The sequence below is a fragment of the Pantoea sp. V106_11 genome (genome assembly GCF_029967885.1).
GTDB classification, from domain to species: Bacteria; Pseudomonadota; Gammaproteobacteria; order Enterobacterales; family Enterobacteriaceae; genus Pantoea; species Pantoea ananatis.
Genome location: NZ_JASCAK010000034.1, coordinates 1 through 57,671 on the forward strand (window position 1 = coordinate 1; position 57,671 = coordinate 57,671).

Genomic DNA, 57,671 nt, shown 5'->3' on the forward strand with positions numbered 1-57,671 from the left:
TAATGACGATATTTATTCGCAAATAGCTTCAGAACCTGAATCTATACAGCGTATTTACGACATCGCAAATCAGTTTGAACCGTAAGCCGTCATCAGTTGCGTCCTCAGCCGGGAAACCCTGGAAAAAGGACGATAATGCGGACATCTCAATATAGCCAGAGGCGGACATCTGAATTTAGCTGCTACAATAAAAGTACGCATAATGCTATTTATGTTAAATAATACATCCCGCCACTTACCCGGTTACGCACCGGCACCTCACCTGCGTCCCCTCTGGACCTGAAGCCCGTTAAGCACCGGGCGCGCTACGTGAAAACTGGCGCACAGAACCCCTGCGGGTTATACAGAATTCACGTAGCGTTGCCTGTCAGTATCTGACCACTGCCCACTTTCAGCTGCACGGCAGCGTCATCACACTCCGTTGTTTACGTGTCATGCGCTTTAGTCGTTCAGGCTGCTCTCGCGCGTACTCATCAGCAAGCAATCGTAAGAACGGGATGAGAATAATCATACGCAAGCAAACAGCAACTGTGACTTTCCCCCAAAAACAATGCAGTGCTTAATCAGAGATCATCGACTTTCTAGAGACTTTGGATAAATTCAGCCGGAGTCATGTCATTTAATGATGAATGCGTTCTCTCATGATTGTATTCTCTGCGCCAGTTGTCGAGTTTCTCCTGCGCATGTTCCATTGACAGTAACCAGTAAATGTTCAGACACTCATCCCGCAGACTGCCGTTAAATGATTCAATAAAAGGATTATCTATCGGTTTTCCTGGGCGCGAGAAGTCCATGGTCACTCCGTGTTCATACGCCCATTTATCCAGACTTTTTGAGATAAACTCGCTGCCGTTATCTGTGGCAGGCGCTTACCCAGCACCCGCAACCCTTCATTACAGCGACCGCATCCTCACCTTTCAGTGACTTTCCAGCATGGATCACCAGTCACTCCTAAATAAAATTATCGACTACAGTCAGCGCCCGGAAACGCTGTCCGTTAAACAGATTGTCCGACACGAAACTCCTACTCCAGCAATGATCAATATGGGTCAGAACCTGACGTTGCTGGCGATGTACTGCACTGACATACATGCGGGGGCGTTTTCAGCGCAAACGCAATCTGTTCTTCGGTTTAGCGGGTTTTTTCATAGCAATGTGTCCCTCTTTGACATGGAAGAAAGACCGGAAACTTCAGTTTAGTCTGGCACTGTTTTCAGGACGTAAGGTCAGAATGAGCAACCTTTGTAGTCGCGAACGATGAAAGCCATTTATTAAAAATGCAATTTTAAACTGATTACTAAATAAGTCATGATTAATCGAGACTCATAACAAGTACGGCCGAACTTTTAAAAGGACCAGTTTTCAATTCACCAAACTGCGATTTAACAAGCTCAAAGCGTAAAGATGCAAAGCCAATTCCACTATTTAAATGTGTTCTGGCGCTATCACCAGGCTTCAAAAGAGAACCATTATAGTATGTCTCAATCCCGATATTTTCATTGGAAGTCTTAATTGCCGAGGGAGAAAAAGATGAGTTATCAGCCGAAAGCCAAATTTTAATTGGTGTTGTTAAAGGGTTTTTGCATCTATATTGGACTGAAATACTTTTAAAAATTTTACTAGTAGCGCCGTTGGAAGATAAAAAAAGTTTACTAACTTGCCCGAAATCTACATTGATATCTCTACCACCATTAATTTTGCAAGATCCAGAAGTATATATAACACTGTTGCTTGGATAAAAATCAACTCCACCAATAAGACCCGTTCCAGCATAACCCAAAAATTGATATTCAATCCGTGCAATACTGCCTTTAGGTATAAACACATGACCAGGATCTTCTCCCATTGTAAAGTAAAACTTAACATGAACTATCTTTGTATCTGTTTGACCCGGTTTAAAAGTTATTATTCTTTTATTTTTTATAGTGGTTGGATAATCTACACCGTCAATTATGATACCTGTTTGAAATTCAGAAGGAAGGCCAGTCAACACATCTTTGAGTTCCAAATAGTCATCATAATCATAAATCAGAGTCCGCTTACATTTCAGTGTCAAATCCATAAAAATTTGTTTATTATCCGAAGTAATTGCTCTTGGTAAGTTAAGAGAAACTATTTTGTTCCATTGGTTGCTGATGCTGCTACCGTCGGGGAAAAAGCACAGAATAGCCATGGCATTTTTCGATAAGAAAATGAAGAAAAACAGAAAATAGCGAGGTAGAGAAAAAATATTTAGAAGCAAAATATTCACCATGGAAGCTAAATTTATAAGATTAGAATAAAGAACTGTCGTCAAAGTTATTTGTCAATGATCTCTACAACTCTACAAATTTCTTTTTCACAATTAAATACAATTTTTGGTTGACCACCATAGTCATTGATGTAGCTTAATACTGGTTGATCCCCAAGAACGCCAGCGCTAATCTTGAGGTCTACCGTTTCACGGGGGGGGATCATCGTAGGATAAAAACTATTAATGGTTTTTCCATTAATCGATGAAGCAGCAGCACTCAAAGTAACATAAAAAGGCGTTGGATTGCGAAATTGATAACCACTTTTTATCTTCCTCAATACCACCTCCTCTTTGAGTATGTTGGTTAGCTTCTCTGATTTAGCTATCAACTCAGCAGGGCGATAAAACAACTTAATACGAGTTTGGAGGGCAATCTGTAATGAATTGATTTTATCGCTTTTGGGAGGGATTTCTCTCAAGTTAAAATAGTACAAACTTTCTTTATCTTTTGGATTTTCATTTATGTCAGAAGTGGTTTGAAGTGCAATTTGAGAACTTTCGCCGGGCTCTAAGCGCTGCAGAGGGGGGAGGACAAGAATCGGATTGTTGATTTTTTTTCCTTTTTCATCTTCAATCCAACCTTGCGCCAAAAAAGGCAGATCTTTATTTTCATTAGTAATGGTTAAACTCATTGATTTACTATTTCCATCAAAAATTATACGTGTTCTGTCTAAAGCTATTGCAGCGAACGCATTACATTCAAAAAAAGTAATGACCAATAAGGTTAAAAAAATTAATGAGTTTTTTTTAGTGAAAATAACTAATTTCATATAATTACCCTCCGGAAAACTAAGTTAATAAATTTAAAAATAATTATCACATATTAGGAATGTTATCATGAGTAATAAGATTTACTTGAATGCTTTTATGAATTTTGAAAAAATATAAAATCATATAAAAAGCACCAGTCAATTTAATTATTCATATAACCTATAACTATGATGATTTTCCATAAATTGAGTTTAATTTCAAATTTATTTTAATTAATTTTTATCCAGCTTTTATTTTTAGTGATTCAAACATGACTTCCTTGTCCGGTTTTAGCATTTAGCTAAGACGAAGATACCGGTTCGGATCCAATTTGAGCAAAAGCAACGACAATTGCTTCAAGTTAATAATGATGCCATTTTACCATAATTAAGTTTTAGTAGGATTAAAAGAAAGGCAAAAAAATAAAACTAGATGACTAGAGTTGTTGAAAGTCAGCGCATTGAAGTATCTAATTAAAGGAGGTTACACGTTTTATATAACCCAACCAAAAGCGAGGCTTTTATATGAAATTTAAATTAACTATTTTACCTATTGCGTTGTATATGATTACGAATGCAGCACATGCGGCAGACCAAGGTCAAGGTAAAGTAACTTTCACAGGCACTATCATAGACGCTCCGTGTTCTATTGCTCCAGAAAGCGCTGACCAAACGGTTTCCCTAGGGCAAATAGCCAATAAATCTCTTTTGAATGGTGGAAAATCCAAACCAACATATTTTGCTATTAAGCTTGAAAACTGCGATGTATCATCGTTGACTAATAAAACGGTAACAGCTACGTTTACCGGTCAGAAGTCAACAGCAAACCCTAATAATCTAGCATTAACTGGCAGCGCTTCGGGAGCATCTATTGTTTTGAGTACGGAAGGTGGTCAGGACATAAAGCTTGGGCAACCAACACCAGGATTAATGTTGCAAAATAGTAATGCTACGATGAATTTTGCTGCTTATTTAGTTGGCGATCCAGCATCAAAGGATGGAACATCAACAATTGTTCCTGGTGAATTTAGTTCTGTTGCCAATTTTACTCTTTCATATCAATAATCGCCAAAGCATCCAATTTTTACGATTACTTACATGAGTAAGTGATCTGAAACAACAGTGACACTTCCGGCACCGGTTGTGTCCTTTCGGGTTATATCCATATTTGACAAATTTTAAATAATGATAATCAAATAGACATTAAAATAATAATTTTTTAAATAATAAAAGCAAAATTAAATACACCTGCGATAAAAATAGCTAGGTGGGATATTCAGTATCAACCTGTGAGGAATGTTCGCTTTAGAAGAATAATCGAGTATCGAATTTACAATTCAGGATGTTATCTAACAGGTTTTTAGTATGAAGTTAACAAGTAGAATAAATTGTTACCCAACCTACCATAAAAAATTTAATAAATTACTTTTAACCTTTTTTTTATTGCCGAAATTTGTTATGGCGATTGAGTTTAATGCTGATGTTTTAGATGTAAATGATAGAAAAAATGTTGATTTGAGTAGGTTTTCGCGTTCGGGATATATTATGCCAGGGACTTATAAAATGAGTCTTAACCTTAATGGTAAAAAAAAATCACCTGAGCAAGATGTTATATTTTACAGTTCAAATGATAATCCTCAAGAAAGTCATGCTTGTATTACTCGAGGGATGCTTAAAATTTTAGGGCTAAAAAAGAATATAATAAAAAAAACAGATTTCAGTAAAGGATACCGTTGTCTCAATATTAAATCTATTAAAGGAATGAGTGCACATGGAGATTTATCAAATTTTGAACTATATATTGTTATTCCGCAAGCTTACCTAGAATATAGTTCTGAAGGCTGGGATCCGCCATCAGTTTGGGATGACGGAGTCTCTGGAATAATGATGGATTACAATATCAACACAAATGTTGACAACCCTGTTAATGAAAATACTTCACGTTCATTATCTGGATATGGTACAAATGGATTAAATTTAGGATCTTGGCGTATAAGAACTGAATGGCAGGGTAACTATTATGATAGTTCAAAATACAGATCTTCTGAATTTAGCTGGAATAGATTCTATGCTTTTCGGCCAATACCTAATTTAGGTGCTAAAGTTGTTTTGGGTGAAAGCTATCTTGCTTCAGCCATATTTGATACTTTTAACTTTCTAGGGATTAGCATATCTTCTGATGAAAAAATGCTGCCACCAAACCTTAGAGGATATGCTCCTCGTATAACTGGTATTGCAAAGACGAATGCAAAAATAACTGTAAGCCAGCTAGGTCGTATAATATATCAAGACACTGTGCCCGCTGGACCATTTAGTATTCAAAATTTAGATTCATCAACAACTGGTACTTTGGACGTAAAAGTTGAAGAGCAGGATGGTTCAGTTCATACCTTTCAAGTTAACAGTTCGAATGTACCGTACCTTACACGCCCAGGCCAGATACGTTACAAACTTGCTTTAGGTAAGGCAGCCAACTACAGGCGTGAAATGAAAGGTCCGGATTTTTTTTCCGGTGAGTTCTCTTGGGGATTGAATAATAACTGGTCTTTATACGGCGGTTCCCTGGCTGCTAAACAAGATTATAGTTCGATAGCACTTGGTATAGGTCGTGATTTACAACTCTTGGGAGCCTTGTCTTTCGATATGACTCAATCGTATGCTGTATTACCGTCAGAAGGTATTTTAAAAGGTAAATCTTTTCGTTTAAATTATTCAAAACGTTTTGAGGACTATAATAGTCAAATAACTTTTGCCGGTTATCGCTTTGCACAACAAAATTTTATGAGTATGTCTCAATATTTAGATGCTCGATTCAATGGTTTAAATATCAGTAATAAAAAAGAGTTATATAACGTATCATTAAGCCGATACTTTCAAAGTGGTGGGTTATCATCTTTTATAAACTATAGCCATCAAACTTTTTGGAATTCACCTCCAAGAGACAACTACAACGTTTCGATTTCAAAGTATTTTGATTTTTTTGGATTAAAAAATCTAAGCTTTAATATTTCAGGTTTTCGAACAAAAACTTCTGGGCGTCGTGATGATGGGATTTTATTAAGCGTTAGCATTCCATGGAAATACAACACAACTTTTAGCTACGATAACTCATTAGATAGACAAGGAATCAGCAATTCTATTGGCTACTCAAAAAAAATAGACAATATTAATAGCTATAGTGTCAAAGTAGGTAGTAATTCTTATAACAATTTTAATGGAAATGCATTTTATACTCATGAAGGCAGTGAGGGCCTGCTTAATGCAAATGCTAGTTATCAACAGGGTGAATATAGTTCGGTTGGTATGAGTATACAAGGTGGAGTTACAGCAACAATAAAAGGTGCAGCACTACATCGAGTAAATAATCTTGGTGGGACTCGAATTATGGTTGACACTGATGGTGTCAGCGGGCTGCATGTAAGCGGCTACGGTAACCCTACAATAACTAATTTTTTCGGTAAAGCTGTTGTGGCTGATGTAGACAGTTATTATCGTAATAGAGTGAGCATAGATATAAATGAATTGCCTGATAACATTAATGTTACTAAATCAATTGTAGAAGACACCCTTACGGAAGGAGCAATAGGTTATAGAAAGTTTGGTATTATAGCTGGTGAGAAAGCCATGGTTAAAATTAGATTAAGATCTGGCACTTTCCCTCCATTTGGAGCAGTTGTAATTAATAATTCTGGGCAAAATACTGGTATCATAAGTGATAATGGTTATGCATGGCTAACCGGCATCAGGCCGGGCTTAACGATGGAAGTTAAGTGGAATGGTCAAAAGCAATGTCTACTCAATTTACCGGACCCTCTCCCAAAGTTAAATAAACCTATTAACCTTGAATGTTTTTCATTTGATTAAAAGAACCCCACACTTTTTTCAGCAAAATCATTACCACATTAAGATTTGATAAATGACTGATCCCTGAAACAAAAGTAGTACTAAATAATTTCATCCCGTTGCCATTAAGTGATCTTGACTTGCCTTTATTTTGACTTTTATAAGTAAGGGTTTTTACGTATTTACTACTTAAGATTTGTTAGTAAGTTCAAATTGTTTTTATTTCAATATTTTAACTCGCACTAATGAAGATTGAAAATTTTTATTCAGTAACTGTAAGCACACCTGTTTTAGTTCTACGCACTTTTTGAGACTTCCGGGTTTTCTGCCATCAGCGGGAATTCTTCCGGCGTCAGGTTGTTCAGGGATTCATGAGGGCGCTCGCTGTTATATTCCATCAGCCAGCGCTCTGTGATTTCACGCGCTTCATTCAGGGTTCTGAACATATAAAAATCCAGTATTTCTTTCCGGTACGTCCGGTTGAACTGTTCAATAAAGCATTCTGCGTCGGCTTACCCGGCATGATGATTTCCAGCATTACACCATGTTCTTCGGCACATTGTGCCAGCGTCAGCGATACCAGCTCGGGCCCATCATACCGGATAACCACGATTTGCCACTATCCTGTCCGGCACTCTCACGACCCGCTGCGCCGGGATATTCAGGTCAATTTCTGTAGCCAGCGCTTCACGGTTAAAATCATCCACCGCATTGAAGGTCCGCAAGCGTCTGCCACACACCAGCGCATCATGCATAAAATCGATGGGCCCGCTCTGGTTAATTGCTTCCGGCGTCGCCAGTGGAGCCGGATTTCGCACCGGCAGACGCTGCTTTCCCTTACGGTGAAAATTCAGTTTAAGCAGGCAGTAAATCCGGTGAATGCTGTTATGGTTCCACCTGTTGTCCTGACGTCGCAGCATCTGGAACAACTTCTTAAAGCCGTATCGCGGATAGCGCTCCGCCAGTTCAGTCATCGCCAGGATCACCGGCTCATCTCTACGGGTATCGGGCTGGTAATAATAGACTTTCCTGCTCATCGATAATGTCCTGCTTCGCTGCAGATATCTTTGACGGTACATCCGGCTTGAACTGACTACTGAACGGTGATGATCTGGTGCTCGATAAATCGGGCTTTATGCATGGCGATCTCCTCAGGGACATAATCAGTATGTCGGAAGATCTCTAAAAGTTAATGGTTCGTCTAAGCGGGATACTTACAAATATTCCAGCCTGTCTGATTGGGACTGAAGCGTCCACAGGGCATTTTACTGCCAGCGTTAGTTTCAGAAACTGGACCACAAAAATAGGTTCTCAGTCTTCAGTATGTGAAACCCTTTGTCTGCGAGCAAAAGAAAGACGGTAATGATGAACAGGCCATCGCAGTGGTTCTGATGCAACCGACAATGCAGATCGTGCCGCCAAAAGCCAAGAACAGCAGGATATTAAGGCTTTACACCGGACAAAGCAGCGTATTGTTAATCACTGACTGCGAAAGTCTGTCAAATAAGAGGGCTGTTACTTGACCAAGGGACTCCCATTGGCAGTATTGTCTTCTGAGCTCGCCAGACTATTCCTCTTATCCTTGAAGATGCAGAAACTGGTCTACGTTACCGTATTTGGAGAATAATTGCCGATCATCGGCATTAATCTCTGAATAATCTGACGATTGAAGAGTACCTCTGATGTCTTAAAACACGAAACTCTCAAAAAATGCGTCTAACTAAAACAGGTGTACTTTTACATGGTTGAGCAACTAAATCGAGCATTCTACTTAGAATTCAATAAATAATCGGTGACATTAAATAGATATTGTAAGTTTTCATTCTTTTTTTATTCCTTTTTTTTATTTTTTTCTTTAAGAAAAGTTTAACTATCACTGCGCTAGATCAAAAACCAAATGCACTTTCTTTATCTTTTATCAAAGAAAGGGTGGTATTCTTCATTTTTAAACGTTTTATTTTTAATAATTATTGAATCGAGGCTTGTATGTGGAGGTTTTTTTCTATCATTATCTTAATAAGATATACAAAATGTAGTTATATAAAATATAAATTACATTTTTTTAAATTGATTTTTTATTTTTAGTTAATACTATGTATTCATAAGATTGGTAAAACCTAATGGATTTTGAACCTAGCCTTGTTTATGATGATTAAATCTAAAAACAAGCAAAATTAGTAAGGTTGAGAAAATGAAAAGAATATTTACTATCGATAATAGTGTCATATTCATTGTTAGTGAAAAAAAATTGATTAGATTAAACGACGATTGTACGGCTAAACTGAGAACTCCAGCTGCACTCTGCTTGACTGCACTTTTGGAAAATCAAGGATCTTTAGTAACCCATAAAAACCTTTTTTATTTAGGATGGGAATGTTTTGGAATGTCAGCTTCACTGAATGTTTTGCACAACACTATTTTCTATCTAAGAAAACATTTATCTAAAATGGGGTTCAAAAGCAATATAATTCAAACTATACCTCGAAGAGGGTTCGTAATATCAAATAACATAGAGGTAAAAAAAGAACTTCCAGGTAAGCTAGCAGAAAATGAATTTATTTTAAATGAAAGAAAGGATGAGCCGGATATTGGTGATGATTTATCGGTTTCATCCAAAATTTTACAATCATCTAAATCAAGGGATCAATTAAACTTTACCTCGCTAACTTATATCCCCGGCGTCGATGATGATAATTACAATGACGCAAATGACAAACTAAATTTCCTTGAGTTGGAAAATTCAATTTTAAAAAAATTACTTTCTGAGGTCATTGTAAATAATGAAGAATTAAAAAATGCTCTTATGAAAAAGTAATCTCAGTTAATTGGTGAAAGTTTTTTTAACCTGAAAACCTTCAATGTAAGTGCTTTTTTTTGGATATAAATTTAAAATAGAAAATTGCCTTTAAGTTCCGCATAAAAACTTATCACTGATTAAATTTAAGTCATTAAGATAAACTGATTGCTTGAAGGGCTCCTTGTGAGATGCTAAAACCTAGTTTTTAATAATAATCCAGCCCAATACAACTGTTCATTAGGCTTATAGTTAGTAAAACCAGTACCCCAGTATTTTCCATGTATGATAAGGCGTTATACATAGGAATTAATACCATTTTATTGGATTAAAAAATCTTACATTTTCTTATGGCTTTATTATGTTTATAAGAGTTTTTTGCGTTTTAAAAAATTTTATGAAGTACTCTCTCATAAAAACTTATAAGAAACTCATGTTCTCAAGCTTTTAATCAGTGGTGCTATAATCGATGATATTTCTTAAGCAACAAATTTATCAACTAAAAGTGTATACCGCTACAGTGAAAAAATCGTTAACAAATATGGATTTTGTGATTTATGTTTCTATTCAAGTGAAATTATTTCAATAAAAAACCTTGCCTAGAAATTATGATTATTTTTTTAATAGATTATGGATCATAATTCAAATTCAATTTACGGATGCTGCTATGAAATATTTAGTAAGAAATAAATTAGCTTTTTATAGTATAATATACAAACTTGAGTGCGCTGCCGAACTTTTTTTGTTGGCGACTAGTGATTGGGGGATTAAAAATAAGGAAAAACACATTATCCCTGTAAAAAAACTTCCAAAATTGAATTTTGATTCATTAAAGATGGATATAATTTATTTACCTGAGAAGTTATCTTGCAGTATTTTAGACTTACTCATCACTTATGCTAAAGCTGAGGTAGCAATGGAGAAGGTTTGGGATGAGGATGACCCTTTTAATCCAGAGTTTTATTTTACTTTAAGGCATCTTACCTCAAGCGTGATTGGATTAAAATGCTTAATCGTTTCCAAGAAAATAAAAAAAAACTATGGGATAGTTATTAGATCCAGTAGTTTTGTAAATCAATCTACTTTTTCATTTTTATGGGAAATACGCCGCCACCGCAGATCTGAATATCTGAAGTTCATAAGGTAAGTATTGAATTATTTTCTATAGGGATTAATTAACCTGGCTTTACAGATTTTAAATAATTCTTTTTACGTTGGTAGCTACTTATGTTAAGCGCTGCACTTCTTGCCAAATTTATAATACTACCATATTAATAATTTGGGATTTGAGAATGGGTATTCTTTGAACCCCATCTTCAGTCTCTTTGTTAATCCTCTCCCTGCTCATCTTGCTAACTTCATATAATAGACCTTATATGAAGTTAGGATCCTGCAGCGGATCCCTGTATCATGGGATCCGGTATGAAGATCAACCGCGCATGAAATCTTCAGGCCTGTGTGAACAAATTAACAGGCATCGCTACGTAAATTCTGCAGGGTTTCTCCCCTGCTTCCCTGACAGAATTTACGTAGCGCTGTCTCCTGAAAGGATAAAAATGGACGATTTCAGACCACATTTACCCGTATCTGATGCTCAGCTGCCCGGCCAAGCTGACGTGGTGGCGCAGCTCCGGGCGTTTGTTCAGGACCGAGAGGCCTTTTCTGACAATACGTGGCGGCAGCTGCTCAGCGTGATGCGGATCTGCGCCGGCTGGGCGAAGGAGTACGGCCGCACCTTTCTGCCCATGAAACCCGAATGCCTGCGTGATTATCTTATGTGGCTGCAGGCAAACGGACGGGCATCTTCGACTATAGGTACACACCTCGCTCTTATCAGCATGTTACACCGTAACGCAGGGCTGACTCCTCCCCATGCTTCACCCTTAGTTTTTCGGGCAATGAAGAAAATTAGCCGGACTGCTGTGGTTAGTGGCGAGCGCACAGGCCAGGCAATACCCTTTCGTCTGACCGATCTTCTCACGCTTGATGCCAGATGGTCGGGGTCAGATTCTCTGCAGCATCGGCGCGACCTGGCATTTTTACACGTGGGCTATTCCACACTGCTTCGGGTGAGCGAACTGGGACGTCTCCGCGTACGTGATGTTTCACATGCTTCAGACGGAAGGATTGTGCTCGATGTCGGCTGGACGAAAACCATTGTGATGACCGGGGGGCTTATCAAAGGACTGGGCGCACTTTCAACGCAACGCCTGAGAGAATGGCTGAACGCGTCGGGCCTGATTAACGAGCCTGATGCCTTTATATTCTCACCCGTTCACCGTACCAATCGAGCGAAAATCAGTACCGACAGGCCGCTTTCAACCCGTGCAATGGAAGATATTTTTGCCCGAGCCTGGCACGAGGCGGGTCCCGCTGCGGATGTTAAACCCAATAAAAACCGGTACCGGGGATGGTCGGGGCACAGTACCCGGGTAGGGGCTGCTATCGATATGGCCACAAAAAAATACAGTACTGCACAGATTATGCAGGAAGGTACCTGGAAAAAGGCCGAGACAGTGATGCGCTATATCCGTCATGTGGATGCCCATGCAGGAGCGATGATCGATCTCATGGAAGATCACTCTCAAGCTCCTTTTTAACCTGCTGACCAGAGTCTCGCGGTGACCGGTCACGTACTCAGCCAGTTTGTATAACGTATTGCTCATACCGACTTGTGTTACTGCCAGCATCCTGAAAGCACAGGAAAAAGGAGGCGGGCTTAACGCGTTTATAAGCTCCTGTAAACGCTCATCCCCTTCTGGATTGTCCGCGAAGACAGTATGTCAAAGAACTGCTGGAAAGTGCTCTCAACCAAATACAGGTGCTGAGGCTCATCTTCATTATCATCCGCAATCGAATAATCATGCTTGACATCTTCCAGATGTAGACTGAATCGCCACGGGTTTAACAGACATCTGAGAGTCATTTAAGATGACTTAAAGAGAGGTGTACATGAGCGGTAAGCGTTATCCCGAAGAGTTTAAAACTGAAGCAGTCAAACAGGTTGTTGATCGTGGTTATTCTGTTTCCAGCGTTGCAACACGTCTTGATATCACCACCCACAGCCTTTACGCCTGGATAAAAAAGTACGGTCCTGATTCTTCCATTCATAAAGAACAGTCAGATGCTCAGGCCGGGATCCGCCGTCTCCAGAAAGAGCTGAAGCGGGTTACCGACGAACGGGACATATTAAAAAAAGCCGCTGTAGATTCAATCTGTCAACGCAACACCCCTTTCAATTATCTCTTTCGGTGTTATGAACTTCAGTGTCTTTCTCGGTCTGTTGTTTAGCTGAGCTGCAACCTGATCCAGCTCATGTTGAGTATATTGGGCAAGGCATGTCTTTTTGGGAAGGTACTGTCGAATTAGCCCATTAGTGTTCTCGTTTGTTCCCCGCTGCCAGGGACTCTGAGGATCGCAGAAGTAAACTTTAACTCCGGTTCTGCCAGTAAATTCCAGATGCCTGGCCAGCTCCATTCCTCTGTCCCATGTCAGTGATTGCCGGAGTTCAGACGGCAAGCTCAGAAATTTTTCGGTAAGAGCCTGATTCACTGAGAAAAAATCTTTGCCCCTGAGTCTAAGGATGATCGTATAACGTGATTTTCGGTCTACAAGTGTGGCTATATGCGAGTTTTTTGTGCCTGATACTAAATCGCCTTCCCAGTGCCCCAGAGTGCGTCTGTTATCGATATGTCGGGAGCGTTCGTGAATTGGTGTTCCGTTCACTATGTTAATCGTACCTATTTCACCTTTGCGGGTATGGCGTCTGCCATGGCGAAGGCTATGCGACCGGCGCAGATGCTGTACATTCAGGTGGTGTAGCGCTTCGCGGCTACGAAAATAGAGCGTTTTATAAATTGTATCAGGTGATATTCGCAGTGTTTTTTGACGCGGTTTCGTTCGCCTTAACCATCCTGATATTTGCTCTGGAGACCACTTCATCTCCAGCTTTTCCAGAACAAGCTCTCACAACGGTAAATTCTGATCCAGCAAGCACGGTTTTGGTCTTTTCGCCATCCTGCTGGCCCGGTTATTAGCATCAACAGCTTTGTAATAGCGCCTGCCTCGATTACGCTGAACTTCACGTGAGATCGTCGAAGGACTACGATTCAGCGCAGTAGCTATCGCACGAATGCTCATTTTGGCTGGCAAACCGGCTCGTATTTCCTCGCGCTCTGACAGTGTCAGGTGAGCTACAGCCCGCTTGCGCTCATTAGGTTTTATGCCGCCAGTATCTCTTAACATAGTGAAGATTGTTCCTGGTTTAGAACCCAGAATGCGCCGCTGGGAGCCGCCCGCAACTGATATCAGGCTTCTCAGCGCACTTCTGCGACGGCGGGATGTGCTGCTGGCTGACGTCGTGCGGGAGGAAAATCGGCTCGAAAAATATCAGTCCACCGAAACGCTTGCAGATCTCGTCATTTCATGCATCAGGATGGCGCATCTGCTCCGTGAAGAAGTGAGAAGTTGCTATTTATGTTAAATAAGATGTTTGATTGCGTGATCAGCCCGTTCATCAACGCCTTTTTATGCCTCTCTTATTCACTGAGATGAGGTGTATATGGTTAGGGCGGATTCATGACGACCTGACCGAAATCGGGGATAACCTACGGTAAAACCGGGTAGGCCGCATCATGCAACTTAACAGGGTCAAAAGTTCGGCAGGGGCAGAGCAGCCAGACAGCAGGCATTACACCGCCTTCCACTTCGCATAGGATGCTTATGCTCTGTTAATCAAATATGGCTTGTAAACCAATTAAAGATACGTTTGAGAATACTAAAAGAGTTTCTGATATTGGTTATAGAAGATAATTTTTGATAAAATTCAACCCAACAACCATTCTCGCAAGCGAGCCACTCAGAGAACTTGTGTTCACTCAGGATTTATTATAGGTATATGCCAAAATTTGTCCCAGCGGTAATGTCCAACTTTATAGTAATGACGATATGGGCGGTCTTTTATTACTTGTCTGCCGTGCTGTCGCTGCGATTTGACGATCCTCAGTTGCACATATCTGTCGTATGGTTTCCTGCTGGCGTCGCCACTGCGGCGTTTTTAAATTCGCGCTGGCGACTATGGCCAGCGCTGTGTGTTTTGTTTGTTGTGCTTGATGTGATTCTGGACAAACCTTCGTTCAGCAGGCTGCCGACCGAGACGTTTTACGCCATTCTTGATCTGCCTTCTTCGCTGATAATTGCGTGGATAGTGAAACGTTTTTCCCGGCCCGGTGATGATTTAAATATTATTATGTTGTGGTTCGCCTCAACCATTATCATCAGCTTTCTGGATGCCGTGTTTTTCGGTATCGGACTCTCATTAGCAGGAAAAAACAGCTTTTCCGATCTGTTCTGGACCGGTTTTATTGCCGACATGACCGGCATTTTCCTGGCCACCACCATTATTATGGGCTTTGCTAACAGCCGCCTTACCACAGCCGTTCAGATTTCCATCAAAACACTTCTGTCAGGCTTAACGCTGCTCGCCGCGATTGTGGCACTGTCGTTGTGGATATTCAGTGGCGGTGTTAAAGATTTTAGTATCGCTAATACGATCACCCACGATGAAAGCCTGATTTTCGCTTTCAGTTGCCTCCCGATCATTCTTGCCGCTTTTTTAACGCTCTTCTGGGGTAATCGTGGCGGATCGATAGCGTTATTAACGTTGTCAGGTTGCGTTATCTATTATGCCGATAAGGGCGTGGGTCCGTTCTTTCTCAAGGGATTACATACCGGTGAACCCCTGCTCCTTGTGCAGTGCTATTTAAGCGCCAGTGCGTTGCTGCTGGTTTTTTTACGGGTGGTGACGCGAAATATTTACCGCTTCAATTCAGAAACCGACGCACGACTCAATTTACAGGCCATTTATCAGCTAAACCTGACAGAGGGCACGCTCTGCTGGGAAAACCTTTCTGGTGAACTTGCTGCGCTTCCTCGCGAGATTCTTGAAAAGAAAGAGGCAATACTGGCGCAATTGCATCCAGAGGATAAACAGCGCCTCGCCGGACACTGGCAGGCCATTCCACCTCAGCAGACGCTTCCTGCGATTCAATTCAGATTGCAATACGGAAATGGGCAATGGCTGCACGTTACCGATAGCGGAGCCCTGATATTCGAGCGTCAGGGATCGCTGTTCATACTGGGTAACTGGTCGGTTTCCACCTGACTTTTCAGCGCATTTAGGAGAGGGATAGATTGATACAGATAGCCATGTTGCTACTGGGTACGGCATATATTAAGCGAAATGCCCGATACCTTTCGGTTGCCGCAACACTGTGGTTTATCACAGGTATATTACTTTTCATCGATGGTCTTGACCTTCACTCGTACTTTCCATTACAGATCTTTGGCTATATTCTGCTGCTGGAAAGCATGCTTACACTTTGTGTTGCGACCAGCGCTGTCGGAACAAAAAAGAGCATTCTTTTTTTCAAAGGCGGCATATTTTTATTCGTATCACTGATTATCATCGTTAATCAGGAATACAGTAATGTCCTGCTGGCTGTCATTTTTGGTTTTACTTTTTTTATCATCGGCTTCTTCACCAGCTTTTCCTCTTTTATTGTGCGCTTTCCCCGCTGGAAGCTGACGCTTATTTATGGACTGGGATTAATTTCCTTTTCGTTCTTCCTGCTCAGTCACCATGATGCGACCGTATCATTCTTTATTGGTTTTCAGATGGTTACCAGTGGGTTGAGTACCATTGGCATCGCCAGGAAGGCGATGCGGATGAAAAGAGGTACGTCTATTTTTCAGCTGATTCAACCCGGCGACGTACTGCTGAGTAGCTCCCCTTTAATCCAGGAACAAGAACTGACCGCCCCCCATCCGGTGCCGACGTCTGCTGCAGCGCGCGCACTGATTGTGCACGTATGGACGCCTGAAGAAACCACCGAAGCCAGGCCTGTTTCGCGCCCTGTCATTAACCGTTATATCGCCGCCGTGGACGAAAATGGTGTTATCTCAACCGGACACGCGGCGCTTGAAGTGGCTGATTATCTCTACATCAGCCTTTATCCTGCCGAGGAGATTGATCGGTCTCCTTCGGAGTTTTTGCGCACACTTAAGGCCACCCGTGATAATGATGTGGCAGGGCGCTTTCTGCCAGACTACGCCACAGAATCCTCAGAATGGTGTCATTCTGTACGTCAAATCGAGTTTAAAAAATTCAGCCTGCGGAAACTGAATCACTTCTGGGAATCTTATCGCCGCAATAACACCTACAACCTGACTTATCGTAACTGCTCAAGTAGTGTTGCCTATGCTCTTGAAGCCGCCCTGGATGGTGCGCTGGCACATGAGCGAAAACTGAGCGACCTGCTGGTGCCGGAGCTATGGATCGCCGCACAGGTGCGTAAACGCGCGCAGATCATGGCCTGGACGCCTGGCCTGGTAATGGATTACAGCCGGGCACTGAATGCGCTGGTGCATCCCGTTCCTCGTCCCTGGTATCACCGTCTGCCCTGGCGCCGTGCCATAGAGAAATAACCTGCCAGCCCTATCCGCAAACCGTTCAGGACAAAGGCGGTAACGACTTATCAGGCTCGTCCGGGGCCATGAATACGCAGATCTACTGCGGCCATTAAACAGAAGAGGCCGCAAAGCGCACCGACCATCAGCGGCAAGCCATTCTGCGTTGCTGACATGGCAAGGCCACACAGCAGCGGCCCAAGTAGAGCCCCTGTGCCCCATGCTACCGAGGCGGCGGCATATACGCCTGCGAGCTCTGCTCCACTGAATGTCGCGCCTGCCCAGGTTATTGCGACGGTATAGATCCCCACGAACAGCCCACCCCACACAAAGAGGATCAGATAAGCCGCAACCGGCCAGGATAATAACCATGGCCAGATGGCCGCTCCCACCGTGGACAACAGCGCCAGTATGACGATGAGTCGTCGGCGGTCAACGCTGTCAGCAATCATGCCAACCACAGGCTGTAAGAGAATGGCACCCAACATCAGAACCGAAATTAATCCAACGGCATGTTGTCGACTCCAGCCATGGGACTCGGCATAAAGCGGTAAAAAATTAAGTCCGGCCACTTCGACGGCAGCATTTAACCCCGTGGCAACGATCATTAAAAAGGCGATACGGATGCTTTTCAGAAAGCCAATAGCGTGGCTGGTTGACGAGTGATGCTGCGCCATGCCCAGCAGCTTAACCAGCACCAACGCCAGGAGAACAATGGCCGTGCCGATAAAGAAAGGAAAATTGCTCTGGCTTGCGCTAAGGGTCAGTATTAACGGGCCACTGGCAAACCCTGTTGAAATGCCGGCGGTGTACCATGCCATTGTTCTTGCCCTTGCCTGCTCAACGGTCGCGTCATTGATCCAGGTTTCTGTGAGCACCATTATAATCTCACTGAAAATGCCCAAAGCAAGCCGGAGTCCGAACCAGTAAATAAAAGGCAAACAGGTAAAAAGCAACATGATGACGGCCACGGCGGCAAGCGAAGTCCCCAAAAGCAGCCTTGGGTGGAAGCGCTGAAAGAGACGAGGAATAAAAGGTGCGACAGCAAAAACGCCAATAGCCTGCATCGCGGCATTGAGTCCGATATAGCTTTCGCTGAAACCATTATCCTGCAATCGTGCGGCGATCAACGGTGCGCTAAGGCCGTAAGTCAGGCCAAAGATTGCCACACAAATAATGACAGAAATGAGATCTTTTTTGTTCATTATGCTCCAAGTCCCTTACAATAAGCGCTCATATTATATACCAATATTTTTAGACAAAATTGAGTATAATTAAATTAAAAAAATCCAAAAACTAGTACGGCACAGATTTCGTAGAATAAATCTAATTAAGAAATAAGCTTTCTGATTAAACGTACTATCAGGAAATACGTTCACTTTAGGGCTTTTTGTGCTTACGTCACTTTGTGCAATAGCGCGGACGCGGAGAAAGGTCATTGTCTCACCAAACTGAGCATGTAGGTGGCCACTGACCTGCTCCCCGTTGATTAATACACCGCGATGTTAGTAATGTCTTCATCAGCCACATGAGGACATCCCCATGAAGAAGCGTTTTTCCGACGAACAGATCATCAGTATTCTCCGCGAGGCTGAAGCCGGCGTTTCTGCCCGGCAACTCTGTCGCAGTATGGTTTTTTAGACGCTACTTTCTACATCTGGCGCAAGAAATTTGGCGGCATGGGAGTCCCTGAGGCAAAGCGACTTAAATCACTTGACGAGGAGAACGCCCGTCTTAGGATACTGCTCGCCGAAGTCATGCCGCATAGGGAGGCGATTCAGGTAGCGCTGGGCCGAAAGTTCTGACGACAGACCAGAAGCGGAAAGCTGTGAAAGCAATGTTTGAGGCAACGGGTCTGTCGTAACGCCGTGCCTGCAGGCTGACAGGTCTGTCCCGGTCTACTCAACCCATTTTGCATTTTAATTATTTTATTTGTGTAAAATAGACACCAAAAGATGGTGTCTATATGATATAAATTATTTCCCAATTAATTGATAATATGTTGGATTTTCAGCGCATTGTCCGCTGCCACATTCAAGAACGGTCGATATCAGATTGGCTACTATCATCACCGTAAAAAGCAGAATTGAAAATTTCCCCCATAGTGGAATGCCCAATGGTTTCCCTACATTAATATCATCTTTACTCAACATCAGTAAAATGGCGATAGCAAAAACGGCGAATAAAGATGTAATAAGAGCCCATGTATAAAAATGCAAACCCATAAAAATCGACCCATATCCAGGATCACCGGGTAGAATATGTAAAAACATTTGTCGTGCTGCTATCGAGCAAGTGAGCACACAACCAATCAAGGCAAATCCGTAATGAATATCTTTAATGCCGAAACGAACATTAAATAAGAAGCCAAATCCGATGAGCATCAGCCCGACACGTTGTAACAAACACATAGGACAAGGTAAATCTTTTATCATTAACTGATAATAAAAAGCCACTAAAAGCGTAGCGCTAATACCTAACAGACCCATTAAATTTAAACTGAGTAATAAAGAATTTCTTTTTTAGCTTTTAGAGAATTAGTCACACTTAAGCTCCATTTAAAAAGATAAATCTAAAGGATCGGTTGCATGGTATTTTAACCATAAGAGATTGATTACTAACAATAAAAATCACATCACATAAGAGAACTTCTTTTTTCTGAAAATAGTACTAAGAACTGTACCGAAAGCAATAAGAAAGGGGAGGAACATATACATGATAAATCTCCATCATTTTAATTAACCGAAGCCGTATATTTAAAAAATCCTACTTATTGAATTTGAAAATAAACTCTATTACAAGGCATAAACATTTGAAATTTGTTGTTGAGTTATAATTATTCCGCATTGTAAACAGAAAGAAAGCTTCAGTTGTTAAGCGCATGGAAAATATGAATATTCGTGGATTTTATCTTGTTGGTTTTTTGGTGGGAACATCCTTTACTCTCAGTGGTGATATTAATGATTGCTTTTGTCATTATTCTGGACGTTTCATCTTAGCGGCGTCACTAAATTAATTCATTAAAATAAAATCACCCCTGTAAATTTAATTTTAAAAACTGTTATTGTACAATTTCTATTTTTTACATCAATCTAAAAGTTATTCCATTTTTTTCAGCTTCGCCCTCAATACGTACTTTTTTTCAGGAGAAACAGTCTGGCCCATCCAGTATTTATCATCAATTTCGACATAAGTACTACCACTGCTATCTCTGAACCCGTATAGTTTATGACCAACTTGTTTAATGACATGACCTACTAAGACCACCCATGCATCGTCATGTAAGGATTTAGCTTGTTCAATACTCGTCAAGGCCGGGGTCGGTCCCCTGAACCCATCATTAAAATATGTTTCTTGACCTGAATTAACGAAACCAGGTTTAGCTAAAACACCAAATGAAATGGCAGAAATTAATATTACAAAACTTGTTTTTTTCATGTTTTCTACTCTTTTTTTTTATCTTTAAGAGTGAAAAATCATATCTTAAATTATTAACATAATTAATTATTTTATTGTTTTTTTAATAAAAATCCTAAAAAATGTAAGAATAACCAAGTTTTTGCTCTTCATCTTTCTTGACTTACCCTAAGCATATTTTGAACATTGCTAATTTTAAGCACATGAACATTTGATGGCAACCATCTGTTTGAATTGATTTTTTTAAATTCTTACTTCCCTTATCTTAATATTTTGATTCACATATTCTCTTTTTTTTGCTCTTAGAGATTTTAGGAGTGTTTCTTTAACGCAATAGCTGGAATTTTGTGCGCATTTTTAATTTTTCATACCATTTATATTTAGCCTTCTATAAATTAAATAATTACTGCTCGCGCCTTGGTAGACGATCCTGCCCTTTAGTTTTAGCATAACAACTGTCTTTGAGCCCGATGACGAAGCATGTTGGTGATACAACGGATCCCATGCTTCATTATTTATTCAGCATTGCATTCAGGATGGTTAGTAGGTTAAGATTTATAGTAACTTGGAATTCATCGCGTTTGACTGCTGATTTCAGGATGTTAAAAAAAAACTTCTGCGTCGAACTGATTCTTCATTTCTGCTTTATTTCGCTTCTCCGGAACCTAAGGAATGTCAAGTTTAACATTTAATGTACCGGAATAAGTGCCCGGCTTTAGCTTCTGCTGGCCAGGATTCAATATTAGCATCATCGGTGCTGTATTTTTGGCAACCCACCTGCTATCTTTCCACTCCGCACCGTCAATACGGTAAGGAACTACATTATTGCCTTGGCCAGCTATTTCTCCCTGCGTGCCATCTGTTTTATCAGGTATGAAAGTGAGTACACCGCCAGGCTCTTCAGGCCGTGCTAACTCCATAATCTGACGTTCCTGTCCATGAAGTGTTGTCTGTACCTGAGTCTCCACCAACGCAGAGAATGAGCTACCAGCTGGCACTTTCAATGTCGAATCACCGTATGACTGCCATGTACCCGCTCGTCCTGATTCATAAAACGTAAGCTCTACTGTTCGCTCACTTTCAGTTGGGTTTGTCAATACAAAGGGTGTGCCGGTAGGCATTCTTTTGGGTACCTCAAACCCTCGATTATCTGATCCATCACTGCAGTAACAAGGTTGAGTTACACCCTGGACTGTAACTTGAACATTGGAGTCGTACTTACAACACACTAAATTCGGCCCGTCCCACGGCCACCATGGTTTATCCCAATTAATTGGGCCATTTTTTATTCCCGGCGCGGTAGCCGAAATCTTCACAGGAGTGGTTGCCTGAGCGCTGGCATTGTATCCCAACGTTAGTAAATAGCAGATTACTATCATTCTGTTCATTTTCACCCCGTCATTTCTGTGGCTGACAGTTTGCACTACCATCAAGCATTTAAATTATTGACTTATTCTTCCCTTTTTAACCTGCCGGGCCGTCAATGGACCATCCTCCTTAAGGCCCGGAAAGTTAACCTGTATTCTGTTACTCGTAGGCCAGCTTCAGAGCTACGTTAGCCATGAAGTTCCCTGCGGTAGGCTTTGCACCACCTGCAGGCAGAAGTTTTACGTTGAATTTAAGTGGGGAACCGTCTTTTTCTTTAAATTTAATCGGAGTTGTGGGTGTCAGCACTGCCCCGGCTGAGGTTGCGTTATCCCCGGCCAGAATCTCCGCTTTCACGTTGCTTGCAGATGACCTGTCTGTTGATTTGGCCTGATTTGCTATCAGACCCTGTCCATCGACAGCCGCGTCATCCGTCGAAACGTCAATACCGCTTACACCCGTCCCGCAGTTTTTCAGTACAATCGTCACTGGCTTAACCGCCCTCGCTGTATCATTCATGATGTCGCTGACCTTGATATTATCCAGCGTCCACGGATTGGCGGCGTCCACTTCACAGGTGTTATCCACCACGGTTGCGGTGATGTTGACCGTGGTAGAGTTCGTTGTCGTTGGTGTTGGGCCGGCTGCCCGGGCGGTAACGGACAGGCCAAGCAGCGGAAGAATGGCCAGCGGCGCGAGTGAGTAGCGGATAAAATGTTTCATTATTTATTTCCTTTAGTGGTCTGAGGGGCCTGATGCCCTGAGTTAAGCTTATCTGCAGTTAACATGCTGCTGCAGCAGCGGCAAGTTTTTCGCATCCGGCGGCAGGCTAAGGCGGACCCTGCACTGCTGGTCAGGTCCGGAGCCCCACTCTGCCTTCAGAGTGTCGTGTGATGAAAGGCCCGTGAGGTAGACCTGTCCGCCGTCGCCCACCAGTCCGCCGCCACTGCTGCTGCTCACGGTTGCTCCGAAGGGTAACGGTTTGCCGTTGTGCAGCAAGGTCAGCAGTGCGTGAGCACCGCGGTGCACACGGAAACGCGCCCGGACAATAGCGCCCTCGGTTGGCACAACGCTGGCCACCGGATTGTCGATATCGGTATGGTTATCCAGCGTGCTGACGTCAAGCGCCACGTCATTTTTTATGTACTGGCTGGCATAAGGGACGATGGCATAGCCCCGGCTGTCGGTGTGAATGCCCTGTGTGTCAGCAATATTCGCGCCGGCTGCCCCCTGCGCATCAACGAGCACGCTGGTCTCTCCCGGCAGCTGTCCGAATGTGGCGCCGCCGCTGTGCAGTATTACCCCGCCACTGGCCCCGTAGCGGACCTGCCTGTAATGCCGACTGTAACCGTAGCCGGCTGACAGACTGCCGTCAGTGCCGCTGTAATCTACACTGGCGTCGCCGCTGTCGCCGTCACGGCGTCCGTACCCCTGACTGACGGCCCATGACACCTGCTCACTGTCTGCTGTCCCGCTGACTGCAGCCTGCGTTGTCGTGTTCCCGTCACTGTCGCGGTTTGCGCTGGTGCTGACATAAACCGGGGTCGGGCCTGAACTGCCTAGCGGCACTGACAGCGCAAGGTAAAGCGAGCGGTCGGCATCCGGCTGTCCGCTGACGTGGCTGTACCCCCATGAAAAACTCCAGTTAACGCTGTGAAAGGTGCTGCTCAGTCCCACCTGCAGGCTGTCGGTGCTGGCGCCGGACTGCCAGTATGTCTGATGGCTGCCGTTCACATAGGCTGAACCGAGCGTTCCAAGCGACTGGGAAACACTGACGGTGACCTGTTGCCGTCGGCTGTTATAGAGGTTGTAATACTGGCTCCAGTCCGGACGAACGAGACGGCCGGTCGCATCGACTTCCACGTCTTCACCGTTCCATCCCGACATGTTGCGCTCTGCGGTTTCGCTGAAGGTGTGATACCCCTGAGTCGAGTACCGGTAGCCGGCCAGCTGGAAGGTGGTTCCGGTAGTCAGCAGCGAACGGGAATAAAGAAAACGAACCGACTGCCCCTGGTGGCGGGACTGGTCAGCCAGAATACTGTTGGCCTGCGTCAGGTCCGCTGACAGGGCACCCCACTCCCCCAGATTAATACCTGCTCCCAGCGCGACTGAATGGTATCGCGATGCCTGAAGCATGCCGCCGTAAACGGTGACGTTGTGGGGCAGCCCCCACTGTAGTTCTGCCTGCATAAAAGCGGGGAGTTCCGTGTCGCGACCGGCACTCCGGTAACGACCGCCTGTCAGGGCGTAACGCACATGACCCTGCCGCTGCAGGACGGGAAGGGATGAATAAGGCACTGTAAAAACCCGCAGGCTGCCGTCAGCCTCGCGGACGTCAACAGTCAGGTCGCCGGCGCTGCTCACGGTATTCAGGTCGTCTATTACAAAAGCACCCGGTGCCACGAAGGTCCGGTAAATCACGTTGCCGTTCTGAATAACGCTGACGCGGGCGTTACTGGCCGCGACCCCTCTGATTACCGGCGCATACGACCGTACGCTCTCCGGATACATGCTGTCACTGGTTGCCAGCCTCACACCCTGAAAGGAAAAGGCGTCGAAAATCGTGTCACGGGTGGTGGCGTCTCCCAGCAGCAGTTCGCTGCGCCACGGAATAATGGTTCGCTCAGCCCAGGTGTTGATATGTCGCCACTGGTTATGGCTCTGGTAGGGGTTCTCGCTGCGACTCCAGGTGCTGTTGTCCCGCAGCCGCCATGCTCCGAGGTTCAGGCCACTGGTCAGGTAAAGGTAATCGCTGTTGCTGCTTCCGTACTCACCGTCGTTACGGCTGCCACTTACCTGCCAGCCCAGAAGCGCGGCATTTATGCCCTCGTCCCAGTACGCAGGAGAGACCCAGCCCCGTGGACGGTGCACCAGGGCCGCCTGAGGAATGCTGATATTGAGACGCATGGCATCTGTGTCAAAGGTCATGAACGACCCGGGAATAATTTTCTCGAGGGGAACACACCCGCCCGCGCTTGCCTGCTGGAGGGACGGAAACGCTGCCATCTTAACGCCGGTGAGAGCCAGAACGTCACCGGTCAGGCAGGCATGCAGCCCACTGTGGTCATGCGGGTCCGGGGTGTCGGCAAGGCTGAACGCCAGCGTTCGCCGCCCGACCCGGTTACCGTCAACGTAGATATCAACGGGATAGCGGCCCGGCGCCAATGCAGCCCCCTGCTCAAAAGCCGACAGGCTCGCCACGCTGTACTCACCGGAAATCATTGATGGCTCGAAGTGCAGCGCGGCGGATGCACCGAAGGGAAGCGCTGCCATCACACAGCACGCAAGCATGCTAAGGTCCGGCCTCATTCTTCTGAGTGTAACTTTCATGTTGCAGGCCATGTCACGGATTTATGCTGAATGCCAGTGGCTCACTGACACCACCGTAATCGTTAATGCTGTGCAGAGTCAGGACCGACCCGCTGCCGTCCGGAAGCGGCAGCGTTGTGCTGCTCAGAGGAGAAACCATGACATCCCTGAGATTCTTCACGCCTGCACTCAGATGTGTCAGCGTGAGGTAGTAGGGCGTCGGATTATGCACTGTCAACAGGCTTCCTGTGCGGCTGAACGTCAGACGCCCGGGAGCCTCTCCGGGCGCGGGCTTCAGCCCTGACGGTCGGAGAAATAATTTAAGTTGCGTCACCGTTGACACGTGAATAACGGCCTTGTCCGCGTTCCTGCTATCGTCTACTGAGGGGATGACTTTAACCATCAGGTAAAACAGCGTCTCCCGGTCAGCGGGAAAGCTTCCGCCTGTGCGGATGAGGCTGAGCATGTTTTCACTTTCGGGCTTACTGAGATACAGAGGTGGGGTCACCACGAAATTTCCGCTTTTATGTCCTGTAGCATCGTCAACCCAAGACTGAATGAGGTAGTTACCCACATCTGAGGTGTTCGCAATCCGCACGCTGATGCGGGTTGCGCCAGCGGGAAAGATAAAACGCGTGCCGCTGACCGTGATACCGCCTTTTGCCATACAGCTGAGCGGGATGCATGCGGTAAGCGCCAGCAGCAGTGCTCTGGCCGTTCCAAAAAAAGACTTGCATGGCTGCTTCAATTTCATCCCCTTAACCAAAAGTAAACAGAGCGCGGTAAACACCCATTTCAGTGGAAAGTTTCACCTGCCAGTGCTCAAGCGCAGAGCGCGCTGTCAGCTTCATTACGCGCAGGTCAGCAAACCACGCGCTGCCGTTATCGTGATGCTCAAGGCACTCACAAAGCCTTGCCCATATATAGAGCGTTTCGCACGCTCCGGGATGTTCATCGCATACGAGCAGCAAAAAGCGTCGCAAGTCTGCACATTCTGTAAAGCCATAGCGGCCAAGCCTCATGGCGAAATCCTCTGCGCTTATCAGGCTGACATGCCGCCCCGCAGTAACTTTCATATGCTCTCCGTTAAGACATGCTGCACTGGGAACGAGACGGCACACCTGACTGGCAAAGTCCTGCCGGCATCGTGCCGGAACAAGAAGGAAGGCCACCGCCTGTGTCATCAGGCGGTGGGCATGTTATAGAAATCAGACTGGGGGGGGAACTGCTCTGGAGTTAAAGAGGGGTTAACTTTAAGGAAAGGCTCGGAGTACAGATACAGGAACCTCTTAGGTTTTCTGAAAGGAGAGTATTTGGCTTACTCGCCCCCACTATCTCGTGTCATGATCACTTTTAAGGTGACTCTTATCAATCTGTGGCCGCATATTCCAGCATCGCTCAATATAGTCCCGAAAGTGGGTGAAGAGAATGTTCTGACGCGGGTGCTGGCGCCATATAAGCCAAGCGGGCAAATCAGGTATACGCCACTCAGGCAAAACAGATACGAGTTGCCCCCGCGAAAGATAAGGCGCAGCCAGCCAGCCGGGCGTTGCCAGACTGATACCCTTTCCCTTAAGGGCCAGATTGAACATGGCCAGCAGATTATTGGATGACAACCCGTTTTCTGCTGAACTCTCCAGAAGATATGACTCATCTCCACAGGAAAGCATCAGCGGGCCGGCGAGTCCGTTATTATGCATCCCAAAAAGAGTATGTCTTTCCAAATCACACGGGTGTGAAATAGCAGGATTCCGCCTGATATAATCGGGGCTTGCGCAAATCAGGAGTTTTATCGGGCTGAGTTTTCTGTGAACCAGATCTTCGCTCTCTATGCGTCCGCTGCGCAAGACCACATCGTCCAGTTCCGGAGAGTCAGAGCGGAGATCGGTGCGCTCGCGGGCATCAAGAAACACCCTGACGCGGGGGTGAGCCTGCGTATAATCATTGCACCATTCACCGGCAAGGAATTCACACACGATGGCGGGCGCCGCCAGCCGGACAGCGCCTTTAATTTCTCTTTCCGGATTACGGATTTCCTCAAGCAGCGCATGAAAGGACACTGTAATGTCCCTTGCCCGCGCGAGTGTGGTTAAGCCTGTCTCCGTAAGCCTCATGCCCTGCGATGTCCGGGTAAAGAGTACTGTTTCGAGATATCGTTCAAAACGGCTGATGGATTTACTGACTGCCGCCGTACTCATGTCTAGCTGACGGGCTGTCTCCGAAAGACTGCCTGTTTCGGCAGTGCGAATAAAAATGAGCCAGTCACGCATGCCGCGGTTATTATCTCTGTCCATGGTTATCCGAATAAAAATAAGTATTAGGGTGGGATAATAGCAGTTTAAGCAGAATGCCGCCTAAGCGGCATAAAGGCGCCAGATGACGTAAAAGAGGGCGCAGATGCTGAACGGCGCCGTACGCCCGGCGGAGCCGGTTACAGACCTATAAATCGTAACATTCCCTACCTTTCCCTGAACAGCCTTGCGGATTTTCAGCAATGAAGAAATGAGGTAACCCCTTTTAACCCCGGTGAGCGGGCTTCACGGCGCCTGCGACGTGAAGGGCGTGATTTCCGGGGCCTTGGCGTCGGCAGCCTGCTGCTGACGCTTAGGGGGGTGTTCACTGTACCCTGAAGCGATACTACTCACAGCGGCACCTAAAGCATTAGTTACAACACCCATTAATCAGCCACTGCAGTTCCGGCCCTGCGGGCCGGGCGGCGGCGGCTGGTCAGTGGGGGCGATGGGTTATCAGGTCCGGCTCAGGTCTCTGCCTGGAGGGGCACCATCAGTTCAGTACTGCGCCGGTGCTGTTTACAGTGAACTAATGTATGATGTAACTAAAATGTTTGTATTTGGGGCCCGCATCAGCGGGAGCTACTCCTGAATCTGAGCGGCGCGGACGCCTGCGGCCGCTGCGAGCGAAGGCCTTTTCCACTTATCCACAATCTCGCGGGTGACAGAGATTATTCCGGGTTTATCCGGAAGACCTTAAAACAGTGTTTACGAATGTTTTGCAGATTATCTGATATCCGTTTGCTGCTTTTTGACGTTATCCCGTTGCGGATTTTTGTGAATAAAACGCCGGCAGCAGAGTTTTGCGCGCGCTGCCGGCGCATAAACGACGTCGCGGCCGGCATGAAAAGTAAATAATGGCAAAGACGTGGCCGGAGCCTGAAAAAAAACCACGGCAAAAGCCCCGGTTAAGGGGCATGGTTTGTAAGACGTGGGGTCACGTACTAAACGTGCGTGTCGTGTGCCTCAAACAGCTGCATCTGAAAAAGTTGCCGGATGGCCAGCTTCTCAAGACGGTCGTCCGTACAGTACAGCAACTCGCCTGCAGGCAGCGTTTTACGCAGGTGTTTCATCATCTCAAACACCCGCACGTCCCGTGGATGGTTGCTCAGCCGGTTGGCCCGCTTGCGCATCGCCCCCTGCTGGCGGCGGTACTTTAGCGACTCACTCCTCTTACGGTCGTACCAGCGACGTCGGGCGGCATGCGGCGAGATGTCTTCATCCTCATTCATCAGCCCTTCCGCTATCATCTGCCGGCGTTCCTCGCTCCTGCGCAGCGCCTTTTCCTGCTCTTTTAAGAGTCTGGCCATGTCCGCGCCCAGCATCCGGAAACCGGCATCGGTGATCCAGACGTACTTCGGCAGCCACTGCCCGGACTCGCGGTCCCACATTTTTTCTTCCGACGCTGCAAGCACGCCATACCGGACCTGTTCGCTAATCAGGCGGGACATACGGCTCACCGTGACGGCCGTCTCCGGAATGACCTTCCCGTGTTCGTCTTTCGGACTGACCTCATGAGCCAGCCGCGACGTGCACATGCCGACAGAATGTTTACCTTTGTCGCAGAAACTGAGTAGTACTGGCCATGTAGAATCCAGCAGCCGGGCCTTTTCCGGTTTGAAATGGTTTTTACGCCCCGCCTTCTGGCGGTTCATCATGTAGTAAGGGTGCAGCGACATCCGCATACGCAGCTCGCTTAGGCCGGTTTCCGGATCGGTTTTCACCAGTCGGTTGTAAAGGTAGCCGATCTGACCACCTACCGGCTTGTAGCGCGCCGGCCGGAACCATTGCGGGTTTTCGCATTTCGCTCGCGTGGAGTGTTCGCCCCTTACGCGACGGGTTTTACGGGGTCCGGTCGGGACGAGAAACGATGCCGTTTCACCGGCATCAACGCCCTGCCAGAAACGCACCTGTTCTTCGGTGCTGAGCTGACTCCAGTGCCGTAACGGGTTGCTCTGTTTCATGACAGCGCCCCCCTGTCATACTGAGACCGTTCATTTCTCTGGCCACAGGTATCTCGCCGGTCTTCACTGACCACCTGACGTGTAAACAGGAAAGCCGGAAAAAAGACGCGGGGAAGCCCACCGTCATTACTGCCGGTGTCACAAGCGAACAATACAGTATTGATGTGAAGCGGTATTGCCGGCCAGTTCAGCCGGAAAACAGACTTCAGCAACGTAGCAGGAGCCAGGCCACACCCGGTCGGGGGGCAAATGCCGGCAGCAGAATAGTCACTGCTGCAACGTCTGGCTTCTTCCGGGGTCGGGCAGTTTAACCCGATTAAAATCTGGTCATTCACCCTGTCCCGGACTTATGGCGGGCAGGGGTTGTCTTATGAAATGCATGCGTTATAATCCTTCACAGGCCAGCGCCTGCTTTTGACCCCCTGATATCTGCCGCCTTCCGCCAAGTTGATGACAGATTTCGGGGGGTTTTTGCATTCAGAGCGCGGTAAAGCCCGCCCTCTGTACCCTGGACGTTTTTACGGATACGTCCCATCCGGATAAATCTTTCCCCGTACCGCGCATGTCCGGCCACAGGTTTTCGCTCATCCCTATCATCAACCACCACAGTATTCTGATAAGGATCTGAATAGATCGCCGCCCGGCGAAGTCAGAAAAGCATACCCGCAGCAACCGGCTAAATCCAGCATTTAATAGGGTTTTGCGGTGTCGGATGGTTAAAAATGAACCGCCCTCGATCCAGATTATTCTCAAAATCACCTGCAGCCCTCAATGGACCTGAATACACGCGCATGGCGGTGCAGCGTACATTCAGTCCGGGAATGAGGTGTCGATGCCCGTGGGTGTTTTTGGAAAGTTTATGTACCGATGACAGTCTGGTTTTGGGACTGCATGAACTGTCGAAATATTGCCCTGACAGTTACAATCTTTTAATGTTTACCTGTCAGACGACACGGTTATTGGGGAAAAAGAATGGACGCAACAATGCTCGCCCCTCAATCGTATCGGGCGTGATTTCAGTACCAATGGACTTTTATCTTGGACTGGTTGTTTACGGCCTGAACTATCTGATTGCTGAAAAGCCCGATCGCCGTTAACCGTGTCGTGATTAAGGCCCTTATAACAAGCGTGCGACCTCATGAATACAGATCAGATATTAAATGAACATCCTTTGCTTGCCGCCTGCGGAATATGTCGGATTGAGCGCGAGTATGGCGGGTTCGGCGACAGAGTTTGCCACTTTTCAGTCGAACTTAGAGACGGAAAAATCGCCTGGATGAAATTGTCCTTACGCCAATATTCTGAAAAATGGGTCGTAATTGTTCGTGAACGGCCGTTTCTGAATGCATGGGCGAGGTCTGGTGATGAACCGCAGCTCTCAACCGGCGATGAAACCCTGTGGAGAAATGATTATAAGTTTCTTCTCGCTGAGAAAGGTTTTTTGCACGGAAACCATAATCCAGTGCCACTTGCCTTGTGCGATGCACATTATGAAATAGAAGGAGGGCTACCCGTGCTTCACACGGGTTTTACGGACGGAATAACGCGCACTATATGGCTTCTGGCCAACGGTGCTGAAAGCTTCCCCGTTAGCGTAACCTCAGAAGAAAGTGCCCGTCTGCTTTTCCGGGGTGCTGGCGACCGAAAAACCGAGCCGCTTTCCGTTTCATTCCTTCATTCTCTGTGTAAATAAAGCCGGACCAGATAAGGTATTAATCTGGTAAGAGAAATTTTTTACCAATTCTTGCTTTATACCTGGCTATTTTTGATTGAGTTCAGAAAAAACCATTCCTCTTTGTGGAGATTGTTACGTATGACATATGACCTTAGTATGTCGAGTTCTTCGGGGCCTGCATGTTTGTCAGGCGTTGTCATTGCAACATTCAGTCTGTACTGGATCTCTTTATCTTCCGAAACTATCAGTGCACTGCATTTTTTGATGTAATTTTCTGCGGTCTTTGGTTTAACACCATAAATTCTTGCAATCTCTTCTATTGACGTACCTGAACCATAGAGGTTCATCGCAGCAAGGAGCTTTCGAAAACTCCAAACTCTTGATATATCAACTAAAATCTGTCTTGTTATTCTCCTGTACTCTTCAACATCAAATGTCATTTAGCCCCCTTACCTGTATGAAACACCTGCTTCGTTGGATGTATAATTTTTTCTTTTTTTCGCTTCATAATCCTGAATAACATATCATTCTACATCGACGAAAAATAACTTATTTTCTGAATATACTTAGTTCTGGACTGACTTCAGACTCGAAATATATTCCCTCTTTTGTCTGTCTGTCATGCTGCTATATACAGCAAGGACCTCATAAGTATTGCCATCGTTTGCAACAAACTTAGTTTCGGCATCACCAATAAATCTCTTCAAATTTTCTTCGTTATTAATGATAAAATCCGGGTATGCCCAGCCAGCGTTCCAAATACCCTCTGACGTCGAGTTGAAATTGACTCCCGCTATTACCAGCACTACCGTGCAACGTAAGCATGCTGGCTTTGATATACCAATATATTCAGGCACTGTCCCCATGTGTCTCATGCAGTGATCTAACATTTTCATTTCGGCGTGCTTCAGATCGGCTGTGTCATGCACCTGGCTGTATGCCGGATGAACATTTAAGCTAGGGAATACCGCTCGAACACTTGGTGAATGCCACTGATTCATCGCGACAGCAGGAGAGTGGGCATATATACCGGAATCTACGACTGCTACACAGTTTCTGTCATTTGGTGGCAAAATCGCCTGTGCGTTAGTATCTGACGTCCTCTGTGCTGTTCCAACTACTCTAGAAGCCAATCTGCGCCAGTAAGTGACAGTAGCCTGACGCATGCGACCAACATCGTTTTGATAGTTAAATGGCATAAGCTCAACTCCTTGGATGTTTATAGCCATACTATCATGGTTATTTTTAAACCACATACCACGTGCTGGACCATAAGTATTTTTAACTTTGCAGTAGATTTTACTTCCATAACCAACATCACCGCAAAAATGCTACTTACATTGCTTATAAGTGTCCGGTAAAAGGGTAATCAGTCCTCAGCAATAAATTGCATACATAACTTTTATATCGCCATGCGCGATACCAGATTTTCAGCACAGAAAAGATTGAAGCTTTCTGTAACCGAGACGATAACAGAGACTGAGACACTGTCTCAGCCTCCTAATAGATGTTGATATCTTTTATACCGGCAGTCACCGATTGCAGCTGCCGGTTTTTTTATTTCCCCCCAGCCTTGTTGATAGCCTGCTGCATTACCGCTTCGCTGACCACGCCCGGTATCACAGTCGTGTTCTCAACGGTAGCGTTCTCTGCCGGCATGACAATAATCCCCGGCGTCCCCGTCAGCCCCAGCATCTCTGCCAGAGAATCATTGTTCGCGATAAGGCTGTCAGACTGGGCATAGCCCTCGGTGTTAACCGGCCCTGCACCCGCAGACTTAGCATTAGTTTCAATGTCTTCAGGTGTCAGTTTTCCTTCGTTGTGGCCAGAACGGTAAATGCCGTTGTGATAGGTTATGTAGGCCTCTGCGCCCTTCTGGCGGTAAATGTCCAGACCACGCCGTGAAGCCTGTGTGGATTCCGGAAAGCGCGGTGCGAATATCGTCCAGTCGCGAAACGCAAACCTGACGTCTGGATTACTGGCCATGACTTTCTCCATCACCGGCGACATCATGCTGCAGGCGATACATTCGTAATCAAAAAACTGCGTCACAATGACTTTTGCGCCGGCCGGACCAGCAACAGGCACGCCGTCGAGCTGCATGAGCAGTCGGTGGGCTTTTACGGCAGCGTCGGCATAGGCCTTCTGCTTCATTTCGTTCTGACGCGCCTGCAGCTTCTTACTGACCTCGATCAGCACATCCGGATGCGCCACCAGGTAATCAGCGGCTATCTCGCCGATGCGGGCCTGCTGCGCCGGGGTAAAATCATCCGCTGCGGACGCATGCTGCTGTACCGGCGTCAAATCAGCAGGGGCAGCCGGTACGGCGCAGGTGAAGCCTGTGGCCAGCATCGCTGCGACCAGTTTTACGTGTTTTTTCATAAGTGTCCGTATGTCGCACACCGGCGACGACTTGGTTCATTGACCTGCCCCCGATAAGTGGGGCAGATGGAAGATAAAGGGCCTGGTGTGGTCTGGCCCAAAGGGTGATTAACGCTCTTTCTGGATGTTACGGGTCATTTCTGGCACAGGCTCATTGCGTTCGCGGCCGCGTGGTTCCGTAGGCAGGTTAAGCAGGTTCTGCCGTTCCATTTCACGGGCCGCACTGGCGACTGAGCGCTCTGTCAGGCCGTCCGGCATCCGTTGAGAAGGCTGCACGGACCGGTCATGTTCTTCAGTGACTTTCCGGATGACCGCAGCCGGAATGTTTCCGGCCCCCGTTTCACCTGCAGCGATTCGGATATCTGACGGCAGGCCACCGTCTGCAAGGGCGCTGATCACGGCTCTGACGATGCCGGCCTTATTTCCGTCCTGTGCAGGCATGGCACTGGCGGCCTGACGGACAAGTGCGGGATAGTCGGGCTCTTTTTCACCCGGCAGCGCCGGGATTTGCAGCCTGACGGCTTCCGCCACCCGTTCGAGCAACGCGGCACTGATGGCACCTTTTTCACCGGCTTCGGTTTCCGGAATACGGGCAAGTGCTTTCGCCGTCGCTTCCGCCGCAATCTGCTTCGCGAGGCTCTGCAGATCAGCCAGTGCCTTTTTTTCTGCCCTGTCTTCCGCTGGCCGGACTAACGACGCCGGAAGCGCCTTGTCCAGGGCAGCAAGGGCAGCGCGCAGCGACGCCGTATCATCACGGACAGGGCCGTCAGCAGGCAGGTTTTTAAATATATCCTGAAGCTCTGCCCGCACCAGACTGACCAGCGCCGCATCCGGACGTGAGGAGCGTTCCGGATGGCCACCGGCCACCTTAAGCAACTGCGCCGATGGCGTTTTCCGGCCGGTTTGCAGGACCACCCCCGTTTCCGGATGACTCCGCGCTGCTTCCACGCCCTGCGCCAGAGACGTCACAATCAGCGTTTGTCCGTTACGGCTTTTCTGGAATACCGCCGCCTGCGCACCATCAGTGAACAGATCCCTCCCGGTCCCGCTAACCGTCAAACCCTTGTCAGGCTGAAGTGGATACAGGCTGACGCCTGCCGTTTTGCCGTTCCCGTCAAAGACAGGCAGGGCCAGATGGGGCGCAGGATACTTCCTGGTGGGCGGAATGATACGCGCGGTAACGGGATTGTGCTTCAGCCCCTGTTCACGCAGGAACGTCCGCCCGATTGCGGTTTTAGACAGAGATTTACCCATCCCCCATACGAGCCGCGCCTGGGCGCGTTCAGGCTGTGGATCGAGCGCGTCGTGCGCCGTCTCCGGCTCCCGGTCCCTGTTCTGCAGCGTGTTCAGCCAGTCTGACAGACCGTCCGTGTAAATCTGCACGTGATCGACCGCGCGGGACAGGCTGATGTAAAACGCCCGCATTCCGCTCATGCGCTGACGCGCGCCCTCAGTCCCTTCAAGCGCAATGACGAAATCTGCACTGGCCCCCTGTGCACCGTAGCCGGTCACCGCCCACGCATAATCGAGATGTTGATCGGCAGTCACGGTGCCCGGCTCTATCACCTTTTCACCGGCGGCATTCTTCAGCACCACCTCGCCGTTATCCCGCAGCGCCTGCACACGGTACTGCTCATGCGCCGCGTGGCCGGCCGCTTTCTGCGTTTTGTTCATCCGCACGCTGTCTCCCACCCGCAGTTCAATATGCTGGCGCTCGAAAACCTCGATTTCCGTCACGTTCAGCTCGGCGGGAGAATAAAAGTGTGTTCTGCCGCCTTCGTCCCGCAGGACGATCCGGTTTATCCCCGAATCAACCGCCGTCACGCTGAGATAGCTGTCGTTGACCTTTACCACCTGACCGGAACTCCAGGCCGACGTGCGGTTGAAGTCATGACGCCCGCCCGTGATGCGCGACAGCACCGGCACCGTGACGGCCTTCTCACCCAGCTCCTTCAGTTCAGTCAGCCTGTCATGAATGCCCTGGTTAATGGCGCGACGGTCTTCGTTCAGCTGCGCGATGATGAGCGTCTTTTCCCGTGCAGCGGGCGTGCGGCCAGTCCAGTCCGCCACAATGGCCTCGACCGGGGCCTGGGTTTCGACAACAGACCGGGCGGGAAGAACCACCTGCTCTGATCGTGGCACCACCGAAGGAAGCACCTGCATGATTTTTTCAATGGCCGCGGCTCCCTTGTTCTCGATCGCGCTGTAAACCGCAGATTTCAGGTTTTCATCGCGCTGCCGGACAATCTCTTTCATCACGGCCACGTCGATGGGGCTGCGCTCCTGAACCAGCCGGAAAGGCGCACCGCTCTCGGGAGAGGTAAACTGTGCGACGTCCCCGACCGAGACTGCCCGGCCCCCGCCTGAAGAAATAGCCTGGTAAGCCGCCGCGGTGTCCTGGTTACCCAGCATCGATGACTCATCAATGAGGAAAAGCGTGTTCTCAAAACGGACGCTTTCGCCTTCCGCCGTGCGTTTCTGCCAGTCCACGATAAATGACTTCAGGGTCTGGGCCTCGATGCCGACGCTGCGCATCTCCTTCACCGCGCGGTGCGTGGGGGCAAGTCCGATAACCTGCGGTCGGGCATGCTCAGGCAGCGTATCAAGCGCCGACGTTACCGCCCGGAACTGGGTGGTTTTACCGGTGCCCGCATACCCCTGTATGGCAATAAACCGGTCTTTACTTCCGAGGATAAGGTGCGTCGCCTCACCCTGTCCGCCGGTCAGCCCGGCGGTGAGTGACGCCGGAATAGACTCCATGAGCGGCGGCACGGCATTTTTTCCCGCCGCGATTTCAGTCACGATCGCCTTTTCCATCTCCCAGGTAGCGCGCGCCACATAGCGGCTCTCACCGTCAACCGACACGCGAATCAGGGCCTTGTCCGCCACCTGCTGTCGCAGCATCTGCTGCAGTCCGGGCGTGTCGGGCACAAAGCTCATGGCCTCCTTCAGCAGCGCAACCTCGGTGAAGGCCACGTCGCGCATCTGGGCCACGGCGCGCGTGAACGCCTTCTGCAGATCCGTCTGTACGGCACTTTTCAGCGCCGTCACGGCCTCCGTAGCGTCGTCCTTACCGCTCACTTCACGTACCAGCGACAGCGGCGTACGAACCGATCGCATCCGTTCAATGCGGTCTTCCGCCCGGGCCTGCGGCTCGCCCGTGAAGATTTCCGCCTCATTCCCGCTGCGCGCCAGGGTGTTCATCATGTTCGCCGTCAGATCCCGTCCGTTGAGGCTGGCCAGCACCACGCCGCGATCGTTATCGAGGCTGCCGGGCGCGGCGACGTAGGCGTGGGTCAGGTACAGCGCGCGCCCGCTTTCGAGGGTCACGGGCTTTTTCTGGCCGTCGCGCAGGACGGTAATCTGCCCTTCACTGACGGACTCCACCGTCAGACGATCGCGCGCCTTCAAGCCAGCCTCTTTATCGCCGGCCACGGCAAACAGCTTCTCACCGGCAGAGACCAGCAGTGTCTCGCGGTCAAACAGCCGCCAGTCTCCCGTCAGGGTCCGGATATCCTGTACGCTGACCACCCCGTCAGTATCGATGAGCGACAGCTGGCGGGTGTCTTCGTGAACACGGTCAATGACGTAATGTCGCGTCTCATTTTTGTCCGAGCGATCTTCCAGCACCTGCCCGGGCCGGTAGGTGTTTACCAGACGACGGGTTTTGGCCGTGGTAAAAACCGGAATACGGGCCTCAACGGAGACCTCTTCCTGACCGAGTTTGCCGGCGTCTTTCAGCGCCGACCGGATGAGGCCGTTCAGTTGCTGCTGCTCACGTTCGCCTGCGACCGTCGCGCTCAGCGTCATCTCCGGCCCGCTCAGTTCGGCATAGCGCGTGGCCAGCGCCTGATAGCGGTCACGTTTGTCGGCAATACTGATGACGCGCGCTGCCAGTCCGGGCGACGGCTCGCTGAGTGACAGACGCGGGACGCCCGACTGCTCCAGGACAGACAGCGCACTTGTTGCGGCCGTGCGTCCCGCCCCGTCGAGGAACAGCAGCTGGGCATTCTTCTCCAGCGCCTCGCCGGTCAGCACCAGCATCTCCTTGAGGCTCAGCTTCTCTGCGCCGTCTACCACGAGCGTACTCTGGGGCGCGAGGCTGAAGCCGTTACCGAGTATCCGGCTGCGCTGCATCAGGCTGTCTTTCAGGATCGTGGATTTACCGAGTGACAGGGCGCGTTCGGCAGAGGCGGCCATGACCATCACGTCACGCCCGTGAGCGCGTGACATTGTCACCAGCTGCTCTGCTGTTTCCCGCTGACGCAGCGCTGATGAAGGGGCGTTGAGGATGGCCACCGGTGCCTGCATTGCTTTCTCAAAGCGGGCGGGCACCAGCTCTTTGGGCGCGCGAAAGCTGGCCACCACGTTTTCTCTGACCGCACTGCCCGCAACAGACTGCAGTGACAGTTCGTCAAGCAGGTGAATGCGGGAGGTGAATACGCCCTTGTCCGCATCCAGCGGCACCAGTTCGCCACTGCTGATAACCTTATCCAGGGCGCGTTTCAGATCGGGAATTTTCTCTTCATGCTGCCCTGCGCTGAAGGCAGTTACCAGCAGATCACCATATGTAAACCGGGTCTGACTGTCGCTCAGCACGGAAATGGCTTCCCGGACGGCCTCTGTGGCATCGGTGCGCAGAGGGGCTTCAGGGCCTGACAGCACAACCTCACGCGCCCGGGCATCGCTGACGACCTGTTTGATGTCAAAGCCCAGATCGTCCATCTGCCGCTGCCAGCGCGCCTGCAGGCGGCTGCGTCCCCTTTCGGTTTCAGGTTTAACAATCGGCTCATTGCCGGGAGACGATATGTCCCGTGCCAGTCCCGTATCGACCGGCTCCGCTTTGTCCGGCGCTGCGGTGACGGTCTTTACAGTGGTACCTGTCTGCTCCGGTTCAGGCGCAGACTTACCGGCGGAAACTGAGTCCTGATCGGCTTTCTGCTGAACGTCCGGATGCTTTTCAGTAGCATCGGATGCGCGGGTCTTAACCGGGATTTCCGCGTTTTTGCCACTGGCCACCTCTGTCGGTCCGGATTCCGGCTGCGGTTCCCCGCCTTTCACCTTCCCCTCACGCTCCGGTGAAACCCCGCCCGGCACGTGCCGCCTGACCTCTTCCGGACTCTTTCCAGGCAGGGTGTCACCTTCACCGTAGCGATCAAGCGACTGTTTACGCTGGCGCGTGTCGAGCGCGGCCACATCACGGCTTTTCAGGCTGGCTTCATCCCCTACGCTGCCGCGAATTTCCCTGTGGCGTGAAGAGAACTCCTCCAGTACGGTTTCGGTAAAGCCTTTAACCTCCCAGAGGTCATGCGGCCCGCCGGTCAGCTCCGTTTCATAACCCAGCGCTTCGGTTTTTCCCTTCAGCGAACTGCGGTAAAGCTGGCCAAACTTCACCTGGTGCTTGTAAATCGTCTCAATGAACCCGGTTCCGTGTATGTAGTCGGTGGACAGGGCTTTCCACTTACCTTCATGTTCGGTGGCGTTCACCACAACGGCGTGGGTGTGGATCTGCGGATCGAGGTTGCGCGAGGTGTCATGCGTGAACAGCGCGGCCACCATCTTGCCGGTCGGTTCGATGCGGGTAATGCCGTCTCGGGTATTCCGCACGCTTATCAGGTTTTCAATCACCCCCAGCGCCTCTTTCACCGCCTCGTGGTGTGCCTCCAGCAGGCGTTTGTCGCCTCCGGCCAGTATCAGCATGGAGATGCTTTTAGGGGCGGAAAACGTCAGGTCATGTCCCGAACGGTGGACGTGCGCGCCCTGCACCTCTTTGCCCAGCTCCGTTCCGTTGGGGAGCTTGCCGTGCAGCACGTCCGTAAACGTCTGCAGGTCAACCGGGCCTTCCAGGCCCAGCTCGCGCGCGCCCTCACCCAGCCACTGACTTTCCAGGTCATCGAGAAAATAGTAGTTATCTTTGCTGCTGTAGTAACTGGCAGCATCGGCGGCCGACGCCACCGGCGCAACGGTCATCATCGCTCATAATCTCCGTGGTCATGATGGTCGCCCATTTCCTGCCAGGCCTCGTAATCTTCACGGTGGCGCAGGATGTTTTTTTCATCTTCAGCCATGCGGTAGTTTGCCTGCCGGTACTGGTCCGCGTAGGCCTCCTCCCGGCTGTCATGCACGCCTTTACTGTTTCCTGCCGTCTGCACAGTGAGCTGCCCTGCATCATCTTTTTCCGCCACCATGTTCAGCTCTGGCGCTTCGCCCTGCGTACCCTCCTCAGCCGTCGCGGAGTCATCCGTGTTGGCAGGCAGATTTGCCCGGCGAGCCAGGATGTCGAGCGCACTGGTCGTTTTGACCGATGGTTTAGGGGGTACGGGCGCGGCAACTACTTTTGCTGCCGGTACTGGTGCGGTTTTTTCTGCCGGCACGTCAGGCTCAGGACGGGCGACGGGCCTTACGGCCGGTGTAGATCGTGAAGCTGCTGCTCCATGACCGGGAAATGCCCGGACGTTATCAGGGAGCAGACTTTCAGCCAGAATCTCAGCAGGTTCCGCTGACGGGGCTTTTTGAGGGACGGGTACTGGGTGTTGCCCCGGTGCAGGCTGAGGCGTGACGCTGGCGGCAACAGGTGCAGGCTGCCTGACTTCCGCCCCTGACTCAGCAGCAACGGATGCCAGCGGCGGGTGTGTGGTTCCCTCCAGGATTTCATCGCCGGTCGGAAAGCGCAGCCCCAGCCCGACCGCGTCACGCTCGTTCTGGCTGATGATTTTTTCCAGCTCAGGACTGAGGTTGTCTTTGAAGTCGCGCTCGATGAGCGCAGGATGATATTTCTTCTGTTCGCGGTACTTCAGGCTGAGCTTCACTACCGGATACTCGCCCGGCATACGCACGTAAAAGCGCAGGTTGGGCAGCTTCATGATCTGGTCATAATCAACGACCGGCTCCCTGACTTTGTCCTTGCTGATGGAAATACCGTCACGCTCCTGCGCCAGACCAAAGCTGTTCTGCTCCCGCGCCTCCCTGCGGCGTTGATACCCCAGGTCTTTTTCGACCATCTCTGCTACCTCTGAACTGGGAGAACGGCCGTAAAAGCGCGTGTTCAGCAGGTCAAAAATGGACTTGGCCATCTCGCGCCCGTAGACGTTAATCAGCTGGGGCATGTTCTGAATACCCAGTACAAAACAGGCACCAAACTTACGGCCCTCGGCCAGCGTTTCGCCCAGATCCGGGAGTTTCTGCAGGCCCAGAATTTCATCGCCGATAATCCACACCCGTCGCTTGCTGTCCTCGCCCATGCTCTGAATAAACAGCGTGGCCAGCGAAAGCCACATCGTTATCAGAGGTCGGACAGATTTACGGTGACGGGCCGTGGTGGAAATAAACAGCCAGCTGTTGTCATACTGCTTCTCTGTCATCCATTCCCGGATGCTGAACTCGGGTTTACCCTCCTTGTCGAGCCCCTGCAGGTAACGCAGCGACTTGGCGTAGTTGGTCAGAACCGAGCGTATCGAGATGGCGGTTTTTTCAATTTTCTCCTCCACCAGGTTGGCGGAGGGCGTGTTCTTCAGGAATTCGCGCAGACTTTTCAGGTCAATGGACAGCAGGGTTTTCAGGAATTTTTCAATGTTGCGATTCGGGTCAGATGCAAACTGCATGGCCGTATCACTGAAGATGGTCCGTGATGAGGACACCCAGAACGGGTCCGAGTCGCCCTCAACCGGCATCAGCGCGGCCGTCATGTTCTCGTAATCCACGACCTCGCGGCCTTCACGCCACAGCACCCAGTTTTCGCAGCGTCTGTCATGCGTGTTCAGGATTTTGTCCACGCGTTCGTCGTAGTGCGTTTCGACAAACGTACCGCCCGAGTCGTAAATGATGGCGCGGTCACCCCGCTTGCGGATGTAATCAAGCAGCCAACGAATAATGGTGGATTTCCCGACGTTGACGGTTCCGTGAATCAGGTAATTCATGATCTCGGCATTGCGGACCATGTGCAGCCCGGCCACCTGTAGATCCGACTTTTCCCCGGCCTTTTTCAGCAGATGGTTAATAACTTTGAGGTTATCCGTAAGCTCCATTCCGGATATAAACTCATCCTCTGTTTCTTTTTTGCCTTTGTACCCCACGTACCAGGCAATCAGGCAGTAAAGCAGGCATGCTGTGGTACCGCAGATCGTGGCCACAAAACGGAGGCTGGCCAGAAAGGCATTTCCCATCCCCTGCATCCAGGCATCGGAGAGCAACTGCTCTGGCGTCATTTTAACCTTACACAGTTGCGTACCTTCTCCGCAGTGCCAGGTAATGTCCCAGGTCGCGGTAGCGCTGGCAGGACTGAGTCCCATCAGCGAATGCGTCGGCCATGCAGCCCAGTACCAGAAGCCATTTCGCATCACGTCATCGGGCGTGGTCAGCCAGAAAAGCAACGCCGTAGAGGCAATAAACAGCAGTAACATCCAGTGGAAAATCCAGTTACTCACCTGCGCGAACATACGCAGGCGGTAAGCCATAATCTGGCCACCCTGGGTAAGGTTTTTAGGCGTAAAACTCATGAATGGCTCCGTTTGAGGCGTCAGAAATCCCTGCGCAGGGATGCAGTCGGGTCAGTGATGATTCAGATGAAAAGCGGTTTATGCAGCCAGTAAGGCCTGTTGAGACATGGAAGTGACGAAGGCCCGTGCTTTACTGGAAATTATGAGATCACCAGCCCATAGCCATGCCGGCAGTCATGCCCGCACCCTGTCCGGTATCCCAGGTAAGACTCACGCGCGCGCTTACCTGAGCGGCCAGACGACGCTGGTAGCCGGCAGCAATGGCCTGCTCGTCCCGGTATGTGCCGAATGCCATACCGAAGCTGTTGTCTACAGAGTTGATCAGATAAGGAATACCCGACATGGCCATCGCGGAAGCTATGCCCGCATTGGCCCGGCGTGAAAGCTGATGCACTTTGCTGTCTGTGTAGGTGTTTGCACTGCTCAGCGTTCGCCGGTCACCGTCATCCCTTGCCTGCCTTTCTGCAGAAAGCGCGCTGTCGGTATGCAGCAGAATGGCGCTCTCACGCTGGTCGGTATAGCCGTTTGCGCTGCTGAGCACGCGTGCATCACCCTGTGTACGGGCCTGCCGTTCATCCGACATCGCACTGTCGGTGTACTGATTTGCCGCCACTTCCCGCTGGTCAGTGTAGGAGTTTGCACTCTGCAGCATGCGCTGTTCGCCCTGAGTACGCGCCGTTCTTTCTTGTGAAAACAGGGTGTCGGTCCGGGTGCTGATGGCACGCTCTCGCGTGTCGGTATAGCTGTTTGCTGAGGTGAGGGTTTGTGCCTCACCCAGAATGCGTTGTGATTTTTCATCAGCAACAAGCCCGTCAGTCCTGCTGTTGATTGCCAGCTCTCTCGCATCGGTATAGCTGTTCGACGCGCCAATCGCCGCCGCTGTTTGACGGTCCGTATAATTTCCCGATTTGGCCAGCGTATCCGCCTCTCCCGAGAGACGCGCACTCTGCTGCGAAGCGGAGTAAGACTGCATTTTGCTGTTGAGAACCTGCTCTCTGGAGTCTGTGTAGGCTTTCGCACTCGACAACGTAGAGGCATCTCCGTCCTGTCGGGCCTGCTGCTCAGAGGCCATCAGGCTGTCAGTGCGGGTGTTGATCGACTGTTCACGGTTTGTGGTAAAGGTTTCCGCACTGCTCAGCGTTGAGGCATCCCCTGCAGAACGGGCCTGCTGCTCCGTCGCAATCAGACCGTCAGTCCGGCTGTTAATGGCGGCTTCCCGCGTGTCCGTATAGCCTCTGGCGCTGCTGAGTGTTGCCGCATCACCGTCCTGCATTTGTCTGACGTTACTGGCATCCGTACCCGCTGTCCCTGCAGCAATATGCGTCAGACGGCGCTGGACATTCTGACTGCCAAAAGAAACCTCGTCTCCCTGTGAGGAAACAGAACCGTACCCTACTGATATTCCTCCGTTTGAAGCCTGTGCGCCCGACCCAAAGACGAGGCTGTTAGCCCCCGTTGCGCTGGAACCATTGCCGATAACCATTCCGTTCAGTGCACTGGTCAGGGTGTTACCTGAACCAATCTCAATACCGCCAGAGTCCGTGTCTGCTCCGGTGTTGGTGTTCCCGTCCCCCAACGTGATAGCGTACGGGCCCGTCTCTAAGGTATTTCCGTTGCCGGTAACGTTTGAAAAGGGTGAGGCAGTGACCTTGTTCGACGAGCCGAAAACGTTGATCTGGTTGCCGGAGATATTATTGCTGTAACCAGTGGTGTTGTTCTCATCACCGCTGGATTTATTGCCATTACCGGTAATGGTTGAGTTATTCCCGGTAATGGATGAAGCAGTACCAAAGATATTATCTCCGTTCCCGCTCAGTGATGAGCCATTACCGAAGATATTGACGAACTGCCGGGTTCCGGTTTTCGCATTGTTCCCGTCCCCGAATATGTTGCCGTAGCCTCCGGTGATGCTGTTGCTCTGCCCGAAAATCGACATATCTGAACCGTCTGTGAGGTTGGTGTCTCCGAAAACGGTGGTGGCATAGGAGTTTTTTAAATCATTATTAACGCCATAAATATCAATTTGAAAGTTCTGACAGCAGTCAGGGGTGCCAGTCACAGAATTACCGTCACCCGTGATAAGCGTGCTGGTGTAACCGGGACCGACAGTGTTGGCAGCAGGCGCGCAAAAGCTTACGGCACTGATGATGATCAGTGCTATTTTAAAGTATGTGGCCTTCATTGAGATTCTCTTAAATGACTGATGAGGCTACAGGTGGGTCCGCTGCGAACGGACCCGCCACCCTTTCTCTGAGTGCAAAATTTATCTTTCAACAGAGGCTGTAGACTCAGAGCGGATTAATCCAGTGCGTCTGAGCAGCCATTCCCCCGCCATAACAGGCAGGCAGCAGGCGAACAGGATCAGATTCCAGCCGAGCAGCGTCAGAACCGACAGCACGGCACCGGCCGTAAGTGTCAGCAGTACCATCAGGAAAGGGATCATCCCCTGCGGCATCATGTCAATTTGCGCCGTGCGCACGGCCAGTTCATACGCAAACAGGGTGCTGTCAGACATGATGTACTGATGCAGTTGCATGCCAAAATGCCATAAAACCAACGCGCTCCAGGCGAGGAAAAGGGTAAACCAGGTTACAGCCGTGCGTAGAACGCCATTAAATTGCAGCATAAAAGCTCCTTGTTAAGGGATATGAGAGTCAGGACACGTCGGTGAAATTGAGAGTATGCAGCGCCCGCCGCAGACGCCGGGGCCGTTGAACCGGCGCGAGGAGGCGAAATGTCACCAGTTCAGCCATGCGGCACGAACGCACCGTTACAAAACACGGATGCTTTAATTCAGGAATGTCATCAGAAGGGGCGGCATACACCCGGTTGCCAGGAAAGAAGGTCTGTTATTTTCCTCGGGCGTATGCCTGTTTCGTGTCTTTTTGCAGAGTTCTCAGTGTCGGCGCTTAAACACACTGAAAGAACTCAGCAATGCTATACAGGTACTCAGGTTAAGGCAGGATACCTGCGACAGATTTTGCCAGTTGGGCTTCGAGTACAGGTTTGGCTTCATCGAATTTAAGGTTTACCTTGTTGGCGTTTGAAACCACACGCGTCTGATATTTCATTCGGTCACCCTGTTCGCTGCTGGTCTGCAATTTGATGCCAGATGTACCCTGTCGAAGAGCAGCTACGTTATCGGTGGTGACAGCCGCTTTACTGCGCTCTGAAATCTGTAGGTCGGTTACCATTGTGTAGTTAACGTCTTCTACCATCGCATCTGCTGCCATACCAATCAATCCTGCGGCAAGGCCAGCCCCCAGAACAGCGCCGCCTGAGTTACCGTTATAAGCTGTGATGCCGGCCCCCAGTGCTGCGCCAGCTGCGCCACCTTCATAACCGCTGTTCAGGAATCCCTGCGCTGCCCGCAAATCCATTTTATCTGCTTTCAGTACGTTGACCTGAATCCAGTAATTAGCAGCATCCGGGCTTGAAGTGAGGGTATAGCCTTTCGCCTGTACGTCCTGCCCGATAAGGCCGTACAGGTCGCCCATATCTTTATCTGAGGTGTTACGCACCTGCAGCCAAACGGTTTTATTACTTGACGGATCAAGCCAGACCGTCTGACTCATTTGCGTTTTTACATCAAGATTTCTTTTTTTGATCGCGGTACTCATAGCACCACACCCGGACAGCACAAGACATGCAGCAGCAATCGCCGCCACAAAGAGGGAACGCTTTTTCATTTCAGTATCCTTGTTAAACGAAAAAATGAGCATGAATGCCCGACAGAATTTACCAGAGGAGTTTTTTAGTCCTGTCCCTTACTTTATTCAGACGCAGGTGACATTGGTTTTATTTAAAGAACATCTGCTTGCTTATAATTATGCAGAGCATTGTGAGGATGTTACGGGGTTTTAATCAAGAAATGTTCTCATGACTTAAATCAAACTTATTAGTAAAAATAACGGATTTTTACTTTAGAAATAAAACCAACCGGGCGTGCGCCCGGTTTAAAAGGAAACAGCTATTGAAAATGTGTTTAGAGCAGGTCACATAAGACTTAGATCTTCTTCAGCAATGCACTGACTTTTTCAAGTGCAACGCCTGCACCCAGACGATTTACTTCAGAACCAATAACGATATTGATTACGAATAGCAAGGCAAATTCTAAAGCTGGCACACCGAAAGCAAACCAAGGAACAAACCCTGCAGTTACTGATGAAATGAACATAAATGTTAAAAACAGAAATACAGTTTTTTGCACAACTCTTTTCAAATGACTTAAAATAAGAGACTTACCTCTAACCTCAGCCGGAATGGTCATGTACATGATGAGGTTGTTGTAAGCCATAAAGGCGAAAAACAAACCTATTATTGCGGTTGGTAATATAACCGCCCATCCATCTGTCATTAGAAAATCCCAGTAGTGACTCAATGACATTTCTTGCGCAAACTCAAAACAAAAGATTGAGAACGTACTTAACAACGACAGAAGGACAGATATTGCAGGTACATAAAAACATGCCTTCAACAAATCAGTATTTGAGGGAATTATGCGCTTACCTGAAGAAAAGGTATTAGTAAGCATATCTAAATCTGCATTGACATCTGCTGTCGTTAAACTTGCCATAATCCCTCTCCCACTCAGATTGATTTATGAGGCATTTTTTTGCTGGGCTCTTAGTTGCTCAAGTTTAGCCTTAAGCTCTTCCGTTTCGTGTGCATCAAAAACAGGTTTAGTCTGTTTTATATCTTCTTCCGTTCGTCCGATTTGTTGGCTCTTTACAGCACCCTGATGCTCGCCTCTAAGTATATCACTGGATGCCTGAACAGTGCTTTTATTTTTGCTTATTTCTCCGTCAATTTGTCCAATTTTTCCCGTATTCTCAAAGTTTCTGTCTGCAAGCTTATCAGCAATATTTTGAGGACCACTTAAAGAACCAGCTTGTTGGTTGATACGGTCTACACCAGCCTGATAATCGCCGCTGATTAAAGACGTCCCAGCCTCCTGGCCGCCAACAACATTTCTTTCAGAATGCCCCTGAATCGTATTACCGCCTCTGCCATTATTCCCTGAAACCTCAAGAGAGCCAGAGGGTGTTAAAGGCTGAGATGTTGCCTGCTCAGTTCTGCCTATATAATTCTGCATTATTTCTGGCTCCAGACGCTCTTTCATAAATTCGGTGGCAGCTGCCTGAGCCGTATTTACATTCGTCAGTACGTGCTGCGCATCGCTTCCGTACTTAGCCGTAGTCCAGTCCACAAACTCCTGATTGTAATTGGCGTCCAAACTTGCGCTCTGGTTCTGAGCCAGCGTGGCCATACGGCTGAATTCCTGACTACGGGTACTGCTGTCCGTGTACTGGTGATACTGACTTTTCGCATCATTAAGCGTGGCTGCAAACTGTTGAATTTTTGAATCTGACTCGTTGTTAGTATGGCTTCCAGACTCGCTCAGCCGGGTAGAGATGACCGTATCCATTCCCTGTCTAAAGTCTTTCGCTTCCTGACTACTCTGGTCATGCCTGTTATCGCGTCCCTCTGTATGGCTGTCCTGAGTACCATGTGAACTACCGGAGGTATGCCGCCAGTCTGCATTTATGTTCCCCTCCGCTCCGACACTTAATCCAGATGCCCACTTACCGAACTTCCCTGCCAGTTGGTCGCCACTATCAAATTTCACATATCCTCTTGCTCCAGCTCCCATCCCACCCTGATTTGTTATATCCATCAGTTTGTTGAAGGCTTCAGCCTGCGAAATATTGTGCGATTTTGCATAGCTTTCCACGGCAGACTGCATTTGGCTCATACCCCTGCTCTCATTACTGCTCACGCTGTTATCGCTACCTTTCGTAATGGAGTCGCTGGTTCCGCTCTGACGGTTAAACTGCTCCAGTTGCTGATAACCGCTGGTTACGCTGTGATTGTAACCATCCAGTGCCGTCTGGGCTTCCTGCTGTGCCTGTCGCGACTGCTCGGAGAAGCCACTGCTCGCCAGAGAACTCAGTTTCAGATTCACAGGCAGATTTGAAATGGCACCACTGGTGTCATAAACGTTATGCCCGTCAGCCGTCTGAGTATGTGTGGCACCATTGCTGGTCTGGAACGACTGCTGGCCGGACCGCTGCGCCATATTGGTGTCAAACTTGTTGGCGTTCACGTTATCCATCGACATATTGTTAAAGGACCAGTTGCCGTCTGCGGTCGTTGAAGCCTGACCGCTCGTTGTGAACGCTGCTGAACTCAGTACCCCACCTACCGCCTGCGAGGCAATGGAAGCCGCACCCTTTGTCAGAAAGAATGACAATACCGGTATCGACATGCTGAGGTAGCCTGCGATGTTGGCAGCATCGGAATGCTGAAGCGCCACCTGATCCATATTGGCCAGTACCAGCGGTGTCGCACCGGTTTTCGTCTGCAGATAGAAGTTGGCCAGTGAATTGAGTACGGCAAACATGACTGGCCACATCTGAAAGTACAGAAACCCGCCTGCATACATCTTCAACGTGTTAAGGCCGAATATGCTGTGGTTAACCAGCGACAGCACAATAACAAGCGGAAACAGTGCTATCAGAATCAGCATCATCAGTGACTGGAACATCGGCAGCGTCCGCGTGGCGATTACGCCGCCCGCCCCCCAGCTGATACGCTGCTTGGTCAGGCTTGATTCTGTCGCGAGATTCAGCAGGTTTGACGTATCGGAGGAACGCGCCGCAAATCCTTTCCAGCCGTCACGGATAGCCGCATTAGTGATGTTATTGCGCATGATCTGCGATGCCGTGAGCCCGCCGGAATAGAAGAAACCGTAACTGTCGTTCATCGCATTGATCAGCATGGAATCTGCGTTCACTTTGTTCCCGAAAAGACGGGTTGCAACAGAGTGAAGGGTATCAGCACCAGGCACGATATCCCGGCTTACCAGTGTTTTGATGGACGCAGCAGCCTGCTGACAGGTCACAAACACCTTCCCGTTGCCAGTATTCTGATAAAGCCCGCGCAACGGACTCGGCTGACTGGTGATAAGTGTCAGAGGGTCGCTGCTGTGCAACAGGTCGTTAACCGTGTATTTGTTGTTCAGCATAATATCGCCAATCACACAGTTCTCGACGTAATCGGGAAGCAACTGCGCCAGATCCGGATTGAGCGTCCGGAAATCGGACGACTGCGCAACAATCTGGGAGCCAAAGAGCATGCCGGTCTTGGTGTAGGTGAGTGAGTCAGGCCGCGCAAGGCTGTAATCATACAACTGAGCAACGGCAAATCCCGGTGCAGTCGTCAGCCCTGCGATAGCGGCCAGTCCGGCTGGCACATTATCGACCTCATAGATGGCGGCCGGATCGGTAATGTCATGAATCTGCACGCTGCGTTTTGGCACGAGCAGCACCGACGTAATGAGAAAGAACACGCCAAACCACTGCAGGAACACCATCGGATTTCGCGATTTAACAAAGCTGGCCATCACACCCAGCACCCCAAACAGGCCGACAATGCGTTTCAGCGTGTCATAGGTGTCAGAACCAATAATGGTCACCACACCGTTGAACACCTGCCGCCACATGTCACCGCCATAGATGGTCCAGACTTCAGTCATTGCCCGTTCCCCACTGGTAGTTACTCTGGTAAGACGTTGAGATAATGGTTGATACCTGCTGCTGCAGGTACTGCATGTTGCGATCAATGCCGTCTAGCGCATTCTGGTCTGCAGTGGACTGGAGTTTCATCTGTGCGAGCAGCGACTGCGCAGTCAGGACGTTGCCCCGCAACTCTCCTGCGGCCTGTTCCGGATAGTTTCTGCCGGCGAGAGACTGACTTGCCTGTTTGACCAGCTCCTGCAGGTACTGAATCATCATGTCCTGCGCGATAAAGTCAGCCACCTGCACCAGGTAGGTCGGACTCATGCCCATGCTGCGCGAGTTGGTCAGATACTTAAGTACCGGCACTGACGTCGTGTTGATGAAGCCTTTTTCCTGATCGGTCAGCGGTGAATCTGAACTGAGCTTTCCGTCAATCGACAGCATCAGCCTGCGCACCTGGGAAACCAGAGCGGCATCGCTGCTGATGTTTACTGTTGCGACCGTGGGGCCCAGGCAGAGATCCATTGTGTCGCAACCATAGATTTTCGCAGTTCCGCCGTTCATGAGAACCGTGATAACGTCGCGGTTATCCACCATCGGGGTGAGGATTGTCACCTGGCCCTGAGCGTTAAATACAATAGAACCGATGATGCTCATCACCAGTTCTTTGAGTTCATTGTTACCGTCGAACAGGTGATTACGGCCCAGGGCGTCCCAGATAAGGTTTTTGTTTTTGAGCACCTGATCTTTCATCTGGTCAGAGGCGCGACTGGTGACGCTGTCGCCCTGCCCGCCCACTGTACAGCCCTGTCGTGAAGCGGCCCAGTCGGCAAAAATGTTACTTTCACCTGCAATGTCCTGACAGATTTTCTGGTTTGAAACCTGCGTTACCGGCCAAAGCCCGCCGATGATACCCTGAGCGGCCTGACAGGAACTCATGTTTGCGGAGTTAACATCCGACGCCAGTTTTTGCAGAAAGTCTTTGGCCTGCTTAAGTTCCGGCACCATCGTCTGGAGCGCCAGGTCGAAGGCATATCCGGCAGCGTTACTCATGATCTGTTTCACGAAGCGCTGCAGTTCGGCACCATTGATGAAAGAGAACGCCCCCAGGTAAGAGTCAATTCCGCCACAGCCAGCATTGAGCGTAGGCACCTGCATAGAAATAAGCTGAACCTGTTTAACCTGGTTACGCAGGTAAACCGAACCACCGGTAACATAGCCTGCGGCCTGTCCCTGCCATGCCTGTGCTCTTGAGACGTTACCGTCAAAGCCCAGACTGCCAAAGTAGCCGTTGAGATCGCCCTGCACGTCGGCCAGCGCAGGCGCGCTGATAAACAGTGCCGCAGCGGTAGAAAGAAGGAACTGCCTGAGTTTCATGTAGTGACGCTCCGTAACAGGATATGATGCCTGGTTGATTTAACGGCTCAGATAAAATCAACAGACAGCCGGCCGATAACAGGGATTAAGGGCCCATGCGTTGAGTCGTGGACTGTCGTTTTAAGGGAATGAGGAACTGAGAGTGAAAACAAGATACGAGATGCTTATTCTCGCCATCCTGATGGTATGCGCGTTCAGCTATGTGTTTGTCAGCAACTGGTATGACAATGATTACAAAGCCAGAAAACATGAGCAGCCTGCGCGTTCACGTGCTGATATCTCAGGCAGCTATGATCCTGAACTCCTGACTCATCGTCTGATTAACTTCGACAGGCGGGCCGGGATTGCGTCAGAAAAAAACGCAAACCTGGCATATGGCAATACGCAGGGCTGGCTCAGCGATGTTAAAAAACATTGCGACACAGCACTCAGCAATAAGGGTTATCTGGCCTGTGCAAACCGTCTGCTGGGCAGCCATTTTTATTACTCACCTGTGCAGGCCGTTTCAGACGGCTGGGCTGGACATTACTCAGACTGCGACCTGAACGCTTATCTGTTAATTGATGCCATGCACGCGGCAGGCCGTGAGGCTGAAATTGTTTATGCCCCGCATCACGCCTTCATCTCATACAGAGATGAAAAGACGCATGAGCCGCTGTACTGGGAAACAACCAGTCAGTACAACAAAGGGCAGGCTGCTGATCTCAGACTGGATTTTTACCGGAAAACGCCCAGCCGTTTCTATTACACCCCTGAGTCCGCCGCCTATGCAGAAAACATTTATCCAACACTGGTCATCGACAAGATCCCATCTGAAGAAAGACGCAAAGCATTGCTGAACAGCCTTCGCCAGCAGTTTCCGGACAATCCTGCGGTGCAGGACGCCTGGTATGAGCAAAAATCTGTCATCACACGTGATGATGCACTGTCGCTGATTTCTGAACTGAAGACCGACATTACCTCCGTATCAAAAAGAATGCTGCTCATCAGGTATTTCAGCAACCACCTTGAGGAAGAGAAAGCCCAACAACTGCTCAATGAGATTTCAGATGAAGACTGCAATAACGCCTGTCTGAAGCTTAAAAGTCAGCGCTCTGTAATATACCGTTTAGCGGGATGGAGCCTTGAGAGGCTAAATGCGTTAAATATCAGGCTGTCCCTGAGTGTCTTTTTTATCAGTATCAGGGATTCACTGATATTGTGCGGCATCATTCTGCTGGCTTACGCAACAGGCAAACTACTCCAAACATACTCCATAAGAATAGGTAAGAGAGATAATTTCCTTCCGCCACAATAGCAGGATATCCCCGCTGGCAAAAAACCCGTAATGCCGCAACCAGGCTGGCGGCCGCGATGAAACCATAGCGTCTCAGCCAGCCTGAAAGCGTCGGAAGCACACCGTAACTCCTACAGTCCAGCCATAGGCACCACAACGGGATTAGCGCCAGCAGCCAACCCGAAAGGCTGAGCATTCTGACGTCCATCAGGAAACGTGCAACCTGTGGCGGTGGCAGGGGAGGCTCTGCGACCGCACTGAAAAAAAACAGCCAGCCAGTCCCCCCGGCCCACATCCCGGCACTAAAGAGTACGAACCTCTCTGCGCAGGTTGTGAATTTGCGTCTGCAGGCTATGTTCTCTGTCTTCATCATTTGTTCCTGTCGGCTTGAATCCGAGCCAGTCTGGTTTAATCCGGCTGGTTGAGGCCCTTTAATTAAAGGGATGTTCAGTCATAAATCCGTTACGGCGCAGCGTGATACTTATCAACGCACCACATCCCGCGCCCCCTGCAAGTGAAATCAGAAACAGCAGTGGAAAATCGCGAACCGCACAGATCAGTCCGGCATTCGCGCCAGCGCTCAGGATAAGGAGGCCACCTCCGGTCAATTCGCAGACAAGCCAGGCATAGAGTCCTGATGCGGCCAGAAATGAGGCACAGACAAGCAACAGCACGCTCTCAATTCTGTTGAGCGTCAATGGTTCTTCAGTCATGTTTATCCCTGGGCGGCAATGCCGCTGCGTTACTGAGGGGTAACCGAGCCGCTGCTGGGAACCGGCCCCAGCGTGTCCGGAGGAAGGTGATCGATATCCGCTTCAATCATCTGTGACAGACGCTGGCTCATGGTGGCCATATCGGTATCACCCTGATAAAGCGGATAGGCCGTATTGGTATTGACGTTGACCATAAACGTTGTCGGCGTGGCTATTGGCAGGCCATTACCGAAAAAGGTCAGGATTTCGCCGGCAATGGGTTCATTTGGACCGGCTTTACGGGGTATCAGCGCGACCGGAAAAGACGCGTCCCCATACCCGTCGAGCGAGTAGGGATACACTTTGATGCCCATTTCATCTGCCCAGGATTTCAGCTTGGGATCGAACTTTGCGCTGTACTGGCACCCACGCTGCATGAAGACCACCACAGCATAATCATTAATGTTGACCTGACGACCGTCAGCCAGTTGAACCATACTGGGTGGTCTGTTTACATGCCCCTGCGCGCGCTGCGAGCCGGGTATACCCAGATCCGGCAACTGTGGGCCCTGCTTTGCTTTCATACGCTCAAGCGCGGCAATCTCATCAGCCACCGTCGCCTGCGCCACCACCGGTGCGAAAAGCATCATCATAACAAGCAGCTTTTTAAGCCTCATTGTGACCTCCACGCCCACGCCCTGTGCGCCGGTAAACGATAATTTCATAAACGACTAACATCGCCGTCATACCGAGATAAAGGCTGCTGAGAATGACGAGAACATCGTGTGTGACGGTTACAGACCAGTTAAGTAACTGGCGAAGACAGTTACAGATAATGCCCGCCATAAACAGCGCGGCAATCAGCGGAAGTCGTTGCATCATTTACCTCGTTTATTACGGCGGCGGAAATGGTGAGCGGAGAAACTCGCGAACAGTGAAACCATCACGCTGGTTAAGTAGAGTTTCCGAAGCAGGTTATTTTCCTGAAAAATCCAGGTTTCACGGCTTTCAGCAACCTTCACACATTTAGACGGGGGGGCCTTCGGTAGCTCAGACCTTGCTGTCACGTCACTTCGGCCCAGTGGAGGAAAGTCAGCTGGCACACTGTGAGCAGGCTCGTCCTGCGACTGGCAGGTCCATACCTGACCGGCAGCTGCATCGCGCACCGCCTCTTCAGCCCAGTTCAGAAGCATCAGCCCTCCGCTTCCGGCCCCATTCGCGCAAAAAATGAAGAGTAAAAAGAAAAACATCGCCGGATGAATCACAAATGTCCGTAGCGTCAGGTTTGCCAGCCGCTGCACGGCCGTAAACCGTCCCTGCCACACGGGAGAGAGCAGTACCATAGGAAGTCCTCAGAAGTTGGGTTTAAAGCCGGTGGCTACGTTCAGAAACCGCTTCGCCAGGTCGTCCTGGGTCATAAAGCCGTAGGCCAGCGGCCGGTAATTCTTTGATTTAGGGTCAACCAGAAACAGCGCCGGAAAATGGGTTATTCCCATTCTGGCGGTCTGACCGGCGTCAGTCCGGCTGTCTGGCACCTGTGGAGAAACGGTGCCGTCCACGCTGACCGGTATCAGCGAGATATGCCGGAGTCTGGCAAAATCCGCCACCACGCCAGCCATCTGCGCGTCAATCGGGTCCTGCCCGCGGTAGAAGTAGAAAAGGCCGTATTCGCCGGACAGTTTTTTAATGGCGTCGTTCTGCTCCTCCTGGTCCCGCGCCTGCTGCAAAGGTGCCGTACTGTTGTAGTGCGGATGCTCCAGGTTGTAATCGAGGTCAGGATGATCAAGCTGCGCCACGGCAAACGACTGACTGAACATCGAGGCCCGGTCGGTCCAGAACTTCTGCCAGCGCAGAAACGTCGCGGTATTTTCAGCTGAAGGATGCAGAATGGCGTTGTTAAGCGCCTCTTTCGTGTACCCCTTAAGAACATCAGCCTGCTCGGAAGGGGTTAACTTGCTGAAATCCGGCACACCGGGTTGAGGCGGTTTAACTTTCGGCGCGGGTGTTTCCGGCTTCTTTTTGGGCTCGTTATACCAGTGCCAGCCGGTAAATGGCGCAGCAGGTGTGATTACGGCGTCGGCACTCTGCGCATCATCTGCCAGTACCGGCGCAGCCCCTGCCATCAGCAGACAGGCAAGCAGCAGACGCTTCATTTTTTGCCTCCGTTTTGTGCCGCTGCCTGAGCAGCGATACGCTGTTTAGCCTGCTGAACCATCGAGGCCGAATCCGGGATTTTCTGGTTGGCCATGAGGTCGCTGTAGAAGTCCTGGAAGTTGATCAGGTCAAAGTTGATGGACTGCAGCTCCGGCACCGTGATCCCGCGACAGTTCGGCGAATCGCCGCTGCCAAAATCCACGTGCAGCTGGTCACGCCGCCCCTGCTCTTGGATGATGCGGCTCAGCTTGCCGCCAAAGACGCAGTAAACCTGACTTTTCTGCACACAGACGCCCAGCACGGCGTGATCGCACTTGTCACCCACGTAAACCGTGACCTTCTTGGCCTTTGCCTTGCCGATGGCCATCTCCTCGCTGTTGCAGTTCGCCAGTCCGGAGCTGTTGCCCCAGCCGGTATCCACGCAACAGTTAGAGAATCCTGCAACGGCCTTGCGACACGACATCGGCTGGCCGGTAAAGGCACGGATGTCCGTCTGACTGCCTTTTTTTACGTCATCCCCTGCAGAAGCGAGACCAGCAAGCTTTGAAATCGACATATCAAAACCATTGTCCCCTGTGCCGTCCGTGTCGCTGCAGTCGCCGGAGCGGCAGAAATACTGGCCGCCGCACAGCAGGCCCTGTGAGGTATAAGTGGTCTGACACTGGTAGGTGTCATTCTCATGCATGCAGGCACCCGCCTCTGACTGGGAGCAGCTTCGTCCGGCCAGCGTACAGTTGCGGTTGTTGATGAGCTGATCGCAGTTGCCGGTCGAGTTCACCGGCACGACATAGGCGTCGGAGTACTGCCAGCAGTCGCTGTATTGGGTGTAATCCCGGCCGTTCTGGGTAATGGTGCGGTTCCCGCCCGGGTCCACGCACTGTGAACCCGCGCTGCTGGTTGCCGTTGATTTGTCAAAAGGACAGCTTTCGGTCCAGACAACCCGTGACGATGTCGTGTCCCGTTCTGCCGTCATGGGGAGCGTAATGCGAAGCACGATGTTGCCATTGGCAAGGGCGTTTTTCATGCCATCGCGCCCCTCATCGTAGTGACCATCAGTATCGTAGTGAATCCTCATTGATATCACCTGGCCCCTAGAGACGCGCTGAGGAGTGATGGAGAACGTACCGGAATTGTTATAATTCGTTGTTACTGACTGATCGAATGCACGAAAAGTATATCCGAGCCGGTCTCCGTGATAATTCGGCGAACGTGGAAGCAGGAACTCCCATGAACCACTTGATAATGTTCCGTCATCCGGTACGGTAAAGTCGTAACGTACCCAGTAGTTAGCCTCGTTGTTTCCTGTTGAGTTCCTCGCGTCCATCACAAACTGCGTGGTGTAGGTCTCTTTCGAGCCGGTAACCTGAATGCTTGCCGTACGGGCACAGGTCTGAATCTGATTCACGTCCCTGTCGCAGCTGTAGTTCTCAAAGACCGACTTCGATACAACCTTTTCGCTGCAGTTGGCGTTGGTGCCGTCAACGATACTGCCCCCGTTAGCCTCGGCGTTCTTGCCGTTCTGAATAAAGTCGGCGTTCGGATCAATCTTCGGCGACGGGTTTTTGGTGCTGGAATCATTCACCGCCTGACCGGCGTCATTCTGACTGAGTGACGTCTGACCTTTGTCGGCAATGCCGCCGTCTCCGCCCCGCACGCCGCCGTAGTTGCTGCTCTGCGAGGGGTTCGGGGTGTAACCAGGGATAACCGAGGACGGGTCCGTTCCACTGGCGGACGAGGTGCCCTGATTTTTATTATTCTGACCAAAGTTACTCGCATCATTGAAGGCATCACTGTTGGCATCAGCGTAAGCACCGCGTATGCCGGTGAGCAGCAGAAACGCCAGAAGACATAACCGTTTCATCGCCCCTTTTCCCCTTCTCTCAGCAGTTGCGCCGCGACGGAGCCACAATCGCCGAGCTGCTGAATCTCTTTCAGTGCCTGACGGAGTTCCAGGTTGCCGTAAATGACGTCGTAATTTTTCCCGCAGGTCACCACCAGTGCCGGTACCGCTTTGATGCCGTACTGCTGAAAAAGCGTCGGATCAATCTGCACACCGGCTTTCTTGTCCTTTTTGGAGAGTTCAACCATGACTTCCGCCGTCTTATGAAAGTCGTTGTTGAGCAGACCGCGAATGGTCGCCGGGATACCAAAACGCCGCGCATCCTGCAGCATGAGCACCAGACCGTCCTCCGGAATGCCCAGGCTCACGAAATACACCGCGCGCGGTACAGGGCGGTCCGCGCTGTTCTGCTCTGCCTGAGACGCGGCTATCTCGTTCTGGAACTGAGTCACTCGGTTTTGCTGCATGTCAGGCAGCGCAATGTTTGCGCCTTCCAGTTGCTTTTTAAACTGCTCCAGCTCCTGCTGCTGCTGTTTCATGTATGCCAGATTGTCACCTGATACGGTGGGCTGCTCCGCTGCGGACAAAGCACAGGCATAAAACAGCGCGGCGCTGATGATCAGTGCCCTCAGAGAAATTTTCATGATGAGTCCTTACAGATAAACGCAGTTGCGCTTTCGCCAGAGCAGCCAGCCGAAGTTCTTCTTCGTGGCCGGGGTGTTATGAGTGCTGCCCCACAGCTGCGTCGAGGTACCAAAAGGATGGCAG

Annotated in this window: 41 protein-coding genes and 7 pseudogenes (1 of these 48 running past the window's edge); 13 read left to right on the forward strand and 35 right to left on the reverse strand. The window is 49.5% G+C overall.

What is annotated here, in order from left to right:
* Nucleotides 1–581: 581 nt before the first annotated feature.
* The 3 genes and pseudogenes from QLG08_RS17825 to QLG08_RS17835 form a co-directional block, all read right to left on the reverse strand.
* Nucleotides 582–1,119 (reverse strand): annotated as a pseudogene (locus QLG08_RS17825) (integrase core domain-containing protein); the annotation flags it as partial.
* A 193-nt stretch (nucleotides 1,120–1,312) separates the two neighbouring features.
* Complete coding sequence (locus tag QLG08_RS17830) at nucleotides 1,313–2,173, reverse strand: fimbrial protein (RefSeq protein ID WP_282473048.1); 861 nt, start codon at nucleotides 2,171–2,173, stop codon at nucleotides 1,313–1,315.
* Nucleotides 2,174–2,298: 125 nt separating this feature from the next.
* Nucleotides 2,299–3,063 carry a fimbria/pilus periplasmic chaperone gene (locus QLG08_RS17835; RefSeq protein WP_110015666.1) on the reverse strand — a complete coding sequence of 255 codons (765 nt, stop codon included), beginning with the start codon at nucleotides 3,061–3,063 and terminating at the stop codon, nucleotides 2,299–2,301.
* Between the two features lie 504 nt (nucleotides 3,064–3,567).
* Here QLG08_RS17835 and QLG08_RS17840 point away from each other — a divergent pair.
* Nucleotides 3,568–4,107, forward strand: coding sequence for a fimbrial protein (locus QLG08_RS17840; protein ID WP_210487747.1), 540 nt, complete (start codon nucleotides 3,568–3,570; stop codon nucleotides 4,105–4,107).
* A 300-nt stretch (nucleotides 4,108–4,407) separates the two neighbouring features.
* The gene (locus QLG08_RS17845) at nucleotides 4,408–6,906 is read left to right on the forward strand and encodes a fimbria/pilus outer membrane usher protein (protein WP_282473049.1); all 2,499 of its coding nucleotides are present in this window, start codon (nucleotides 4,408–4,410) and stop codon (nucleotides 6,904–6,906) included.
* 275 nt (nucleotides 6,907–7,181) lie between these two features.
* Here QLG08_RS17845 and QLG08_RS17850 read toward each other — a convergent pair.
* Nucleotides 7,182–8,026, reverse strand: a pseudogene (locus tag QLG08_RS17850) (integrase core domain-containing protein).
* A gap of 51 nt (nucleotides 8,027–8,077) precedes the next feature.
* Here QLG08_RS17850 and QLG08_RS17855 point away from each other — a divergent pair.
* The 5 genes and pseudogenes from QLG08_RS17855 to QLG08_RS17875 all read left to right on the forward strand — a co-directional run.
* Nucleotides 8,078–8,520 (forward strand): annotated as a pseudogene (locus tag QLG08_RS17855) (IS110 family transposase); the annotation flags it as partial.
* Nucleotides 8,521–9,076: 556 nt separating this feature from the next.
* Nucleotides 9,077–9,700 carry a winged helix-turn-helix domain-containing protein gene (locus QLG08_RS17860; RefSeq protein ID WP_110015663.1) on the forward strand — a complete coding sequence of 208 codons (624 nt, stop codon included), beginning with the start codon at nucleotides 9,077–9,079 and terminating at the stop codon, nucleotides 9,698–9,700.
* 646 nt (nucleotides 9,701–10,346) lie between these two features.
* Nucleotides 10,347–10,826 (forward strand): hypothetical protein, encoded by a 480-nt coding sequence (locus QLG08_RS17865; RefSeq protein WP_110015662.1) that lies wholly within the window; start codon nucleotides 10,347–10,349, stop codon nucleotides 10,824–10,826.
* Between the two features lie 409 nt (nucleotides 10,827–11,235).
* Nucleotides 11,236–12,279, forward strand: coding sequence for a tyrosine-type recombinase/integrase (locus tag QLG08_RS17870; protein WP_110015661.1), 1,044 nt, complete (start codon nucleotides 11,236–11,238; stop codon nucleotides 12,277–12,279).
* 352 nt (nucleotides 12,280–12,631) lie between these two features.
* Nucleotides 12,632–12,880: pseudogene (locus tag QLG08_RS17875) on the forward strand (transposase); the annotation flags it as partial.
* Between the two features lie 9 nt (nucleotides 12,881–12,889).
* Here the strand turns inward: QLG08_RS17875 and QLG08_RS17880 are convergent.
* Nucleotides 12,890–13,957, reverse strand: a pseudogene (locus QLG08_RS17880) (IS30 family transposase); the annotation flags it as partial.
* Between the two features lie 7 nt (nucleotides 13,958–13,964).
* Here QLG08_RS17880 and QLG08_RS17885 point away from each other — a divergent pair.
* The 3 genes and pseudogenes from QLG08_RS17885 to QLG08_RS17895 form a co-directional block, all read left to right on the forward strand.
* Nucleotides 13,965–14,147: pseudogene (locus QLG08_RS17885) on the forward strand (IS110 family transposase); the annotation flags it as partial.
* A gap of 429 nt (nucleotides 14,148–14,576) precedes the next feature.
* Nucleotides 14,577–15,842, forward strand: coding sequence for an MASE1 domain-containing protein (locus QLG08_RS17890; protein ID WP_282473050.1), 1,266 nt, complete (start codon nucleotides 14,577–14,579; stop codon nucleotides 15,840–15,842).
* 29 nt (nucleotides 15,843–15,871) lie between these two features.
* Nucleotides 15,872–17,164: an MFS transporter gene (locus QLG08_RS17895; protein WP_282473051.1), complete on the forward strand. Its 1,293-nt coding sequence runs from the start codon at nucleotides 15,872–15,874 to the stop codon at nucleotides 17,162–17,164.
* A 50-nt stretch (nucleotides 17,165–17,214) separates the two neighbouring features.
* Here the strand turns inward: QLG08_RS17895 and QLG08_RS17900 are convergent, their stop codons facing one another.
* Nucleotides 17,215–18,351 (reverse strand): MFS transporter, encoded by a 1,137-nt coding sequence (locus QLG08_RS17900; protein WP_282473052.1) that lies wholly within the window; start codon nucleotides 18,349–18,351, stop codon nucleotides 17,215–17,217.
* Nucleotides 18,352–18,688: 337 nt separating this feature from the next.
* Between QLG08_RS17900 and QLG08_RS17905 the strand changes: the two are divergent.
* Nucleotides 18,689–19,007 (forward strand): annotated as a pseudogene (locus QLG08_RS17905) (transposase); the annotation flags it as partial.
* Between the two features lie 115 nt (nucleotides 19,008–19,122).
* Here QLG08_RS17905 and QLG08_RS17910 read toward each other — a convergent pair.
* From QLG08_RS17910 to repA, 10 genes are all read right to left on the reverse strand, one after another.
* Nucleotides 19,123–19,635 carry a disulfide bond formation protein B gene (locus QLG08_RS17910; RefSeq protein ID WP_210487912.1) on the reverse strand — a complete coding sequence of 171 codons (513 nt, stop codon included), beginning with the start codon at nucleotides 19,633–19,635 and terminating at the stop codon, nucleotides 19,123–19,125.
* 69 nt (nucleotides 19,636–19,704) lie between these two features.
* Nucleotides 19,705–19,770, reverse strand: a complete 66-nt coding sequence (locus QLG08_RS22720; RefSeq protein WP_233255885.1) for a DUF5993 family protein — start codon at nucleotides 19,768–19,770, stop codon at nucleotides 19,705–19,707.
* A gap of 475 nt (nucleotides 19,771–20,245) precedes the next feature.
* Nucleotides 20,246–20,584 (reverse strand): NirD/YgiW/YdeI family stress tolerance protein, encoded by a 339-nt coding sequence (locus QLG08_RS17915; protein WP_272847756.1) that lies wholly within the window; start codon nucleotides 20,582–20,584, stop codon nucleotides 20,246–20,248.
* A gap of 644 nt (nucleotides 20,585–21,228) precedes the next feature.
* Complete coding sequence (locus QLG08_RS17920) at nucleotides 21,229–21,684, reverse strand: hypothetical protein (RefSeq protein WP_272847757.1); 456 nt, start codon at nucleotides 21,682–21,684, stop codon at nucleotides 21,229–21,231.
* Nucleotides 21,685–22,090: 406 nt separating this feature from the next.
* Nucleotides 22,091–22,651 (reverse strand): fimbrial protein, encoded by a 561-nt coding sequence (locus QLG08_RS17925; RefSeq protein WP_110015891.1) that lies wholly within the window; start codon nucleotides 22,649–22,651, stop codon nucleotides 22,091–22,093.
* Nucleotides 22,652–22,699: 48 nt separating this feature from the next.
* Entirely contained in the window at nucleotides 22,700–25,219 is a 2,520-nt protein-coding gene (locus QLG08_RS17930; protein WP_282473053.1) for a fimbria/pilus outer membrane usher protein, read from the reverse strand.
* A 52-nt stretch (nucleotides 25,220–25,271) separates the two neighbouring features.
* Nucleotides 25,272–25,985: a fimbria/pilus periplasmic chaperone gene (locus QLG08_RS17935; RefSeq protein WP_272847759.1), complete on the reverse strand. Its 714-nt coding sequence runs from the start codon at nucleotides 25,983–25,985 to the stop codon at nucleotides 25,272–25,274.
* A gap of 10 nt (nucleotides 25,986–25,995) precedes the next feature.
* Nucleotides 25,996–26,313 carry a hypothetical protein gene (locus QLG08_RS17940; RefSeq protein ID WP_110015885.1) on the reverse strand — a complete coding sequence of 106 codons (318 nt, stop codon included), beginning with the start codon at nucleotides 26,311–26,313 and terminating at the stop codon, nucleotides 25,996–25,998.
* A gap of 255 nt (nucleotides 26,314–26,568) precedes the next feature.
* Nucleotides 26,569–27,531 (reverse strand): LysR family transcriptional regulator, encoded by a 963-nt coding sequence (locus tag QLG08_RS17945; RefSeq protein WP_110015883.1) that lies wholly within the window; start codon nucleotides 27,529–27,531, stop codon nucleotides 26,569–26,571.
* 941 nt (nucleotides 27,532–28,472) lie between these two features.
* Complete coding sequence (gene repA, locus QLG08_RS17950; RefSeq protein WP_282473054.1) at nucleotides 28,473–29,492, reverse strand: plasmid replication initiator RepA; 1,020 nt, start codon at nucleotides 29,490–29,492, stop codon at nucleotides 28,473–28,475.
* Between the two features lie 1,138 nt (nucleotides 29,493–30,630).
* On the opposite strand from repA, the gene QLG08_RS17955 reads away from it, so the two are divergent.
* Nucleotides 30,631–31,185, forward strand: a complete 555-nt coding sequence (locus QLG08_RS17955; protein ID WP_282473055.1) for a hypothetical protein — start codon at nucleotides 30,631–30,633, stop codon at nucleotides 31,183–31,185.
* Nucleotides 31,186–31,241: 56 nt separating this feature from the next.
* Here QLG08_RS17955 and QLG08_RS17960 read toward each other — a convergent pair whose 3' ends face one another.
* The 11 genes from QLG08_RS17960 to traH form a co-directional block, all read right to left on the reverse strand.
* Complete coding sequence (locus tag QLG08_RS17960; RefSeq protein ID WP_282473056.1) at nucleotides 31,242–31,607, reverse strand: hypothetical protein; 366 nt, start codon at nucleotides 31,605–31,607, stop codon at nucleotides 31,242–31,244.
* Nucleotides 31,608–31,733: 126 nt separating this feature from the next.
* Complete coding sequence (locus QLG08_RS17965) at nucleotides 31,734–32,366, reverse strand: nucleic acid/nucleotide deaminase domain-containing protein (protein WP_282473057.1); 633 nt, start codon at nucleotides 32,364–32,366, stop codon at nucleotides 31,734–31,736.
* A 358-nt stretch (nucleotides 32,367–32,724) separates the two neighbouring features.
* On the reverse strand, nucleotides 32,725–33,549 hold the full coding sequence (locus QLG08_RS17970) for a thioredoxin domain-containing protein (protein ID WP_282473058.1): 825 nt from the start codon (nucleotides 33,547–33,549) through the stop codon (nucleotides 32,725–32,727).
* A gap of 108 nt (nucleotides 33,550–33,657) precedes the next feature.
* Complete coding sequence (gene mobF, locus QLG08_RS17975) at nucleotides 33,658–39,522, reverse strand: MobF family relaxase (protein ID WP_282473059.1); 5,865 nt, start codon at nucleotides 39,520–39,522, stop codon at nucleotides 33,658–33,660.
* The gene (traD, locus tag QLG08_RS17980; protein WP_282473060.1) at nucleotides 39,519–42,044 is read right to left on the reverse strand and encodes a type IV conjugative transfer system coupling protein TraD; all 2,526 of its coding nucleotides are present in this window, start codon (nucleotides 42,042–42,044) and stop codon (nucleotides 39,519–39,521) included. Before traD ends, mobF begins: the two co-directional genes overlap by 4 nt.
* Before the next feature lie 148 nt (nucleotides 42,045–42,192).
* Nucleotides 42,193–44,226 (reverse strand): YadA-like family protein, encoded by a 2,034-nt coding sequence (locus QLG08_RS17985; RefSeq protein WP_282473061.1) that lies wholly within the window; start codon nucleotides 44,224–44,226, stop codon nucleotides 42,193–42,195.
* Between the two features lie 81 nt (nucleotides 44,227–44,307).
* Entirely contained in the window at nucleotides 44,308–44,670 is a 363-nt protein-coding gene (locus QLG08_RS17990) for a hypothetical protein (RefSeq protein WP_282473062.1), read from the reverse strand.
* A 328-nt stretch (nucleotides 44,671–44,998) separates the two neighbouring features.
* On the reverse strand, nucleotides 44,999–45,733 hold the full coding sequence (traT, locus tag QLG08_RS17995; protein ID WP_019105781.1) for a complement resistance protein TraT: 735 nt from the start codon (nucleotides 45,731–45,733) through the stop codon (nucleotides 44,999–45,001).
* Between the two features lie 317 nt (nucleotides 45,734–46,050).
* The gene (locus QLG08_RS18000) at nucleotides 46,051–46,620 is read right to left on the reverse strand and encodes a hypothetical protein (protein WP_282473063.1); all 570 of its coding nucleotides are present in this window, start codon (nucleotides 46,618–46,620) and stop codon (nucleotides 46,051–46,053) included.
* 24 nt (nucleotides 46,621–46,644) lie between these two features.
* Entirely contained in the window at nucleotides 46,645–49,581 is a 2,937-nt protein-coding gene (traG, locus tag QLG08_RS18005) for a conjugal transfer mating-pair stabilization protein TraG (protein WP_282473064.1), read from the reverse strand.
* Entirely contained in the window at nucleotides 49,574–50,941 is a 1,368-nt protein-coding gene (gene traH, locus QLG08_RS18010; RefSeq protein ID WP_072404848.1) for a conjugal transfer pilus assembly protein TraH, read from the reverse strand. Before traH ends, traG begins: the two co-directional genes overlap by 8 nt.
* A 202-nt stretch (nucleotides 50,942–51,143) precedes the next feature.
* Between traH and QLG08_RS18015 the strand changes: the two genes are divergently transcribed.
* On the forward strand, nucleotides 51,144–52,238 hold the full coding sequence (locus QLG08_RS18015) for a hypothetical protein (protein ID WP_282473065.1): 1,095 nt from the start codon (nucleotides 51,144–51,146) through the stop codon (nucleotides 52,236–52,238).
* Between the two features lie 410 nt (nucleotides 52,239–52,648).
* Here QLG08_RS18015 and QLG08_RS18020 read toward each other — a convergent pair whose 3' ends face one another.
* The 8 genes in view from QLG08_RS18020 to traU are tightly spaced (at most 29 nt apart) and all read right to left on the reverse strand, a layout consistent with a single transcriptional unit that may run on beyond the window.
* On the reverse strand, nucleotides 52,649–52,930 hold the full coding sequence (locus QLG08_RS18020; RefSeq protein ID WP_282473066.1) for a hypothetical protein: 282 nt from the start codon (nucleotides 52,928–52,930) through the stop codon (nucleotides 52,649–52,651).
* A 29-nt stretch (nucleotides 52,931–52,959) separates the two neighbouring features.
* Entirely contained in the window at nucleotides 52,960–53,586 is a 627-nt protein-coding gene (trbB, locus tag QLG08_RS18025) for a type-F conjugative transfer system pilin assembly thiol-disulfide isomerase TrbB (RefSeq protein ID WP_282473067.1), read from the reverse strand.
* Nucleotides 53,576–53,791 carry a hypothetical protein gene (locus QLG08_RS18030; RefSeq protein ID WP_232285096.1) on the reverse strand — a complete coding sequence of 72 codons (216 nt, stop codon included), beginning with the start codon at nucleotides 53,789–53,791 and terminating at the stop codon, nucleotides 53,576–53,578. Before QLG08_RS18030 ends, trbB begins: the two co-directional genes overlap by 11 nt.
* Nucleotides 53,788–54,252 (reverse strand): hypothetical protein, encoded by a 465-nt coding sequence (locus tag QLG08_RS18035; protein WP_282473068.1) that lies wholly within the window; start codon nucleotides 54,250–54,252, stop codon nucleotides 53,788–53,790. Before QLG08_RS18035 ends, QLG08_RS18030 begins: the two co-directional genes overlap by 4 nt.
* 9 nt (nucleotides 54,253–54,261) lie before the next feature.
* Nucleotides 54,262–55,062: a type-F conjugative transfer system pilin assembly protein TraF gene (gene traF, locus QLG08_RS18040; protein WP_019105773.1), complete on the reverse strand. Its 801-nt coding sequence runs from the start codon at nucleotides 55,060–55,062 to the stop codon at nucleotides 54,262–54,264.
* Nucleotides 55,059–56,924: a type-F conjugative transfer system mating-pair stabilization protein TraN gene (traN, locus tag QLG08_RS18045; RefSeq protein WP_282473069.1), complete on the reverse strand. Its 1,866-nt coding sequence runs from the start codon at nucleotides 56,922–56,924 to the stop codon at nucleotides 55,059–55,061. The genes traF and traN overlap by 4 nt, the downstream gene beginning before the upstream one ends.
* Nucleotides 56,921–57,547 carry a type-F conjugative transfer system pilin assembly protein TrbC gene (trbC, locus tag QLG08_RS18050; RefSeq protein WP_282473070.1) on the reverse strand — a complete coding sequence of 209 codons (627 nt, stop codon included), beginning with the start codon at nucleotides 57,545–57,547 and terminating at the stop codon, nucleotides 56,921–56,923. Before trbC ends, traN begins: the two co-directional genes overlap by 4 nt.
* A gap of 9 nt (nucleotides 57,548–57,556) precedes the next feature.
* Nucleotides 57,557–57,671 carry the 3' end of a conjugal transfer pilus assembly protein TraU gene (traU, locus tag QLG08_RS18055; RefSeq protein ID WP_019104999.1) on the reverse strand. 878 nt of this gene lie beyond the right edge of the window, so only the last 115 of its 993 coding nucleotides appear in the window; the start codon falls outside the window, past its right edge; it ends in the stop codon at nucleotides 57,557–57,559.

Coding starts and splice junctions, on each gene's coding strand:
- QLG08_RS17965 (WP_282473057.1), bottom strand. CDS start 32,366: ATGCCATTTAACTATCAAAACGATGTTGGTCGCATGCGTCAGGCTACT.
- QLG08_RS17860 (WP_110015663.1), top strand. CDS start 9,077: ATGAAAAGAATATTTACTATCGATAATAGTGTCATATTCATTGTTAGT.
- QLG08_RS17870 (WP_110015661.1), top strand. CDS start 11,236: ATGGACGATTTCAGACCACATTTACCCGTATCTGATGCTCAGCTGCCC.
- QLG08_RS17940 (WP_110015885.1), bottom strand. CDS start 26,313: ATGAAAGTTACTGCGGGGCGGCATGTCAGCCTGATAAGCGCAGAGGAT.
- QLG08_RS18020 (WP_282473066.1), bottom strand. CDS start 52,930: ATGACTGAAGAACCATTGACGCTCAACAGAATTGAGAGCGTGCTGTTG.
- QLG08_RS17830 (WP_282473048.1), bottom strand. CDS start 2,173: ATGGCTATTCTGTGCTTTTTCCCCGACGGTAGCAGCATCAGCAACCAA.
- QLG08_RS17920 (WP_272847757.1), bottom strand. CDS start 21,684: ATGCCTACCGGCACACCCTTTGTATTGACAAACCCAACTGAAAGTGAG.
- traN (WP_282473069.1), bottom strand. CDS start 56,924: ATGAAACGGTTATGTCTTCTGGCGTTTCTGCTGCTCACCGGCATACGC.
- QLG08_RS17865 (WP_110015662.1), top strand. CDS start 10,347: ATGAAATATTTAGTAAGAAATAAATTAGCTTTTTATAGTATAATATAC.
- QLG08_RS17840 (WP_210487747.1), top strand. CDS start 3,568: ATGAAATTTAAATTAACTATTTTACCTATTGCGTTGTATATGATTACG.
- QLG08_RS17955 (WP_282473055.1), top strand. CDS start 30,631: ATGAATACAGATCAGATATTAAATGAACATCCTTTGCTTGCCGCCTGC.
- QLG08_RS18030 (WP_232285096.1), bottom strand. CDS start 53,791: ATGATGCAACGACTTCCGCTGATTGCCGCGCTGTTTATGGCGGGCATT.
- traH (WP_072404848.1), bottom strand. CDS start 50,941: ATGAAACTCAGGCAGTTCCTTCTTTCTACCGCTGCGGCACTGTTTATC.
- QLG08_RS17945 (WP_110015883.1), bottom strand. CDS start 27,531: ATGGACAGAGATAATAACCGCGGCATGCGTGACTGGCTCATTTTTATT.
- QLG08_RS17910 (WP_210487912.1), bottom strand. CDS start 19,635: ATGGGTCTGTTAGGTATTAGCGCTACGCTTTTAGTGGCTTTTTATTAT.
- QLG08_RS17900 (WP_282473052.1), bottom strand. CDS start 18,351: ATGAACAAAAAAGATCTCATTTCTGTCATTATTTGTGTGGCAATCTTT.
- QLG08_RS17915 (WP_272847756.1), bottom strand. CDS start 20,584: ATGAAAAAAACAAGTTTTGTAATATTAATTTCTGCCATTTCATTTGGT.
- QLG08_RS17930 (WP_282473053.1), bottom strand. CDS start 25,219: ATGCTTGCGTGCTGTGTGATGGCAGCGCTTCCCTTCGGTGCATCCGCC.
- QLG08_RS17890 (WP_282473050.1), top strand. CDS start 14,577: ATGCCAAAATTTGTCCCAGCGGTAATGTCCAACTTTATAGTAATGACG.
- mobF (WP_282473059.1), bottom strand. CDS start 39,522: ATGATGACCGTTGCGCCGGTGGCGTCGGCCGCCGATGCTGCCAGTTAC.
- QLG08_RS18000 (WP_282473063.1), bottom strand. CDS start 46,620: ATGGCAAGTTTAACGACAGCAGATGTCAATGCAGATTTAGATATGCTT.
- QLG08_RS17985 (WP_282473061.1), bottom strand. CDS start 44,226: ATGAAGGCCACATACTTTAAAATAGCACTGATCATCATCAGTGCCGTA.
- traF (WP_019105773.1), bottom strand. CDS start 55,062: ATGAAGCGTCTGCTGCTTGCCTGTCTGCTGATGGCAGGGGCTGCGCCG.
- repA (WP_282473054.1), bottom strand. CDS start 29,492: ATGAAACAGAGCAACCCGTTACGGCACTGGAGTCAGCTCAGCACCGAA.
- QLG08_RS17970 (WP_282473058.1), bottom strand. CDS start 33,549: ATGAAAAAACACGTAAAACTGGTCGCAGCGATGCTGGCCACAGGCTTC.
- trbB (WP_282473067.1), bottom strand. CDS start 53,586: ATGAGGCTTAAAAAGCTGCTTGTTATGATGATGCTTTTCGCACCGGTG.
- QLG08_RS17960 (WP_282473056.1), bottom strand. CDS start 31,607: ATGACATTTGATGTTGAAGAGTACAGGAGAATAACAAGACAGATTTTA.
- QLG08_RS17990 (WP_282473062.1), bottom strand. CDS start 44,670: ATGCTGCAATTTAATGGCGTTCTACGCACGGCTGTAACCTGGTTTACC.
- QLG08_RS17845 (WP_282473049.1), top strand. CDS start 4,408: ATGAAGTTAACAAGTAGAATAAATTGTTACCCAACCTACCATAAAAAA.
- traG (WP_282473064.1), bottom strand. CDS start 49,581: ATGACTGAAGTCTGGACCATCTATGGCGGTGACATGTGGCGGCAGGTG.
- QLG08_RS18035 (WP_282473068.1), bottom strand. CDS start 54,252: ATGGTACTGCTCTCTCCCGTGTGGCAGGGACGGTTTACGGCCGTGCAG.
- traD (WP_282473060.1), bottom strand. CDS start 42,044: ATGAGTTTTACGCCTAAAAACCTTACCCAGGGTGGCCAGATTATGGCT.
- traT (WP_019105781.1), bottom strand. CDS start 45,733: ATGAAAAAGCGTTCCCTCTTTGTGGCGGCGATTGCTGCTGCATGTCTT.
- QLG08_RS17835 (WP_110015666.1), bottom strand. CDS start 3,063: ATGAAATTAGTTATTTTCACTAAAAAAAACTCATTAATTTTTTTAACC.
- QLG08_RS17925 (WP_110015891.1), bottom strand. CDS start 22,651: ATGAAACATTTTATCCGCTACTCACTCGCGCCGCTGGCCATTCTTCCG.
- trbC (WP_282473070.1), bottom strand. CDS start 57,547: ATGAAAATTTCTCTGAGGGCACTGATCATCAGCGCCGCGCTGTTTTAT.